This is a genomic window from Bradyrhizobium sp. LA6.8, from assembly GCF_040547935.1.
Taxonomy (GTDB): Bacteria; Pseudomonadota; Alphaproteobacteria; order Rhizobiales; family Xanthobacteraceae; genus Bradyrhizobium; species Bradyrhizobium barranii.
Window position 1 is genome coordinate 1 of sequence record NZ_JBEPQQ010000018.1, and the last position, 56,451, is coordinate 56,451.

52 protein-coding genes and 8 pseudogenes (1 of these 60 only partly in view) are annotated in these 56,451 nt (G+C 61.0%); 12 read left to right on the plus strand and 48 right to left on the minus strand.

What is annotated here, in order from left to right; genetic code table 11:
• Positions 1-102: 102 nt before the first annotated feature.
• The 5 genes from ABIA90_RS44430 to ABIA90_RS44450 all read right to left on the minus strand — a co-directional run bounded on the left by ABIA90_RS44430 (position 103) and on the right by ABIA90_RS44450 (position 3,444).
• A protein-coding gene (locus ABIA90_RS44430) for an IS630 family transposase (protein ID WP_247457909.1) occupies positions 103-1,051 on the minus strand; the annotation gives its coding sequence in 2 pieces (ribosomal slippage) (positions 103-714 and positions 716-1,051; 948 coding nt in all).
• A gap of 312 nt (positions 1,052-1,363) precedes the next feature.
• On the minus strand, positions 1,364-1,585 hold the full coding sequence (gene nifT / locus ABIA90_RS44435; RefSeq protein ID WP_018457694.1) for a putative nitrogen fixation protein NifT: 222 nt from the start codon (positions 1,583-1,585) through the stop codon (positions 1,364-1,366).
• Positions 1,582-2,775, minus strand: coding sequence for a cysteine desulfurase NifS (gene nifS, locus ABIA90_RS44440; RefSeq protein ID WP_247457910.1), 1,194 nt, complete (start codon positions 2,773-2,775; stop codon positions 1,582-1,584). Before nifS ends, nifT begins: the two co-directional genes overlap by 4 nt.
• A gap of 18 nt (positions 2,776-2,793) precedes the next feature.
• On the minus strand, positions 2,794-3,087 hold the full coding sequence (locus tag ABIA90_RS44445) for a NifU family protein (RefSeq protein WP_247457911.1): 294 nt from the start codon (positions 3,085-3,087) through the stop codon (positions 2,794-2,796).
• A 36-nt stretch (positions 3,088-3,123) separates the two neighbouring features.
• Positions 3,124-3,444, minus strand: a complete 321-nt coding sequence (locus ABIA90_RS44450; protein ID WP_247457912.1) for an iron-sulfur cluster assembly accessory protein — start codon at positions 3,442-3,444, stop codon at positions 3,124-3,126.
• A 326-nt stretch (positions 3,445-3,770) separates the two neighbouring features.
• Between ABIA90_RS44450 and ABIA90_RS44455 the strand changes: the two genes are divergently transcribed.
• Positions 3,771-4,361 carry a hypothetical protein gene (locus ABIA90_RS44455; RefSeq protein WP_247457913.1) on the plus strand — a complete coding sequence of 197 codons (591 nt, stop codon included), beginning with the start codon at positions 3,771-3,773 and terminating at the stop codon, positions 4,359-4,361.
• 572 nt (positions 4,362-4,933) lie between these two features.
• Here the strand turns inward: ABIA90_RS44455 and ABIA90_RS44460 are convergent.
• From ABIA90_RS44460 to ABIA90_RS44535, 16 genes and pseudogenes are all read right to left on the minus strand, one after another.
• Complete coding sequence (locus ABIA90_RS44460) at positions 4,934-5,338, minus strand: hypothetical protein (protein ID WP_247457914.1); 405 nt, start codon at positions 5,336-5,338, stop codon at positions 4,934-4,936.
• 510 nt (positions 5,339-5,848) lie between these two features.
• A pseudogene (locus ABIA90_RS44465) lies at positions 5,849-6,275 on the minus strand (cytochrome P450); the annotation flags it as partial.
• Between the two features lie 154 nt (positions 6,276-6,429).
• Positions 6,430-7,010: pseudogene (locus ABIA90_RS44470) on the minus strand (SDR family NAD(P)-dependent oxidoreductase); the annotation flags it as partial.
• Between the two features lie 61 nt (positions 7,011-7,071).
• A complete protein-coding gene (locus tag ABIA90_RS44475; protein ID WP_247457915.1) occupies positions 7,072-7,398 on the minus strand; it encodes a ferredoxin in 327 nt (108 codons plus the stop codon).
• A 1-nt stretch (position 7,399) separates the two neighbouring features.
• Positions 7,400-8,689: pseudogene (locus ABIA90_RS44480) on the minus strand (cytochrome P450).
• A 1,180-nt stretch (positions 8,690-9,869) separates the two neighbouring features.
• The gene (fdxB, locus tag ABIA90_RS44485) at positions 9,870-10,154 is read right to left on the minus strand and encodes a ferredoxin III, nif-specific (protein WP_247457916.1); all 285 of its coding nucleotides are present in this window, start codon (positions 10,152-10,154) and stop codon (positions 9,870-9,872) included.
• A 13-nt stretch (positions 10,155-10,167) separates the two neighbouring features.
• Positions 10,168-10,368: a CCE_0567 family metalloprotein gene (locus ABIA90_RS44490; RefSeq protein WP_018457678.1), complete on the minus strand. Its 201-nt coding sequence runs from the start codon at positions 10,366-10,368 to the stop codon at positions 10,168-10,170.
• A 7-nt stretch (positions 10,369-10,375) separates the two neighbouring features.
• Positions 10,376-10,844: pseudogene (locus tag ABIA90_RS44495) on the minus strand (NifX-associated nitrogen fixation protein).
• A 10-nt stretch (positions 10,845-10,854) separates the two neighbouring features.
• Positions 10,855-11,250, minus strand: a complete 396-nt coding sequence (gene nifX / locus ABIA90_RS44500) for a nitrogen fixation protein NifX (RefSeq protein ID WP_247457917.1) — start codon at positions 11,248-11,250, stop codon at positions 10,855-10,857.
• 22 nt (positions 11,251-11,272) lie between these two features.
• Positions 11,273-12,655, minus strand: a complete 1,383-nt coding sequence (gene nifN / locus ABIA90_RS44505) for a nitrogenase iron-molybdenum cofactor biosynthesis protein NifN (RefSeq protein ID WP_247457918.1) — start codon at positions 12,653-12,655, stop codon at positions 11,273-11,275.
• A 9-nt stretch (positions 12,656-12,664) separates the two neighbouring features.
• A complete protein-coding gene (nifE, locus tag ABIA90_RS44510) occupies positions 12,665-14,308 on the minus strand; it encodes a nitrogenase iron-molybdenum cofactor biosynthesis protein NifE (RefSeq protein WP_247457919.1) in 1,644 nt (547 codons plus the stop codon).
• Positions 14,309-14,428: 120 nt separating this feature from the next.
• Positions 14,429-15,988, minus strand: coding sequence for a nitrogenase molybdenum-iron protein subunit beta (gene nifK / locus ABIA90_RS44515; RefSeq protein WP_354122226.1), 1,560 nt, complete (start codon positions 15,986-15,988; stop codon positions 14,429-14,431).
• Between the two features lie 80 nt (positions 15,989-16,068).
• The gene (gene nifD, locus ABIA90_RS44520; RefSeq protein WP_247457920.1) at positions 16,069-17,571 is read right to left on the minus strand and encodes a nitrogenase molybdenum-iron protein alpha chain; all 1,503 of its coding nucleotides are present in this window, start codon (positions 17,569-17,571) and stop codon (positions 16,069-16,071) included.
• Between the two features lie 744 nt (positions 17,572-18,315).
• Positions 18,316-19,359, minus strand: a pseudogene (locus tag ABIA90_RS44525) (ISNCY-like element ISBva1 family transposase); the annotation flags it as partial.
• A gap of 126 nt (positions 19,360-19,485) precedes the next feature.
• The gene (locus ABIA90_RS44530) at positions 19,486-19,689 is read right to left on the minus strand and encodes a 4Fe-4S binding protein (RefSeq protein WP_247457921.1); all 204 of its coding nucleotides are present in this window, start codon (positions 19,687-19,689) and stop codon (positions 19,486-19,488) included.
• A 340-nt stretch (positions 19,690-20,029) separates the two neighbouring features.
• Positions 20,030-20,338, minus strand: a pseudogene (locus tag ABIA90_RS44535) (ABC transporter permease subunit); the annotation flags it as partial.
• Between the two features lie 58 nt (positions 20,339-20,396).
• On the opposite strand from ABIA90_RS44535, the gene ABIA90_RS44540 reads away from it, so the two are divergent.
• Together ABIA90_RS44540 and ABIA90_RS44545 are read left to right on the plus strand one after the other, a co-directional pair.
• Positions 20,397-21,449, plus strand: a complete 1,053-nt coding sequence (locus ABIA90_RS44540) for a helix-turn-helix domain-containing protein (protein ID WP_354122217.1) — start codon at positions 20,397-20,399, stop codon at positions 21,447-21,449.
• Between the two features lie 561 nt (positions 21,450-22,010).
• The gene (locus tag ABIA90_RS44545; RefSeq protein ID WP_247457923.1) at positions 22,011-22,835 is read left to right on the plus strand and encodes an IS630 family transposase; all 825 of its coding nucleotides are present in this window, start codon (positions 22,011-22,013) and stop codon (positions 22,833-22,835) included.
• A gap of 285 nt (positions 22,836-23,120) precedes the next feature.
• On the opposite strand, the gene ABIA90_RS44550 is transcribed toward ABIA90_RS44545, so the two are convergent.
• Positions 23,121-24,656: a Fic family protein gene (locus ABIA90_RS44550; protein ID WP_247457924.1), complete on the minus strand. Its 1,536-nt coding sequence runs from the start codon at positions 24,654-24,656 to the stop codon at positions 23,121-23,123.
• A gap of 726 nt (positions 24,657-25,382) precedes the next feature.
• On the opposite strand from ABIA90_RS44550, the gene ABIA90_RS44555 reads away from it, so the two are divergent.
• The 5 genes and pseudogenes from ABIA90_RS44555 to ABIA90_RS44575 all read left to right on the plus strand — a co-directional run.
• A complete protein-coding gene (locus tag ABIA90_RS44555; protein WP_247457948.1) occupies positions 25,383-25,910 on the plus strand; it encodes an MbcA/ParS/Xre antitoxin family protein in 528 nt (175 codons plus the stop codon).
• Positions 25,907-26,578 (plus strand): RES family NAD+ phosphorylase, encoded by a 672-nt coding sequence (locus ABIA90_RS44560; RefSeq protein WP_247457949.1) that lies wholly within the window; start codon positions 25,907-25,909, stop codon positions 26,576-26,578. Before ABIA90_RS44555 ends, ABIA90_RS44560 begins: the two co-directional genes overlap by 4 nt.
• A 218-nt stretch (positions 26,579-26,796) precedes the next feature.
• Positions 26,797-27,033, plus strand: coding sequence for a hypothetical protein (locus tag ABIA90_RS44565; RefSeq protein ID WP_247457950.1), 237 nt, complete (start codon positions 26,797-26,799; stop codon positions 27,031-27,033).
• Positions 27,034-27,052: 19 nt separating this feature from the next.
• Entirely contained in the window at positions 27,053-27,649 is a 597-nt protein-coding gene (locus tag ABIA90_RS44570) for a recombinase family protein (protein ID WP_247457951.1), read from the plus strand.
• Positions 27,634-28,089: pseudogene (locus tag ABIA90_RS44575) on the plus strand (recombinase family protein); the annotation flags it as partial. The gene ABIA90_RS44570 and the pseudogene ABIA90_RS44575, both read left to right, overlap by 16 nt.
• 66 nt (positions 28,090-28,155) lie before the next feature.
• Here ABIA90_RS44575 and ABIA90_RS44580 read toward each other — a convergent pair.
• The 6 genes and pseudogenes from ABIA90_RS44580 to ABIA90_RS44605 form a co-directional block, all read right to left on the minus strand.
• Complete coding sequence (locus ABIA90_RS44580) at positions 28,156-28,464, minus strand: hypothetical protein (protein ID WP_247457952.1); 309 nt, start codon at positions 28,462-28,464, stop codon at positions 28,156-28,158.
• 255 nt (positions 28,465-28,719) lie between these two features.
• Positions 28,720-28,924 (minus strand): annotated as a pseudogene (locus ABIA90_RS44585) (DUF2274 domain-containing protein).
• A 50-nt stretch (positions 28,925-28,974) separates the two neighbouring features.
• On the minus strand, positions 28,975-30,219 hold the full coding sequence (locus ABIA90_RS44590; RefSeq protein ID WP_247457953.1) for an ABC transporter substrate-binding protein: 1,245 nt from the start codon (positions 30,217-30,219) through the stop codon (positions 28,975-28,977).
• Entirely contained in the window at positions 30,219-31,952 is a 1,734-nt protein-coding gene (locus tag ABIA90_RS44595; RefSeq protein ID WP_247457954.1) for an acetolactate synthase catalytic subunit, read from the minus strand. The genes ABIA90_RS44590 and ABIA90_RS44595 overlap by 1 nt, the downstream gene beginning before the upstream one ends.
• The gene (locus ABIA90_RS44600) at positions 31,949-33,304 is read right to left on the minus strand and encodes an aspartate aminotransferase family protein (RefSeq protein WP_247457955.1); all 1,356 of its coding nucleotides are present in this window, start codon (positions 33,302-33,304) and stop codon (positions 31,949-31,951) included. Before ABIA90_RS44600 ends, ABIA90_RS44595 begins: the two co-directional genes overlap by 4 nt.
• 117 nt (positions 33,305-33,421) lie before the next feature.
• Entirely contained in the window at positions 33,422-34,108 is a 687-nt protein-coding gene (locus tag ABIA90_RS44605; protein ID WP_247457956.1) for a GntR family transcriptional regulator, read from the minus strand.
• A gap of 160 nt (positions 34,109-34,268) precedes the next feature.
• On the opposite strand from ABIA90_RS44605, the gene ABIA90_RS44610 reads away from it, so the two are divergent.
• From ABIA90_RS44610 to ABIA90_RS44625, 4 genes are all read left to right on the plus strand, one after another.
• Positions 34,269-35,411: an ABC transporter ATP-binding protein gene (locus ABIA90_RS44610; RefSeq protein WP_354126797.1), complete on the plus strand. Its 1,143-nt coding sequence runs from the start codon at positions 34,269-34,271 to the stop codon at positions 35,409-35,411.
• A 3-nt stretch (positions 35,412-35,414) separates the two neighbouring features.
• Positions 35,415-36,281: an ABC transporter permease gene (locus ABIA90_RS44615; protein ID WP_247457957.1), complete on the plus strand. Its 867-nt coding sequence runs from the start codon at positions 35,415-35,417 to the stop codon at positions 36,279-36,281.
• Entirely contained in the window at positions 36,281-37,141 is an 861-nt protein-coding gene (locus ABIA90_RS44620) for an ABC transporter permease (RefSeq protein ID WP_502916699.1), read from the plus strand. Before ABIA90_RS44615 ends, ABIA90_RS44620 begins: the two co-directional genes overlap by 1 nt.
• A 193-nt stretch (positions 37,142-37,334) precedes the next feature.
• Positions 37,335-38,294 (plus strand): LysR family transcriptional regulator, encoded by a 960-nt coding sequence (locus tag ABIA90_RS44625; RefSeq protein ID WP_354122216.1) that lies wholly within the window; start codon positions 37,335-37,337, stop codon positions 38,292-38,294.
• On the opposite strand, the gene ABIA90_RS44630 is transcribed toward ABIA90_RS44625, so the two are convergent.
• From ABIA90_RS44630 to ABIA90_RS44725, 20 genes are all read right to left on the minus strand, one after another.
• Complete coding sequence (locus tag ABIA90_RS44630) at positions 38,267-38,509, minus strand: DUF2274 domain-containing protein (RefSeq protein ID WP_247457959.1); 243 nt, start codon at positions 38,507-38,509, stop codon at positions 38,267-38,269. The two genes, ABIA90_RS44625 and ABIA90_RS44630, sit on opposite strands and share 28 nt — an antisense overlap.
• Positions 38,510-38,518: 9 nt before the next feature.
• A complete protein-coding gene (locus ABIA90_RS44635) occupies positions 38,519-39,733 on the minus strand; it encodes a TraB/TrbI/VirB10 family type IV secretion system protein (RefSeq protein ID WP_247457960.1) in 1,215 nt (404 codons plus the stop codon).
• Positions 39,730-40,743, minus strand: coding sequence for a P-type conjugative transfer protein TrbG (trbG, locus tag ABIA90_RS44640; protein WP_354122225.1), 1,014 nt, complete (start codon positions 40,741-40,743; stop codon positions 39,730-39,732). The genes ABIA90_RS44635 and trbG overlap by 4 nt, the downstream gene beginning before the upstream one ends.
• 17 nt (positions 40,744-40,760) lie before the next feature.
• The gene (trbF, locus tag ABIA90_RS44645) at positions 40,761-41,444 is read right to left on the minus strand and encodes a conjugal transfer protein TrbF (protein ID WP_354122215.1); all 684 of its coding nucleotides are present in this window, start codon (positions 41,442-41,444) and stop codon (positions 40,761-40,763) included.
• Positions 41,444-42,703 carry a P-type conjugative transfer protein TrbL gene (gene trbL, locus ABIA90_RS44650; protein WP_354122214.1) on the minus strand — a complete coding sequence of 420 codons (1,260 nt, stop codon included), beginning with the start codon at positions 42,701-42,703 and terminating at the stop codon, positions 41,444-41,446. Before trbL ends, trbF begins: the two co-directional genes overlap by 1 nt.
• Positions 42,704-42,706: 3 nt before the next feature.
• A complete protein-coding gene (trbK-alt, locus tag ABIA90_RS44655; RefSeq protein ID WP_354122213.1) occupies positions 42,707-43,087 on the minus strand; it encodes a putative entry exclusion protein TrbK-alt in 381 nt (126 codons plus the stop codon).
• Positions 43,087-43,818, minus strand: coding sequence for a P-type conjugative transfer protein TrbJ (trbJ, locus tag ABIA90_RS44660; protein WP_354122212.1), 732 nt, complete (start codon positions 43,816-43,818; stop codon positions 43,087-43,089). Before trbJ ends, trbK-alt begins: the two co-directional genes overlap by 1 nt.
• A complete protein-coding gene (gene trbE, locus ABIA90_RS44665; protein ID WP_354122211.1) occupies positions 43,815-46,256 on the minus strand; it encodes a conjugal transfer protein TrbE in 2,442 nt (813 codons plus the stop codon). The genes trbJ and trbE overlap by 4 nt, the downstream gene beginning before the upstream one ends.
• A 10-nt stretch (positions 46,257-46,266) precedes the next feature.
• Positions 46,267-46,530, minus strand: a complete 264-nt coding sequence (locus ABIA90_RS44670; RefSeq protein WP_354122210.1) for a VirB3 family type IV secretion system protein — start codon at positions 46,528-46,530, stop codon at positions 46,267-46,269.
• A complete protein-coding gene (locus ABIA90_RS44675; RefSeq protein ID WP_502916698.1) occupies positions 46,530-46,856 on the minus strand; it encodes a TrbC/VirB2 family type IV secretion system protein in 327 nt (108 codons plus the stop codon). Before ABIA90_RS44675 ends, ABIA90_RS44670 begins: the two co-directional genes overlap by 1 nt.
• A complete protein-coding gene (gene trbB, locus ABIA90_RS44680; protein WP_354122223.1) occupies positions 46,853-47,773 on the minus strand; it encodes a P-type conjugative transfer ATPase TrbB in 921 nt (306 codons plus the stop codon). The genes ABIA90_RS44675 and trbB overlap by 4 nt, the downstream gene beginning before the upstream one ends.
• Positions 47,774-48,022: 249 nt before the next feature.
• The gene (locus ABIA90_RS44685) at positions 48,023-48,448 is read right to left on the minus strand and encodes a CopG family transcriptional regulator (protein WP_354122209.1); all 426 of its coding nucleotides are present in this window, start codon (positions 48,446-48,448) and stop codon (positions 48,023-48,025) included.
• A gap of 4 nt (positions 48,449-48,452) precedes the next feature.
• A complete protein-coding gene (locus tag ABIA90_RS44690) occupies positions 48,453-50,444 on the minus strand; it encodes a conjugal transfer protein TraG (protein ID WP_247457966.1) in 1,992 nt (663 codons plus the stop codon).
• Positions 50,445-50,489: 45 nt separating this feature from the next.
• Positions 50,490-52,253 carry a DUF3363 domain-containing protein gene (locus ABIA90_RS44695; protein WP_247457967.1) on the minus strand — a complete coding sequence of 588 codons (1,764 nt, stop codon included), beginning with the start codon at positions 52,251-52,253 and terminating at the stop codon, positions 50,490-50,492.
• Positions 52,254-52,638: 385 nt separating this feature from the next.
• The gene (locus tag ABIA90_RS44700) at positions 52,639-53,475 is read right to left on the minus strand and encodes a lytic transglycosylase domain-containing protein (protein WP_502916697.1); all 837 of its coding nucleotides are present in this window, start codon (positions 53,473-53,475) and stop codon (positions 52,639-52,641) included.
• Positions 53,472-53,984 carry a S26 family signal peptidase gene (locus ABIA90_RS44705; RefSeq protein ID WP_354122208.1) on the minus strand — a complete coding sequence of 171 codons (513 nt, stop codon included), beginning with the start codon at positions 53,982-53,984 and terminating at the stop codon, positions 53,472-53,474. Before ABIA90_RS44705 ends, ABIA90_RS44700 begins: the two co-directional genes overlap by 4 nt.
• Positions 53,981-54,445: a DUF2840 domain-containing protein gene (locus ABIA90_RS44710; protein ID WP_354122207.1), complete on the minus strand. Its 465-nt coding sequence runs from the start codon at positions 54,443-54,445 to the stop codon at positions 53,981-53,983. Before ABIA90_RS44710 ends, ABIA90_RS44705 begins: the two co-directional genes overlap by 4 nt.
• Positions 54,446-54,731: 286 nt before the next feature.
• On the minus strand, positions 54,732-55,613 hold the full coding sequence (locus ABIA90_RS44715; RefSeq protein ID WP_354122206.1) for a replication initiator protein A: 882 nt from the start codon (positions 55,611-55,613) through the stop codon (positions 54,732-54,734).
• A gap of 22 nt (positions 55,614-55,635) precedes the next feature.
• Complete coding sequence (locus tag ABIA90_RS44720; protein WP_354122205.1) at positions 55,636-55,917, minus strand: helix-turn-helix transcriptional regulator; 282 nt, start codon at positions 55,915-55,917, stop codon at positions 55,636-55,638.
• A gap of 133 nt (positions 55,918-56,050) precedes the next feature.
• Positions 56,051-56,451: the 3' portion of a DUF2285 domain-containing protein gene (locus ABIA90_RS44725; protein WP_354122204.1), read on the minus strand. The gene runs 40 nt beyond the window's last position; 401 of the gene's 441 nt are visible here — the last part of the coding sequence; the start codon falls outside the window, past its right edge — the gene reads right to left on this strand; the stop codon is at positions 56,051-56,053.

The window sequence follows — 56,451 nt, forward strand, 5'->3', positions numbered from 1 at the left end:
CCCGCACGCATCATCGCATGGTCTTTCTGGCGCAGAGCTCATCAGGCTGCCGCTCAACGCGCTCATGTCAAATCAAAAAGACAACTGTAATGCTAGAGCGCTTCACATTTTGACGGAAGCGTAACCGGCGCTTGCGAAGTAGTTAGCGCATTCGCGAGGCTGGATGTCCTGGACGAGGTGACCGATGTGGCGCCAAGTGTCCTCGATGGTGCGCTTCTGAGCTTGCCGCATCCAGTGTTTGATCTTGGAGAAGGTCTGTTCGATTGGGTTGAGGTCGGGCGAGTATGGCGGCAGGTACCAGAGCCTGGCGCCAGCAGCCTGGATCATCTGCCTGACAGCTTTCGACTTGTGGCTTCCGAGATTGTCGAGAATGACGATGTCGCCTTCGCGCAGGGTTGGCAGGAGAAGGTGCTTCACATAAGCGCGGAAGCATTCGCCGTTGATCGGGCCGTCGAAGACGCAGGGTGCCGTGAGTTGGTCATGGCGGAGCGCGCCGAGGAATGTGAGGGTACGCCAGTGACCGTGCGGGGCGAAGCCGCGCAGGCGTGCCCCTTTGGGGCCCCAGCCTCGCAAAGGGGCCATGTTGGTCTTGATCCAGGTCTCGTCGATGAAGACGAGCCGGCCCGGATCGAGCCCGGCCTGCCAGGATCGCCAACGCTGGCGCCTACAAGAGACGTCGGCGCGAGCCTGTTCGAGAGCGAACAGTGTTTTTTTTGAACCGCAGCCCTTCCCGGCGCAGGAACAGCCAGACCGTGTTGTGTGAGACCTTGACCCCACGGGCTGCCAGTTCCGCCTTGAGACCATGCAGCGTCAGGTGTGGCGTCTGAGTGATCCGCTCGACGATGAAGGCGCGGTGCGGATCAAGCACAGGCTTGCGGTGACCGCCCATCTTGCCAGGCACAACCGAGCCGGTCGCCCGCCGCCGCTGTGCCCACTTCACAACCGACGAGACCGCAACGCCAAACCGTTCTGCCACAGACCGGCAGCTCTCGCCCGCCAAAACCGACGCCACCACTCGCTCGCGAAGATCCAGGGAAAGAGGTCGGGTCATGCGATGCTGGCCTCCAATCCAGTCAGCATCTTGAATCACAATCCGCCAAAAACCGGAATCCCCTCCGATTCAATTAAGCAATGAAACGCTCTAGGCCGAGTATTGCGTTTGGCACCATGCGTCGGCGCCATCTTGGTTCCCAAGAACGCTTCGACCGCTTCCGGAGTCATCGGCACGTTGGGCTGAACCTTCGATCACGCCAAGCCAAAGCCAGGGAATGATGTGGCCTTCCTCGCAAAGGCCGGACCGCTGCGCCAAGAACAGCTTCCGCATCCGCTGGTTTGGCGAGGTTCTGTGGAGTCGCAGCATTCATCATTCGGTTGCTTCGCCGCCGCGCTTCCTGGCATTGATAGTAATTGGAAGGATGGTGTCACTCGCCATCGCGGGTAGGTCGAGCACCCACCCGTTCGCGATTCTGATCCAACCACCCCACAGCGTCTCGTGCTCACATTCGACAATCGACTCCTCAAGATCCTTCTTGGGCACATAAATCGAAAGCCCCGTCTCGGGCGAACGGCGAATCATGACCTTCATAGGAGCTCCGCAAGTTGTGAGCTCTCACCCGCGCGCTCCTGACACGCACGCCACAAGGCTCTCTGTTTGGCATTGATGTCCGCCAGGACTTGCAGGACACGATCGATCTCATCCGGCGCCGTCTCGTGCGACAGCGAGAAGCGAACCGCACCGCGCAAAAAGGCCGGTGGTACTCTCATCGCGCGCAGGACATGGGACGGCTCCATCGAGCCGGACGCGCAGGCTGAACCGAGCGAGACGGCAATTCCGTTGTGGTTCAGGTGGTCGACGATGGCCTCTGCTTCGAGATGCTCGAATGCGATGTTGGACGTATTTGGCAAGCGGTTCTTGATATCACCAAGCACGATGCAACAGCCGAGAGCGAGAATGCCTTGCTCCAGCCGGTCGCGAAGCACGCCAATCTGCATCTGCTCTTCTATGAGGCCTGCCGCAGCGAGTTCCGCCGCCTTGCCGAGCCCAATAATGCCCGGAACGTTTTGGGTGCCAGCGCGGCGATGCCGCTCCTGTGCGCCGCCGAAGATCAGCGGTCGGAATTTGATGTCCTTGCGCACATACAGCGCGCCGATTCCCTTCGGACCATAAACCTTATGGCCGGAGAGCGACAGCATGTCGATGTCCGTAGTCTTCAGGTCAATCGGAATCCGCCCGACCGCCTGGACCGCATCGGTGTGAAAGAGCGCGCCGACTGAGCGCGCCATCTTGGCGAGGGATTTCACCGGAAAGATCGTCCCGGTCTCATTATTGGCCCACATGACCGAGGCGATTGACGTGCGCCTCGACAATGCGTTGCGATAAGCCTCGATGTTCAATCGGCCGCTTGCATCGACCGGAATGACATGGGTATTGATTCCTCGTCGGCCCAGCTCCTCGGCAAGGGACAGCACGGCTGGATGCTCAACGGCCGTAGTGACGATCTCGTCGCGTCCTTCCTGCACGGCGAGCGCGGACAGGATCGCGGTGTTGTCGGATTCAGTTGCCCCCGAGGTGAAGACGATCTCGTGATCGAATGCCGCGCCAACGAGGGCCTGCAGCTTCCGGCGCGCTTGTTTCAATGCGGGCGCAACCTCAATGCCGAATGCATGCCCGGACGACGGATTGCCGAATTGCCCAGCGAAGAACGGCAGCATTGCCGCGACCACCAAAGGATGTGCACGGGTCGTCGCGTTGTTATCCAGGTAGATCGGCCGCACGGATTGTCCGCTCTGCACTTAAGGCCCCACTTTGGCAGCTCCGGGGAGCGGGATCAGGCGGACGAACTCGCCGAGCCGCTCGACCTGGCGCGCCTGAATGGCCGCGAGCGTCGCTCCCGCAAGCTTGCATAACATGCAGGCGCCGGTGAGCCTGAACATGAGCTTGTTGCCTTCGATTTCGACGAGCTCACAATCGCCACGATCACGCCTGAGGCTTGGCCGAACGTCATCGAGCACGGCGCGGATAATCCGCTCGCGATCGGAAGCCTCTGCATTCGAAGACTGCTTCGTTCGTTCAGCCTTCAGGCCCATGTTCGATGCTCCTTTTGCGAATGGTCCGAAGGCCGCTCAGCTGAACGATTTGCCGCAGGAGCAGCTCGATTTGGCATTTGGGTTATCGAAGCGGAACCCTGATCCTTCGAGCGACACCACGAAATCGATCGTGGTGCCATTGAGATGCGCCCGGCTCGCGTTGTCGACGAAGACTTTGATCCCGTCTTGCTCGAACACGGGTTCATCGGAGACCGGCTCATGAGCAAGACCCATTCTGTATGTGAACCCTTGGCAACCGCCGCCTTCGACCATGACCCGCAAACCGCCTGCCGGCTGGGTTGTCGAGGAGATTGCGGCCTTCAGTGCGTTGATGGCGCTATCCGTTAGGTTGATCATTTCTGGCTCGCTCTCAGTTTCTGTCGCGAGGCACAATTCGCAAATCCCATGCCAGTCCGGATGCAGCTGAAATCGATTGGTTTTGCAGGCGGCGACCATACGATTTGCGACCTGTCGGCTTTGAGACAGGCGGTTTTCCGGCGTCCCGACCTCATCCGGCCGAGACCTCGTGATGGTGCCAGCACGTATTCATGCACATTGCGCCGAGCCGCCGCTTACGCTGTGCGTCGCTACAGACATAGGCGCATGGCAAACAACTTGCACAAGGTTGGCGGACATGCCGCATTGGGCCTGCATGTACACTACAGATTGATGAGGAGCCTTCCATGACGTCGATCGACAAAACCGCTCTTGGCCATTTGGACAAGGAGGGGCGATTGCTGAATGCGGTGCTTAAGACCGAGACAACGAAGTCGGGGCGATTTGGATTTCGGGGCGACATCGCGCTGAAGTTCCAAGCCCAGCTCGCCGACGAAAAACGACCGCCGGACTATTCCATCGAACAAGTTCTTGCAATCGCGCAGGAAGGCGAACCGACCATCCCAGTCCTTGCCGGATATCTGCACTCCTTCGCCTATCTACCTCAGGCCGCAAAGGTTCTGGATGGCAGGCTGAGCCCCAAAGGCAGCTATTTCATGTTCTGCAACAACATTGATCTGCTCGCGAAATACCGCACCAAGATAGGCGACATCACCTTCCGCATTCTGCCTTGCGACGAATCAACTGTGTGGAAGGAGATGATGGACCTCGCCGGCGTCGACAAGAATGACATCAAGAAGCTCGGTGCGGCCGGTAGGCTCGACTACCTGCTCGACGCGGCCAAGGACATCGGTGGATCATACACGGAAGTTTCATACGAGGACGGCCTGGCCAAAATGGAGCCGGTGAAGAACAGAAGCGAAAACCGCCCCGTCTGAGGCATTACCTCAGACCTCTCTCTCGCCAGCTCGACGAGTATGCCGTGAGAGGGTCACTGCGCCCGCTTCGCCGGGACTGGCTCTGACAAATCCTGGTCATAGACTTATCGGCCTACCTTTCGGGAGATCACACGGCCACTCTGCTAGTCGTGTGTTGGCCAAGAGCACTGTCGTTGCACTGAGGGGTGGCTGGCCGCGACCGTCCGCCTGACTGCATCCATGAGGGATCCGGAGAATCCAATGCTCATCGGTTGATGATCGCGGTCACATTTCGGAGGGCGGATCGCCGATGTATGGTTCGGCTTTGGCGCTATGCTCCAGGCCTTTGCCAGCCTGCGTGGCGCAGAGATGTCGCGGCGTTCGATGCTCGCCAGCCGAAGTTATCGACGAGCTGCGCCCATGAATGATGGAAACCGACCCGGCCAAGCGGTAGCTGAGCAGAGTTGGCCGCACGTCTTCAATGTTGAGAGAACGAACCGAAGCTACGCAGAATGCCGCAACTGAATCTGTCCTAGGAAGTTGCTCCAGGTCGCGGATCGCGCTGCCGACCCGCCCATGCCACAGACGCCACTTCACAGCTCTGATGTCCCTGCCGATGGTTGGAAGCGCTCAAAGGGGCCTGATCGGGATCGTACGATGCGATCGGCGATCTGCTGTATGCGCTGGATCTCCATGGCAATATGAAACCAGTCGATGATGTGGGTCGTTGGTTTCGGCATGGCGCCGGGCAGCCGCTTTAGGATTTCGGCCCCGTCCGAGATTACCGTCACATCCCCAAAGCCGCGATATCCGACTTCCTGGAGAGGGCGAAGAGCACGATCACGGATTGCCTGATGATCGGTGCTGCCGGTTAAGAAATAGCGACTGCCCCTTTCTCCCCGTCCTCCGCGGGCGCATCTGGCCACGACGAGCTCGCAATTTCGCGCCGAATGTTGATCATCGCTACGAAGGTGCGCCGTATCGATGCTGATGACCAACTCTTTGCGCCGAGCTCCGGGAAGCTGCATCTCAAGCCGGCATCGGTCATCCGTTTGCGACCTCGCACGCCAGTTTCCTGCATGACCTGGTCGTTGAGCCGCTTGCCGATCCTGATGGTACGTTGTCCGTCGCATGCGTCTCAGTCGGTTCAGTGGGCAGGAAATCGGGCATCACCTTCGGCGCCTGCCGGTAGGGCAGCATGCTTCCTAGCCGCGCCGGCAGTTCCATAAGCTCCGGTGTCGCTCGATCGCCCCTGGATGGCATTCCGGCACAGCATCCATCGCGGATTGCGAACCTCAACGGTGCAGAAGACGGTTCGGATCCGGCGTGTCGTGTAGTGCTTGACCGGTCGGAACGTTTGGCAATCCGGGCAAACCCGGCGAAGAAGGGCATACGTCTCCGCCTCATGATTCACAACCGCGTTCTGCAGCTGATCTTCTTGCCATCGCCGATCGACAAGCCGATGTCGCCGTCGAACAGGCTCTCCCAGCTCTTGTCTATGCGGACCTCCTTCCGGCATGCACCCGCGCCCGGATGACGGGCACGAACAGATCGCCGATGCCGGCCTGGGTCAGCCCCTTGGGCAGGAACGCCGCCTTGATCGCATCGCGCGCCCGCCGGTGCGCGCCGCCGTCCTGGGTAACCAACGTTCCGCCAAGCAATTCGGGCGCGATCTCTTCGATCAGCGCCGAGGACACGTCCTTGTGCCGGAGCAGTGCAAACGCATCCGGATCCACGCAGGTCATCAGGTGTCCGGCAGGGCCGAACTCCAGCCAGAAGTGGCTGCCCAGCGTCCGTTCCGCGCGCCGCAGCAGGCGCGGCAGGTCGCAGACGATGGCGGGAAGATGCCCGACCAGGGGGAAAGCGCCGCGCACGGAGCGGGATGTCGTGCCGCAGCCGGTGCCGACGGTCCAGCGGGTTGAGCAGCATGTCCATCAGCAGCGCGGCGCCGCGGCCGCTTCGGCCGTGTGCCTGCAGGCCGCGCGGCGCGGCTGTTGCGACCGTCGGCGTACGTCGGCACATGCGCCAGCATGCCGCCGTCGATGCACACGACCTGGCCGGTGATGAACGCAGCATCGTCGTAGAGCAGGAATGCCACCAGCGCGGCCACGTCCCTCGGGGCAGCCGACGCGCGGCAGGAGCTGGTGCCGGCGCAGATGCCGTTGCATGCACTCGTCCAGATGGCGAGGAGACGCTCGGTCATGACGAGACCCGGCGCAATCGCCTTGCAGCGGATCTGCGCATGACCGTACTGGGTGGCGAGCGAGGCCGACAGCATTTTCATCCCCGCCTTCGACGCGGCGTAGGACGTCTGCGCGGTGTCACCGCTGAGCGCCTGGCACGACCACTTGTTGACGATCGCGCCACCGCCGCGAGCGATATGGCCTGCCGGCAGCAGAGCAGCGTGCCGCGCAGATTGGTCGCCATGGTCTGATCCGAGACCGCCAGGTCCAGGTCGAGGATCGCGCGGTGGCGCGGGGTCAGATGCATGTCGCTCGCGTTGTTCACCAGGTCAACCCCACCGACGTGCCGCTCGGCGTCTCGAGCAGCGCTGCCACCGACTGCGCGTCGGCGATGTCCATGGCCAGGGCCAGCCGCGTGGCCCGCTTCGGCCGCGATCTGCGCGGTGCAGGCGATGGCCGCCGAGCCTTCAATGTGGGCCACCACCACTCTGCCGCCCTCGCGCGCGATGGCGAGGGCGCGGCCTTGGCGATGCCGGCGCCAGCGCCGGTCACCACGGCCACCTTGCCTTCAAACCGCCATCGTGTCCTCCTGGATTGCGCTGGTCTTTCGCGGCATGCCGCTCGGCCTCCGCCGGAGAAGGCGCAGGGTCGGCGCTGGCGCGCTCGTCATCGCCAACGTCGCTTTCGATGACCCGAATGGCGGCGACTGGGCATTGGTTGGCCGCGAGCCGCACGGCCGCGTGCGGCGCCTGCGGGACCGTCGCCACGCACACTTCGGCCACGCCGTCCGGTTCGCGCTGGCGAAAGTTGCCCGGCAGCGTCAGCACGCACTGCCCGCTGGTTGCGCACAGATCCTGGTCGATCACGACGCGCATCTCAGCCCCCCTGCGCATGCAGCAGCACCGGCAGCGCGCGGAACGTCCTAAGGAACTCGGAGGGCTCCCGGGTCGGCGGCTTAGCCAATGCCAGCGTGGGGAAGCGCGCCTGGATCCGCGGCAGGCTCTCGGCCAACTGCACCCTGGCCAGTTGCGCACCGACGCAGCAGCGGATGCCGTGCCGAAGCTCAGCATGATCTTCCCGTCCGTCGACATGCCAGGACTGGTGCCGTAGAACCGCGCGGGATCGAAGCGGTCGGGATCGGCGAAGGCGTCCGGGTCGCGATTGCCGGCCGCGATCAGCACGGGCACGTCCGTGTTCTTCGGGATCACCACGCCGCCCAATTCGATGTCGCGCCGGGCGATACGCATAGTGGTGCTGAACATGACGGGCGAATCGCGGCGCAGGACTTCTTCGACCAATGCCTTCACCCCCACGGCGTCTCCCTGAAGCCAGTGCCGCTGTTCGGGATACCCCAGCATCGCCAAGACCGCATGGTCGATGGTCGCAGCAGTGGTTGAGAAGCCGCCCAGCAGCATGCCCCAAAGCATGCTGATCAACTCCGCATCCGACAGCGTGTCGGCATCGTGGTCGTGTGCGCCGACCAGCATCGACACGATGTCGTGGCGGGGATCGGTGCGCTTACGCTGTATAGAGGTCGCCGAAGTAGGCCTGCACCCTGGCGCTGGCCGCGTCCGCCGCGGCCAGCTGGGGGTCGCTGGCGTGCGGGCCCAGGCCTCTCAGAATGGGGCCGATGACGGCGGCGAGCCCGAACATGTCGTCCTGGGGCATGCCGAACAGGTTCGGCCAAGACCAGCATGGGCAAGGCCAGCGCGAATTCCCGATGCAGGTCCACCGGCTTCCCACGCTCCAGCGCGGGCGCCATGCCGTCCGGGCGCGCTGCGACGATGCGCGCGATGCTCGGCCGCAGGTTCTCGATCTGGCGCATGGTGAAATCGCGCGAGATCAGCCGGCGCAGACGCATATGCGCCGGTGGGTCCTTCATCGCTAGTGTAGACGCCAGCAGATTGAGTGACAGGCTGGTCGCCGCACGCGGAAAATAGCGCACCAGTTCGCCCGGCGCCGGCGCCCGAAACGCATCGCCCGTGGCCTTGAGCGCCCAGTAGATGTCGGCGTGGCGGCTCAACAGAAAGAGGCCCGACGCCGCGCGATGCACCGGATCGTGCTCGCGCAACCACCGCATAAACGGACACGGGTCGTGGATGCGCGCTGGCGACGCCAGTTCGGCGAAGGCGTCCGGCATGCTGCCGTGGTTTCTTGCACGTCCATCTTGCTTACCTGTTGGCTGGCTGATCTGTCCGGCGCGCGCCAGGCGCCCGGGCAAATTGCGGAGTACATCGGGGCGATTTCGCCGAGGCCCCCTTCCCATAGAATGCTGTCTGATGCGGATTTGACATTTTGATTTTCTTTCTTCGTTCCATCGATCGCGGTGTCATCCACGAAATGAACGTCGGTCGGCGGCTCCCGGCTCGCAACGAAGGAGTGTCAAAACTCGTGCCAATTTGGCCGACCCAACAGAAGAAAAAGATTGTGATTGCTTTTCAGCGGATTAACTGAGGCCAGACAAGAGCTCGGCGGACTAGGCCGGTGTCGCGGACCAACAAAGGGGACAGAACAGTGTCGGATAGTCGTCAGACGCCAGACTGGCGACACCTTCTTTATCAGTTCTCCTGAATGCCGATTCCAGTTGCTTAAATATATCCGGCCTCTGGCAAGTGGACTGCTGTTGCAGCCAGGCCATGATGAGATCCGCGCACACGCGTTCCCAATAAAGGGTTGGGGCACGAAGCCCGCCTTTTTTGCACAGGGCTTATGGTATGCTGATCCACCGTTCGTCATCACTATTCGCGAGCCTTGCAATCGAGCCAGAAGCGTCAGGTAAACGCGGGATCTCTGCGTTCGTCGCCAGAACAGCATCTGCTCGAAGCGCTAACAACGACAGTGCTCCAGATCGACTTCACGTCGGTTGTCATGAACGGGATACTAGCATTCTTGCTCTTCGGTGGAGCGCTCCACGTCGATCTCGCAATTGGTAAGCCGCGCCGTACCCGTAATCGAGCTTGCCACCTTCACCACGCTCACGTCGACGTTTATCGTTGGCTTTCTATTCTGGCAGGCCGCTGGTCTCCTTGCTTAGTCGCTGCCGCTGTCCTGGGCGCTGGTGTTTGGCGCTCTCATCAGCCTGACCGATCCGGTGGCGGTCATAGGTGCGCTCAAAATGTAAAGGCAGCTGAAAGTCTCGAGGTCGACAAGCAGGGCGACTCACTCTTCAACGACGGTGTCGGCATTGTCGTTTTCACGATCCTGCTGGCCTTCGCCGCCGGGGCCCATGCGAGGTCGCGGCCGATTCGGCAACTGCCGGCTTCGCGTTAGAACAAGTCGGATCTGGGCGTTCCCTACCAGCTTGTATCTGACAACTCACTCGTCGATCTCGTCGGAGAAAGCTAAATCAACCAGGTAGTGTGTGGGTCTGACAGTTTGTTGGGCACACCCGGGCGCAGGCGCTGCAGCCGATGCAAGCGCCTTCGTCCTTCAGCACCATGACCTTCTTTTCGAGCTCATCGTCGTCCGCGTCGAGGTCGATGATCTCGCCACCCTCGCTTAGCCCCTTCAGCGTCATGACCTCACGGCCGCAGATCTTGTAGCAGCGGCCGCAGCCGATGCACTTGTTGAGATCGATAGAAACCAGGTAGTCCGGCCTCCAATTGCGACCGTCGCGGGTCCTGAATGACATGGCTAACCGTCCGCTATGTTTTGTCCAGCGCCTCGAGATATTGGCGCTTGCTTTCGAGCTCGCTGAAGGCAGCGTGGGCCTTCTGAGCCACGCTCAGGATCGACGACCAGTTGACCGGCAGCTCCTCGGAGAGATCGTGGAGGTCCATCTTGGCCTGGGTCGCCTTGGCCGACAGCTTCTTTATTTCCGCTTTCAGAGTTTCGATATCGCTCACACTAGCCTCAACAACTCGCCACTTCCGGGAACTTACGGATCATCTCAACGCCACTGTTGACGAATTTGTCGCCTGATTGGCGAGATCAGAGAGATGGTCGAAACCAAAGCGATGCACGTCGCGCAGCTGCTTGCTCACGACAACGAGCCGGCCGACGATCAGCACGATCCGACCGAACCCTTCGCGATGCATCTTCAGCATTGGCGAGATCATCACATCGGTTGCCGTCTCGACCGAGAGCACAACGGCGTCGAGGAACAGCTCCAGTCGCGATGTCGTGTCCGGGTCGGGATTGCCGACGATCGGCAGCGCACCGCGCTTGCGGTTGTCGAGAACGTAGGGTTCGAACAGCTCGAGATCCTTTTTGCCCCCCAGGCGCCGTGGGTGTCCTGGGCGCGCCAGATCTTGACGAGCTCTTTCAGAAGTGGCCCTTCCGCCGCGGCGGCGGCTGGAGTGACTTCAGACGGATCAGCCATCTTTGTTCCTTCAGGCTTCGAAATCCACCGTACGTTCCCGGCTTTTGGTGAGCAGCTTCCGCAGCCAGGGCGGCGGCGAGCCCTTCAGCACGGTTTCGAGTTTGACGCAAAGGTCGTGGATGGGCTCTGGCTGCAGCACCTTCATCGGATGGATGTTCCTGGCGACGACTCGCGCAGCACCCGAGCCGCCAATCGCCGCAACATAGAGGATTGCGCACTCCCTGATCGCCTCGATCTTCGGCGCGAGCTTATCCTCATTGCCGTCTTCGGTGAGGTCACCGTCGAACTGGATCGCCTCAATAAACCGATGCCCGTTGGGGCCGACCTCGTAGATCGCAATGTTCTTGGCCCAGCCGAAGTGGGCATCGACCTGCTTCAAGTCCTGAGTGGCGAATGCAACTTTCATCCGGGTTGTTTTCTCTCCCTGCTCAATGCAACTGGGGCGGATGGACCTGCGGGCCGCCGCAGGTTGATCGCCAGGTGTCGGGCGTCGGCCCATGGTTGGCTTCGCGGTCGGTGATGATCAGATTGGCGATGTCAAAGATCAGATTGCGCGTGCCGCGATAGCCGACGATCGTGAGGTGCGCAGCGCCAAGGCGATCGAACATCGGAAAGCCTACCCGGAAGAACGGGACATTGAGTCGCGAAGCGGCCTGGCGACCATGTGAATGCGACATCAAGAGGTCGCAGTCACGCGACCTGGCAAGCTCTTCAAGGTCCTCCAGATCGCCGATCAGGACGTCCTCGGTCCTGACCCGCTGGAGCACCGGTGAGTTGGTCGTCGTCACCGCAGCACTTACCTGTGCGCCCATCTCGTGGAGCAAGCTGGAGAGATCGAATAACAAGTCCGGCTCGGCGCCGATCGCGAGCTTGCGGCCGCCGATATGGAAATGTGCATCCAGCATGGCGTCTGCCAGTTGTCCACGCTGCCGGCGATATTTCCAGGGCACCGACCGGCCGCTGATCTGGCTCAGGAAGGCGATGAATTCGTCATTTGGGATAAGGCCACAGAGCCGCTCGAACAGACGGAACGGCGTGCCTGTCCGCACCTGCATGGCCTCGGCCGCGCGGCGCATTTGCGCGCCGATCGCGATCGTCCAGGCCACCTGCCCCATGGTCGCAATCTCGTCCACTCCAATGCCCCCGATCGTGGTGGGCGTGAATTCGTCGGGGATGTGACCGTCCAGCGAACCGGCGACGTCCGGCAGGAACGAGGGCTTGAGCCCAAAATCCTCAAAAATCGTGCGAAGCTCGTCGAGATCGCCGGGCGTGAGGTGGCATCCAGGTAGCACGTTGACGCGGGAGATATCGCGCGATCTCGCTGTGTCGACGGGAGCCACAAGAATCTCGATCATCCGCGCCACCGTCTTGCCCCAGCCATCCTGAAAGGCATCCTTGAAATCCGGCGTCGAGACGTAGACAAGGGGGAGCTTTTCGAGCTTTGGATGCTTCTGTCGGATCAACCGGATGAATGCTTCGACGTCATCGCCGTTGGTCTCGGTGACGCCAGTCGAATTGATACCAATGATCTCGGGCTCGACGCGATTGTAAATGTTGAGGATCGCCTGTTCGAGATTCTCGTGGCCACCGAGCACGGTGGCAACCTCGCTCATGGCGGTCGTCTGCATCGGCACGGCTTCATTGAAATGGCGCACGAACAGCGTTAGCCCGAAGGAGGTGCAACCTTGCGGGCCGTGCAAAAGCGGCATCGCGCCGCGCAGACCCAGGAAGGCAAATGAGCCGCCGATCGGCTGGCTCATTTTGAGCGGATTGACCGAACAGGCTTTCTTCGAGGTAGTGACGATCGCCATGCCGTTCCCCTACTCCGCCGCCTGCAGCGTCGGGGGCTGCAGATCGGAACGAATGTCCTTACAAGCAACGCACCGTGCGGCGGAATTGGTGCACGGCTTGGCGGCCTTTGCGAGGTTCAGGCCATGCGCCGCAATCGCGCTCTCGCCACCGCTGGCCTCATTTTCATTGGAGAGACTTATCGTATTGACGCCGTTCTTGCTCGCGTCTCGAACTGGATCAGCGGCTTGCGCATACATCTGCGCAGCCGTCTTTGCCTGACGCTTTCGGTCGAACTCATCCCATGGTGCGGCTTGGCGGAGCTGATCCCATATCGGATTGTAGAGCGCTTTCTCGATCTCCTCCATGAGCTTGAGAATCCCGATATAGCCCATATAGGCGTGGCAGCGCTCCTGGTTGATATCGAGCCACGGCATCGCCGCCTTTAGTGCGACGAATTGCGACTTGCCGCCGGAGAGCATGATGTCGGCTTTTGCGTCCTTTAGCATCTTGTAGATCTCGCGAGGCGACATGTCCTCGATCATGTGGGCGTGCTGGCCCATTAACTCCTTGATACGTTCCTTGTCCTTCTTGGTCGATTTCTTCACCGACGTGCCGACGATCTCGAGCCCGGCCTCTTGCAAAGCGGCCACCATCGACCAGGATTTCACGCCACCGGTGATGAGAACAACCCTCTTGCCGGCAAAGCGTGGCTTGAAACGTTCAATCGCAGCCCAGGCTTTGGTCTCTTCGCGTGCGATCAGGGCTTGCGTGCGTTCCATCAGCTCAGCCGGCGCGCCGCGTTCGATCAGCATGCGCGCGATCTGGCGTAGTGAATCGCTGGAATCCTCAATACCGTAGAACGAGCCTTCAAAAAACGGGATGCCGTAGCGCTGCCTCATCTTGCGTGCGACGTTGATCATTGCCTTTGAGCAGACCATCATCGCGGCTTTGGCTCGGTGCGAGTAAGCCACCTCGCGATACTTGCCGTCCCCCGAGATGCAGGACAGGATCCGGATTCCGAGCTCATCGAGCAGCGGCTTGACCTGCCAGAGCTCGCCGGACAGGTTGTATTCGCCGATGATGTTTATGTCATACGCAGTGGTGTAATCGGGCTCTCCGGTACCGATGACGTGCTCCAGCAGTGCTTCGCCTGCGAGCTTGTTGCCAAGGTTCTTCGACCCCACAAATCCCGGTGCATTGATGGGAATGACCGGTTTGCCAAATTTGGCGGACGCCGCCTTGCAGACCGCATCGATGTCGTCACCGATCATTGCGGGCACGCATGTCTGGTAGACGAAGATGGCCTGCGGGTCGTATTTCTCTGTGATCTCCTTGATTGCCCTGTACAGCCGCTTCTCGCCGCCGAACACGATGTCGGTCTCGCTCATGTCCGTGGTGAAGCTTCTGCGCCACAGATCGGAGCCGGAGGAGCCGGAACCGCGATTGTCCCAAGAATTGCCCTCACAGGCGATTGGACCATGCACGAGATGGGCGACGTCGGTGAAGGGCTGCAGTGCGACTTTGGCGCCATCGAAGGCACACCCACCGGCGACGCCGCCCGGCTTCAGCTGCTTGGTGCATCCATTCCTGCGCTCGAAGTTCGACTTGCTCGCGTTCCTGGCGCAGCCCGGTTCGTTAAAGACGTCCTGTATGGTCGTGGGAAGCGAAGTCATGGTGTGTCTTTCGGGGGATGTCAAGACATCCGCACAGACCAAGAGGATGGGCCGGCGGATAACCTGTGATCCCCGCCGCAGCGCCGCTGTTCCTGCGGACGATGAGGCGGGGCGCTCGCCTTAGCGTATGATGTCGAAGCTGTAGTCTGTCTTGCCAACCGAGCTGGTTTTTCTATCGATCTCATCAAAGATCTTGTCGAGAATCTTGACCAGCACATTCATGCTACCCTGATAGCCCCACACTGGATAACGATGGTGATGATGGCGATCGAAAATGGGAAACCCGATGCGGATTAGCGGCGTTCCAGTGTCACGCTCGAGATACTTGCCGTAGGTGTTACCCATCAGGAAATCGACTGGTTCTGTGAACAGGAGCGAACGCATGTGCCAGAGATCCTTGCCCGGGAAGGCGCGGCAGTTTTTACCGAACGGCGAGCTCGCGAACAGCGCCTGCATCTTCTGCTCCCAGGCCTTACTCCCGTTGGTCGAGAGCACGTGGGTCGGCTCAGCGCCAAGCTCCAGCAAGAATGCGGCCAGGCCATAGCAGAGGTCGGGATCGCCGTAGATCGCGAACTTCTTGCCGTGAACATGCGCGCTAGAGTCAGCCATTGCGTCTACCAGACGCCCGCGCTCCCGCTCCAGCGCATTTGGAATTGCCTTGTTGGTGATACGCGACAGCGTCATCAGGAAATCGTCCGTGGCGCTGACACCCAGCGGGTGATTGAAGGCGACGACCTCCTGGTCGTGCCCCTTGATAAAGGGCAACGTCTTCTCCGTACAATATTGCTGCATGGAAATGGTTGCCTTCGCATGGACTGCGTTCGCGGCATCCTTTAGTGTGGTGCCGCCATCATACATGCGGAACTCGCCGTCGGTGGGGGTATCGAACACATCGCTGTTATCCGCGAGGATCGTGTAGCCGATCCCCATCAGCTCGAAGATCCGCTTTATCTCACGGATGTTTCCGACAGTGTAGCCGTCGAAGCCACCGATGAAGTTGATCCAGTTGTTCGCTTTGCGCTGGAGTTTAGGCGCTGTGCCGGCTTTACCATCCCAGAAATGCTCGAGGATGCCCTTCAGCGTGTTGTCGTAGCCCGTGATGTGGCTACCGACGAATGCAGGAGTGTGAGCGAATGGCACGTCATAGTCCGCGGGGACTGAACCTTTTTCCTTTGATGTTTTGATGAAGGCGTTGAGGTCGTCGCCAATGACTTCCGCCATGCAAGTCGTGGCGACCGCGATCATCTTCGGCTTGTACATGTTGTAGCTGTTGGCAAGCCCGTCGGTCAGGTTGTTGAGCCCCCCGAACACAGCCGCGTCTTCAGTCATGGACGAGGAGACGCACGAAGTCGGCTCCTTGAAGTGCCGCGACAAGTGGCTGCGATAATACGCGACGCAACCCTGGGAGCCGTGGACGAACGGCAGTGTGCGCTCGAACCCGAGCGCGGCGAACACCGCACCTAGCGGTTGGCAAGCCTTCGCCGGATTAACGGTTAGCGCCTCGCGGGCGAAGTTCTTCTCGCGGTATTCGGGCGTCTTGGACCATTCTCTGATACGGTCGACTTCGGCGGGATCGTGCGGATTCTCAAATAGCGCCCTCTTATTGGCCAGCATCTGCTGGTATTCGTCTCCCCGGAAAAGCTCAGAGTGGTCGAGGATGTGTTCGGCGTTCTGTGTCATCATGGCACTCTTCAGGTTCTTGTGTTCGTTCTCCTGCCCTTCCCCTCCTCTGTTGAAGAAAGGGCCGGGCGTCGGCTTTCCTATTCCGCCGCCATGAGGCTCGGCCGCGGAGCGTCCTTCCAAGGTGCGGTGGTCTTCCCCCAGATCGGGGAGTTGATTGCCATGTCCATGTCTCGGGCGAAGATCGCGAAGCCGTCATAACCGTGGTAAGGACCCGAGTAGTCCCAGGAATGCATTTGGCGGAACGGCACGCCCATTTTTTGGAAGACGTATTTTTCCTTGATACCGGAGCCAACGAGGTCGGGCCGGATCTTTTCTACGAAGCGCTCAAATTCGTAGCCGGTGACATCGTCATAGATCAGCGTGCCGTCCTTGACGTAGTGCTGGGCGGTGCGCTGATAGTCGTCGTTGTGACCGAACTCATAGCCTGTGCCGACAACATCCATGCCGAGGTCCTCATAGGCGCCGATGACGTGGCGAGGACGTAGGCCGCCGACGAACAGCATTACGGTCTTGCCATCGAGCCGCGGCCGATATTTCGCGGTCACCGCATCGACAAGCGGCTGATATTTCGTAATGACGCGCTCGGCGCCTTCCATGATCTTATTATCGAAGAAGCTTGCAATTTTGCGCAGGGACTCAGCGATTTTGGAAGGCCCAAAGAAATTGTACTCGCACCAGGGAATCCCGAATTTTTCCTCCATGTGCCGTGAGATGTAGTTCATCGAGCGATAGCAATGTAGTATGTTGAGCTTCGCCTTCGGCGTTGCCTCCAATTCAGCGAGAGATCCATCACCGGACCACTGGGCGATGACGCGCAGGCCCATTTCTTCCAGCAGGATCCGTGACGACCAGGCGTCGCCACCGATGTTGTAATCGCCGATGATGGCGACATCATACGGCGTCGGCTCAAATTTAGAGCTGACCTCTGGGGCACTCTTGTCGAAGATCCAATCTCGGACGGCGTCGTTCGCGATGTGATGGCCGAGCGATTGTGATACCCCGCGAAAACCCTCGCACCGCACCGGCACGATGGTTTTGCCGCCATATTCCTTTGATTTTTCTCTGGAGACCGCCTCGATATCGTCGCCGATCAAACCGATCGGACATTCGGACTGAATGGTGATGCCCCTGTTGAGAGGAAATAGCTCCTGGAGCTCGTCAATGAGTTTGGTGACCTTTTTATCGCCGCCGAACACGATATCCTTTTCCTGGAAATCGGAAGTGAACTGCAGTGTCACGAACGTGTCGATGCCGGTCGTGCCGACGTAGTAGTTGCGTCGCGAGCCCCATGAGTACTGACCACAGCCGACCGGACCGTGGCTAATGTGGATCATGTCCTTTATCGGCCCCCAGACCACGCCCTTGGAGCCCGCGTAGGCGCAGCCACGGATGGTCATCACGCCCGGAATGGACTTGATATTCGACTTGACGCCGCAATCCGACTTGCCCGCCTCGTGAACACTCAGATGCTTGGCACGCCTTTTAGACGTCTTCTCTGGGTAGACCTTCAACACGTCATCGATTAGTTGCTTGTTGCGCGCCTTGATCTCTGCGACGCTTTCGGTAGTTGCTCGGCTCATACACAATTCCTTTCCATTGTCGTGTCAAATCAAGACGCGGCGCTTTTCCGGTGGACCGACGGATTTCCGATCCGGCGTTCAGGTTTAAAGCGTGCAATCTTCCTGCAGGTCTTACCGGTCGCAACTTCGCCAGCTTCTGATCGTGCCGCAGCGGTCGATCAGATGTTGTATTTCATCTCGGCTGAGCGCATGCGAGCACCGTGTGTGACGCTGTTGATTTGCCCCGGGATCGCTGACCAAGATGCGTCTGGGTGATGTCATGCCCGCCCTCCACCGATTGGTCATATCCGCTTCTTTACTCGCTCACGTGCCATCCGGCGGCCTGTCCCTCTGCATGTCGATGCAGGGCTAACAGCCGTCTATTGCGCAGGGATCTGCAACGAGTGTGCCAGCGGTGGTTGAATACAAAAACTCAAGTCTCTAGAGCTGGATAGCCGGCAGGATGAGGATTGTTATAAACCTCACCCTGTCTGGCACCGACAGGCGTACCCGCTAACGCCATGTCTGAAACCAAACAATTACCTGCGCTTTCGCCCAGCGAAATGGCTGGAACGCATGTTTCACTAACGCGCGATCTTTCGCTTCGCTTGTCATTCCAGTCGATCTCGGGACACGCGCTCAAATGTAACGACACCCGATCACGCGGAGAGCACGTGGGGCTGATCGATCCTTAACCCGCGAGAGCCTACAAGGGCGCAAGCCTCGGCAGTCGTTGCAGCTCGCTTCAGTATCTCGATTAGAGACGATGTTGACGTGGTTGTTAGAAATCACGCTGAAGGCGACCCAGCGCTGCATTCGCGGGGTCACCCTTGTATCGGGACCGATTGAGACCATTTCGCCGGTTAGCCACGCTGATGTTTCCTTCACATCCCGTGCTCCATTTCTGGCCGTCGCGGAACCGGCGCTTCTTCTGTTCGCGATGCGCTCAGGGCCTTTTTTCTCGATCGATTGGGAATGCAACCCGCTTGACCCCCGTACTCTCGCAGCGGCCTCATTCCAGGCAGAGTAGAACCCGAAGTCAGTCGCCACCCCGCGGCGCGCGCCCCAGCTTGACCTGGTGGGTTGCGACGGCCTGGATCAACAGATCGCAATCACGGGGCACCGAGCATAGACTTCGTAGTCGACAATGATCTGGTTTTCGGCCTCTACCAGCTTGATCATTTTGCCGACGTCATTCGGGCTTGCCGGCATTGCTCGGTCGACGGATCGAACACGCTGAGAACCTTATCTTCCACAAGAGTGTCGCCGTGGAAGATGCGGGCCGGGTTTGACGCATCACGTCCAGCACCAGCGGCAACATCCTATCGGGGTCCTCGCGGAGGCCCTCCAGTCCGGTCTGCACCCGCACGCCGTTCCGCAATGTGCTGTCGGTCGAATGGTGAATGTTGGTTTCCACCTCGGACGTGTTCACGCGCATCCGCTCGCCTGCAATGACGCCGTTGTCCTGCGCTTTCGTCACGAGCAGATCGCGGAGCACCTCAGAGCCGGCCGCCAGACCCCACCGGCCCATGGTCTTGGCATCCGGCATCTTGCCACGGCCCACCCGCGAGAAATCGCGGCAGACGAGCTCGGCGCGCTCCTCTCGTCCAGAGCACCATAGCTCAGGTTCCGGATGTGCATAAGAACGAACAGGCGCAACACCACCTCTGCCAGCATGCCGAGCCGACCACAACTGCGGCTCTTCGGGCACCGCTTCGCCAGGGCTCGCTGCACCGCGGCTACGATCTGCTCGCCCGCCAGCACCTTATCGGCGCCCTGCATCCACTCGCGAAGATCACTTACTGGCAGAGCCCTTCGGGGGCTGCTCGGAGTCGATCAGCGCCTCAAGCGATAACGATGTTGATCGACCGCTGCGCCCCATGCGGTCGGCGGCCTCCTAAGCTCGAGATCTACTACTTCGTTGACGCGGGCTGCTTATGCTGTCTTAGACGCGACACAGGTGTCAGGCACCGGACAGACGACCGCGCATTGCGGCGTTTCGCAATGGCCCTCGCACTCCGTACATTTTTTGGCATCGATAACGTAAATGTCGCGCTTGAGGCTGATCGCCGCGTTGGGACACTCGAACTCACATGCCCCACAAACGGTGCATTGCGAAGCGACGATCTTGTAAGCCATGCGTTCCAACTCCTTAGGCAAGCGATGCCATTGGCGATTCCCTTCAAATCCCATGCCAAACACAGACGCGCTCAATAACAAGCACTTTTCCCAATTGTGCTGTCTCGGGTCTGAGACCATGTTGCATCTGCGACAGCAGCGAGCCCACTCAATGTCAACATGCGAACCCTCGGGCCTACTCCGAAGGTTAGTCGCGACTCGACGGCTGCGAGCTCCGTTGATTTGTCTGGCACGGCAGCGCGGAGCAAGCGACGCTCGACGATTCTGAAACCGACACCGCGACTAGAAGCCGCGAGCCGACCCACGTTTACGCCGGATCTCGGCAAACCTCCGGTCACAGGCTGTTGATGACCGCGTAAAGGCCGATAAAGACAACGACGTGGCTCAAGACTGGGGCGTCGCCGAGTGGCCCAATGATAATGCGCTCGACGGCTATTCCGCCAACGAAGGAGAGCGCCACAGTTAGCGGGATCACGAACCAGTAGGGAAGGCCCCATTGAAGTAGTTGCCAGGCGACAAAGGTTGAGAACATCGCCATCTCGCCCTGCGCAAAGTTCAGGTGGTGGATCGCCTGGTATATCATCACGATGGCGAGTGCCATGCAGGCATAGATGCCGCCCGTCGCGATGCCGGTTACCAGTTGGCTCAATAGAGATAAGCGGAATTGATCCCGTTCCGCCTGCACTCGATCGATTCAAGGAGCGAATATGAGTTCGATGATCAGGACGCCGCCCAAAATGCTGCGCCCTTCCAATCTGGAGGGACTGGCAGAGCAGGCTGAGCAACCCGTCAACCTGGAAGAATTGCTCAATGTCGGCCACCGTATCGGAGGAGAAATCAAGAACTTACGCAAGGCGCGTGGCATCACGCTCGACGCACTTAGCGACGCCGCGGGCTTGTCAAAGGGATATCTCAGTCAGATCGAGCGTGGGGTCTCGAGCCCTTCGGTGAAAGCTCTTCATAGTATCAGCCGAGCGTTGGGGGTCACAATCAGCTGGTTTTTTCCGCCGAAGGCCGATGATGACAGCGATTTGCGTGACTATGTTGTGAGAGCAAGCTCACGACGGAAACTGACCTTCGTAGGTGGCATTACTGATGAGCTTCTGTCCCCCAATCTTGGCCGGCAGCTCGAGCTTCTGAGATGCACATTCCCTCCTGGCTCCGAAAGCGGCAAAGAACCCTACACGCATCAGGGTGAGGAAGCGGGATATGTGATTTCGGGTGGCCGCCGAAAGGACGAGAAGATCATCCACAGCATCTTCTTTCCGATGCGGAAAGACAGCACTGAGATTGCTGACCACGACATTTGGCTGCTGAGCGAGGAATACCACTACTACGATTACATTGCGTCAGACGTTCCACTAGCAAGCATCCGCTGGAATGACAGCGAAAGTGTTTTCGAAAATGACATCGATCGGGAATTTCAAAAGCTGCTTGCCAAGCGCGCAGATGACAATGGCGGCAAGCGGCCAGACATTGCTCTGTTCAGTAAAGAGGGCTCCGCCATTATCGTCGAATTCAAGGCGCCGGGAGTATCGATGGACGAACATGTCGGCGACCTTTCAGAGTACGCTCATTTGCTTGCGGCCAAGTCAGGGGGCCGGCTAAGGAAATTTTACGGATATCTTATCGGCGACACTGTCAATCCGCTGCGACTAAGCGGAACCTGGACTCCGTTTTCAGTCGGCCAGGGATGGTTCCAGTCGAGCCCCCTTTTGGACCCTCGTACTCGGCAGCCATTGGGGCGAGACCTACTTTGAGCTGCTGCACTTCGGCGACGTCATTGAGCGAGCAAAGAAGCGGATTGGCGTATACCAAGACAAGCTCAAGCTGGATCTACATCGGGACGGTCATTGAAGCCGCGTTGAGCGTGGGGCAACGAGCTCATGGCTCGGCTGGAGGCAGGCGAGCGCGGGCCATGTGGTCCCCCGAGGCGTAGTGCGCGGCCAGGATCGCCGCCGTCGCCCGGATCCGCTTTCAGCCTCGCGACAGACCTGATGCTAAGGTAGGCAGTACCAGGGTTTGTCGCCGAGCTAAATCCTGAACGCCGACCAGCTTGGAGCGGCCGGCTCGATGGCGTTCGGATTTCTTGTGCAATTTCCCTTTCAGGTCCGACATGAAGGCCGCCCGCAGCCTTCGATACATCGTGTACCTGGGGCCGAGAGGCGCAAGTATTTTTACTACGCTCCCTTACGCCATCTTGCGACTATCAACGAAGGTCGACGCGCTAGAGAGTTAGCCCATCTGACTGAATCGTTGCGGATTCGCAAATCAGCGTTTTGGTGATTCAAGCTACCCGCCGGGACAGGAGGCCGGCGGGCATGGCAAAACCGCTGTCGATGGACCTTCGTGAACGAGTGCTTGCGGCCATTGCGGGCGGGGTATCCGGCCGGCAAGCTGCCGAACGGTTTGGTGTAAGCGCGGCGAGCGTCAGCCGGTGGCGGATGCGCGAGCGAGAGCAAGGGGATGCCCAGCCAAAAGCTCAGGGCGGAGATCGCAAATCCCACCGGATCGATGTCCATCAGGCGACGATCCTGGCCTTGCTCAAGGCAACCCCCGATATCACCATCGAGGAATTGCGTGATGGCCTGAGCAAAGAAGGTCTGCTCGATCGGGACCGGCTCGTCTTCATTGATGAGACCTGGGCATCGACCAACATGGCGCGAACACATGGCCGCTGCCAGCGCGGCGAACGTCTGCGAGCCGCCGTTCCGCACGGCCACTGGAAAACAACAACCTGCGTGGCCGCTCTAACCACGAGCGGCATCATCGCGCCCTGGGTGCTCGACGGCCCTATCAACCGCGATGCCTTCGAGACCTATGTGGAAAAGGTGCTCGTGCCCGAGCTTCCAAAAGACGCGGTTGTCATTATGGACAACCTCTCCAGCCACAAAGGGCCGCGCATACGCGAGATGATCGAAGCCGCCGGCGCAACGCTCCTCTATCTTCCGCCCTACAGCCCCGACTTCAATCCCATCGAGAACGCCTTCGCCAAACTCAAAGCAAATCTCCGAAAGGCTGCCGAACGCTCCGTCAATGGTCTCTGGGATGCCGTTGGCCGCATCGTCGACACTTACTCGCCCGCAGAATCCACAAACTACTTCGCCGCCGCAGGATATTTGCAACCTGATCGGCTAACGCTCTAACTCGTCCGCGTTTGACGCGAGCTATGCAGTGTCATCGAGAATATCGTTTTCTTCCGTCATTCTGGGTGCCAACATCTCAGCCATCTCGACCGTGACCTCTGGTGCGGCGGAGTGATGGAGATGACGAATGACGGAGGCCAAATTCCTTACCCCCGAGGAAGTGTCTGCGCGATACCGTGACGAGGTCACTGTGGGTAGCCGCGTCGATCAGCGATAAATACGCCATCGGCTAATTCCCGCCCCACGGATGCTCGTTACGAGTTAGATCGACTTGTCGAAATTCGATCATGCGCTCTCCTGGAACGAGGCTCGGTACAACTCCTCGATCTTCGCCACTTCCTCTGCGGTCAATTGCGTGAACTCATTCTCCCTTGCCCACTTGGAAAGCGCGCCGTTGTTCTGCCGCAGGAAACTGAACAGGTTGTTGAGCGTCCGCTCGGGCATATCGATCATGTTATCGATGCCAGCACGGAACGTGTCGAAGTTACGAAGGAAGTTAGTTTCGTTGGGCAGGTCCTGCTCAATCGTCTGGCGCACGCATTCGTACAAAAACTCAGCATGCGGCGTCGCATCGAAGAAACGGTAGAAGTCGGCCGTATCGTTGAGAACCTTTACATTGCCCTTCTGGGTAGCTTCCCATTGGACGCAGGGAAGCAACCTGCTAGAATAGCTCTCCAACACAGTCTTGTACTCCGTAATCCTATCGAGGATCGCCGACGACACCGGGAAATGCAGTCCAGCAGGATTAAACCCTCGGCGCGCGAGAACGTGATGCATCAGGTAGCGGTGGATACGCCCGTTGCCGTCTTCGAACGGATGGATATAGACGAACCCAAATGCCAGTACTGCTGCAGCGATGATGGGATCGAGATCGTTCTCGACATTATGGTCGAAAGCAATCAAGCCCGCCATCAGCGACGCAATATCTTCATGCCGCGCGTCAATGTGATCGGGAATGGGCCGCTGCGTATCCCGGTCGTGCTCACCGACGAAGCCGCCTTCCTGGCGGAAGCCCAGCTTCACAAAGCGCTCGTCGCCGATGACGATGCTCTGTAAGCGCATAAATTCCTGCTCATCGAGCGGCGCGCGACCCGCCTCCCCGATAGCGCGGCCCCACCGCTGAATACGATCCTGTGGCGGCCTTTCTCCCTCGATCACGTAGCTGGACTTCGAATCCTTCAGCAAAAGAAACGCAGCCGTCCGCGCGAGCAGGTCCTTAGGAACTGCGCTGACGACCGCGCGCGCGCGCTCCCTCCAGTCCTGCGCGATAAAGTCGCTCAGCGCAGCAGACTTGAACACGAGCGGGCAGAAGTCCGGCGTACCGGGAAGGTTGTTGCGGACACGATGCCGGGTCGAATTCTCGCCGGCCCCTGCGAACTGGAGTTCGGTATCGACCGCATCCACATATGAGACCTTGTCTGCGGGCGGCAGCTTTAGCTCACAGCCAAGCAGCCACTCGTACAGAAACCAGATACGACGGGCGTAGAGGCCGGTAGGCTTCTGCCGTACAAGCTCCGCGATCTCGCCTTCCTTAACCGCGAGGAAAAGCCGCTTCAGAACGGCAAGGTCCACGCCCTCGTTCTTGAGAGCAAAAGTCAAGTGTCCCTCAAGAGAGGCCTCCGGCGCGTGGCGCGGCGTATAGATGCGCCAGCCGCCCTGCTCGATAATGCGGTGCTTGCTGCCAATCGCCGAAAGGGTCCGGGGGACAGGAACGGGCAACTTATAAGCGTCGATCAGGGCAGCGTAACCCACCGGGACGGCAGCTTCCGGCAGCCTTCGGTCATGAAAAACGCTCACCGATCCTGAAAATTGCGCGCTCACTCAAAGTCCTCTGAAAAACACTCTCTGGCCGGGTCCCTGAAATTTCTTCTCCAAAGACGCCCATTGTCGAATTTCACTTCTACATCGTGAAAAACCTTCTCTCAATTAGCAGCAACCTGAAAAATATTGCAAAGTCGCGACATTTCCGTCATCGACCAGGTCGAAGTGGATGATGCGGAAATTCGCATAATCGGCCGAAAGTCAGTCCTGGAACGGCTTGTGATGGGCGGCGGCGCAGCCCCGCCGGAGTGCCCACTTTTATTCGCAGGTGGCGCGCCCGAAGAGATTCGAACTCCTGCGTGGTCGGATGCTCAGCGACTCCTCGATCCCACTCTTCACGCCAAGAGCGGCGTTCTTCGCCGCCCCGCTCGGCAGGGCCTCGAGCCCGCAATCATCACAACTTACGCTTCTATAAAATCACCGTGGTAGCTATTCGGTAGCTATTGATCGCTAACTCCGACGCCATTTGATTCTAAGATGTTGATTTCGCTGGTACAGTTGGGTGGGCTCGAACCACCGACCTCCTGTTCCACAGGACGACCGTCCCCGAGGCCGAAGAGTAGCCAGAAACGTAGTCCAGCATGGACGCGATGCCCGTAGCCGGGAACGCGATGGTCCCCCAAGCCCGGACGAGACCGGATGCCAGCGCTTTCCACTACTAGGAGTTTTGAGGTTGCCATTTGTCCAGATTTGGACTATATCCATATTTGAAAAAAGGAGCGGCCTATGTTAAATAAGCGCAAGCCGACCCCAGCTGAGGCGTCAAAAGGCCCTCAGCGACTTGATAGGTCACGATTTGCTCCGGCCAACCGAAGGCGGCTGAGCGCCCCAGCTTTACGGACTTTCCTCGCTATCGCGGATCTGTGGGGATTGACGGAAGAGCAGCGCCTGCTGGTCTTGGGGTATCCATCCCGGTCCACCTACCATAACTGGTGCAAGCAGGCGCGTGAGCACGGCGCCTTCACCCTTGATGTGGACGTTCTAACGCGCATTTCAGCGGTATTCGGTATCCACCAAGCGCTGGGGATTCTGTTTCCTCAGGAACGCCTCGGCGTTGACTGGCTGCGTAGTCCACATAACGAGATCGTCTTCGGCGGACATCGGCCGCTCGACCTCATCACCAACGGCTCTCAAGATGGGTTGCTCTCGGTGCGTCGTTTCCTCGACGGGGCGCGTGGCGGCCTCTACATGCAGCCAAACACGATAGACGAAGCCTTCACACCTTACGATGACACGGAGATCGTCTTCCGGTGACGGACGCTTTCACACCCTCGCCACGGCCTGCCCATCGCCTGATCCCCTCACAATTTCCTCCTATCGGGGTGTTCGATACGGTCGCGACGGCGGCCGATCTGTCAGCGGTGATGGAGCTCGTCGGTTGGACGAACGACCGTCTGGTGGCCGAACGTATCGATCGGCTACCGCAGAGCGAATGGGTATATGGCGCACCCAACTCCAGCATCGTCATGGCAGCCTTTCTCCACGTCGCTCCCGGCGGAATGAGATTCAACGGACCGCAGCTTGGCGCCTGGTATGCGGCCGATGATATTCGCACGGCGGCTGCCGAGGTCGGTCATCACCTGCGGCGCGAAGCTGCCGCTCGCAACACGGCCACGATGAGCCGGACCTACAGGGCATACACCGCTGCGCTGCTAGGGGATTATCTCGACATCACAGGGCAGCAACTAGCACGCCCCGACGTGTATGCGAGCGAACGTCATGATGCTTCGCAAAAGCTTGGCGAGGATATTCGTGCGTCAGGTGGTGCGGGGCTTCTTTACGACAGCCTACGGCGTCGTACCGGCATCAACGTCGTCGCGCATAGACCGCGCAACATCGTAGATATCGTGCAGACGGACCACTTCGAAATCACGGTCCACGCAACAGCACGCACGATCGACGTGCGACAACTGTCCAAATGAGAAATATATCCGACCAAGTTGACCGTACTGCCTGTATCGCAAATTTGCGCATGATCTGATGACACAGTTAGTTTCTATTCAAGCCGAAGCGCGCAAGTTTTCGCACGACGCGAAAATGCGATCCGCTGCGCGAGGACCAGAAGTCGTCCGATCGAACACGCCAGCAGTATCCAGGGCCTGGCATCGAGTTTCTATTATTGTTGCCTATCGTAAGGCTGATGGTGCTCGGGATTGTTCCGGTGCGACCGACGGTCAGTGGCATTGCGATGAAAGACATTGGCGTTCAAAAGCGCAAAGACATCGCCGGTTGCAACGAACCGGAGTTGACGCTTGCAATGCAGAGCGACAACGCGCCCGACCCTCGTCTCGTCGAGTTCGTGCGTCTGCTGGCTCGCCATGCAGCGCGGCGCTGGTACGAACAAGCCGACAAGGAGCATGGGTCGGAGCGCTCCTGACTCTACCGGAGACCATTTCATGAAGGTCGCGCTTTACGCCCGTTACTCCAGTGACAACCAGCGCGACGCGTCGATCGCGGACCAATTTCGCGTCTGCCGTGCCTATGCTGAGAAGCAGGGTTGGCGAGTCGTTGAGGAATATTCCGACCATGCGATCTCCGGAGCGTCGCTTCTGCGTGCCGGCATCCAAGCGCTTATTACCGACGCCATGCGCGGGCGGTTTCAAGTGGTGCTGGCGGAGGCGATGGATCGCCTCTCACGTGATCAGGAAGACATCGCCGGCGTGTTCAAGCGCATGGCCTATGCCAACGTAAAGATCGTCACTTTATCCGAAGGCGAGGTTACCCACCTGCATGTCGGCCTCAAAGGCACGATGAATGCCCTCTTCCTAAAGGATCTCGCCGACAAAACGCGCCGAGGCCAGCGCGGACGCGTCGCGCTTGGCAAATCTGGCGGTGGCAACTCTTACGGCTATGATGTTGTGAAGCAATTCAATGAAAGCGGTGAGCCGATACGTGGCGATCGCAGGATTAATTTTAAGGAAGCAGAGGTGGTACGCGCATCTTTCGCGACTATGTCGTTGGCAAGTCGGCGAAGCGGATCGCTGTTGAGCTAAATAGGGATGGCATCTCGGCGCCCGGCGGCGGCGATTGGGGCTTCAGTACAATCAATGGCAACACCAAGCGTGGCAACGGCATCTTGAACAACGAGATGTATATCGGCCGTATCGTTTGGAATCGACAGCGGTTCATCAAAGACCCCGAAACTGGCAAACGTCAGGCGCGTCCAAACCCAGCCGCCGAATGGATCATTCAAGAAGTAACAGAGTTGCGCATCGTGGATGACGGGCTCTGGAAGGCCGCAAAAGCGCGACAAGCTGCCATAAAGACAAAGCGCGAGGATGATGGCACCGAGGTGCAAAATAGCTTCCGCGACCGCCGCCGTCCAAAATACCTATTCTCGGGATTGATAAAATGCTCATGCTGCGGTGGCGGTTACGCCATGATCTCGGCCGACCTCATGGGCTGTTCGACGGCAAGAAATAAGGGAACCTGCGATAATCGGAGGAGTGTCCAGCGGGAGCAACTCGAGGCACGCGTCCTGAACGCGCTACGATGCCACCTAATGGACCCGGCTCTCTTCAAGGAATTCTGCGAGGAATTCACACGCGAGATGAACCGTCTTCGGATGGAAGGCTCGGCGTCGATCGAGGCGGCTCGCTCCGAGATCAAGCGGATAGAGCGCGAACTCGATACTCTGCTGAACCTGATCCTCAAAGGTGGCGCTGCAGATAAGATCAACACAAAGATGGTTCAGCTTGAGAGCCGCAGGGCCGAACTCGAGCAAGCATTGGTTGACGCGGAAGAACCACCACCCCTGCTGCACCCCGAGATGGCAAGTTTCTACCGAGAACAGGTCGGCGCTCTGCATGAGGCGCTGAAGGCTGATACTGAGGCAACCCGGCTGAAAGCTGGAGAGGTTCTGCGTTCTCTCGTGAAGGAGATCATCCTCACTCCCGGCGACGGGGAACTGAAGATCGATGTCCGAGGTGACCTAGCCGGAATCCTGGCGGTCGCTCTCAAAACGAAAACCCCAGCCACCGGGGCTGGGGTCTCGCAATTTGAGATGGTTGCGGGGACACGAAACACCAATACCGACATCCGTTGCAGGTCGGCTTGTAAACGCTCAGTTTTCCTTAGGCATGAGTGCCGCCCCACTCCGTCTTGCCTTGGCGAATCCTCGATCGGGGGCGATGAAACGCTCCAGCATGGGCACGATCAGCCGAACCGGATCGGCCGAACGCTGGTCGGCCTCACGGCCGAGGACTTCAGCGCACCGAAACCTCGACGGGTTTGTCGTCGGCTGCCGGGCCGAGTTTCTGCTTCGCCATTTGCGACGTGGCCGGAGAAGTGACAAAAGTCGGATTCGTCATTGTCGGTGTTATTGCTGGATCCAAGCGTTCCAGGCGTCAAGCATTCTGGCTTGGTTGGCTGCGATCCAGGCGGAATCGTGTTTGACGATGGCCTGGAAGGCTTCTTGCGAACTCGGGATGTTGGCGCGTGCGGCCTCGCTCATCATTGCCACGGCGTCGAGGCTCGGCGGTGTGACGTTAAGACGCTCTGCGAGTTTCGCCTGCACCGTCGGATTATCGAGGTAGAACTTCAGCAGAGCCTCCGCTCCGGCGGGGCTCGGGCCGTTGCGGAGGATCTGCATCGTGTCGGCGAGCATGAAGGCGCCATCGTAGGAAATCTGAACAGGTTGGCCTTCCGCCTTCAAGGCCGAGACGCGCGTACCCCAGATCATGCCGATGACGTATTCGCCGTTGCGAAAGCCTTGTTGACTCTGGTCGCCGGTGCGCCACCAGAGCTGGATTTGCGGTTTGATCTGGTCGAGCTTCTTGAGGGCTCGATCGATGTCGAGGGGGAAGAGGTTGTCAGCGGGCACGCCGTCAGCCAGCAGCGCGGCCGCGAACACGCGCCAGGGATCGTTGAAGCTCGGCAACGCACGCGGGCCAGGGAAACGGGCGATATCCCAGAAATCAGCCCAGCTCCGGGGCTTGGCGCCCGTGAAACGCGCCGCGTCGAAGGCGAGAAGTGTGGCGTTAAACGTGATCCGCACCCCAGCAGGATTGCAGGTCTTATCGATCAAATCTTTGCGCTCCCTGAACTGCTCGCATAAGACCGAGAGGTCGCGGGTGAAAGATCGATTCTGCGGTGACTCGGCGATGATGTCGACGTTGTTGATGATGTCCCACGTGACCTGACCTGCGTTCGCCATGGCCTGGGCGCGTGTCCGCTGCTCGGAATCGGTGGCGGTAACGGTGCTGACCTTGATCCCGGTCGCCTTGGTGAAGGGCTCGAACCAAACTTCCTTCAGTGTCCTGTCGTAAACGCCGCCCGTGGTTGCAACGACTACCTCGCCTGACTGTGCTACCGCCGCAGTTGAGAGCAGAAGGCTGAGCCAGATCTGCCGGATGAGCGTCGCTGCGATGTGTGCGCCGATGCGTCGACGAGAGCCGCGTGTGCTTGGTTTGGTCATGTAGGAAATCCCCTTGATGTCCGTTAACGGAAGCAACTGCGGATGGTGGTCAGCCGCCGCGAGCTGCTGGTGCCCTTGCGAATATCTTGGCAGGGAAATGCCGGAGCTGCCGTCAGAGACGACAGCGACGCTGCGCGGGCGTTCCATCAGACGACCACCGGTTCGGGGGCGACCGCTGGGTCGAGCGTGCCATCATAGAGAGAAATCGCCGGATGCGCGTCCGGATCGGTGGTGATCTCGATCAGTGTCGGCCGCTCTCCCTGCAACGCGTCGCGCAGCGCCGGCAGGATTTCCGCCGGCGTCTCGACGCGCACGGCGACGCAGCCGCAGGCGCGGGCGATCGCGGTGTGATCGACCGGGGCAAAGTGGCAGGCCGTGGTGTAGGCTCCGAACTTTACGGTCTCGGCATCCTTCTGATAGCCGAGAACGCCGTTGTTCAGCACGATGACCGTGAGCGTGATGCCCATCCGAACCATGGTCTCGAGCTCTGCCCAGGAATGGGCGAATCCGCCGTCGCCGACGAGCGCGACCACCCGGGCAGCCGGCTTCGCAACCTTCGCGCCAATAGCGAGCGGCACCCCCCAGCCGAGACCGGCGAGGCCGCGCGGCGTCAAAAAGCGCATGCCCGGCGCCAGTCCGCGCAACTGGCCGACGATCCACATTGAGGAGTAGCTCGCATCGGCGACGACGATCGTGTCGGGTGTCAGCAGCGTCTGCAATTCGGCCATCACGCGTTCGGGCCGGATTGGGCTCGCATTGTGTCGCGTGAGCGGCGCGCGGGCGGCTTCGAACCGGTGCCATGCCTCGGCGATGCGGGACTCCAGAGCGGGCCGTGCCAGGGCGCGCGAGGACAAGTCCATCGCGCGCAGCGCTTCCGTTAACGCGCCGATCGTCTCCGCGGCATCGCCGACGAGGCGAACTGCTTCGTAGTTGCGGCCGATTTCTTGCGGGTCGATGTCGATCTGGACGAGGCGCGCGGTCGGAGGCACGAGCCGCCAGCTATCGGTGCCGTTCTGGTTGTTGCGCGTGCCGATCTGCAGGATCAGATCTGCTTCGGCGAGCAGCGCGCGACTGTGTCGCCCGAGCGAGGCGGGCCCTACCAAGGCGCCGAGCACGCCGCAGGACAAGGGATGGCTCTCGTCGACCGCCCCCTTTCCCATATTCGTGGTGAAGACGGGCAACGCTGCGAGGTCTTGGAGTCGTGCCAGCGCGGCCGGGGCATCCTGCGAGAAGGCGCCGCCGCCAGCCATGACGACGGGATGCCGGGCCTCAGCGATCAGGCGGGCGACGGCCTCGATGTTGACCTGGGCCGGGCGGCTGCGGTCGAGGGGGAATTTGCCATAGCTCGCTTTGCGGCTGGCCGCGAACGGTGTAGCGGTCTCGCGCAGGAGATCCGCCGGCAAGAGCAGCACCGCCGGGCCGGGTCGGCCGCTTGCGGCAGCAATGAATGCGGCGTCGACATAGTCGTCGACGCGATCGGCGCCCGAGAGCCGCCGCGTCCACTTCGCGCAGGATGCGAACAGCGCGACGTGGTCCAGCTCTTGGAAGGCGTTCTTGTCGACCTGATGCCGTTCGACATCTTGGACGAGCGCGACGATCGGAATGCTCGCCTTCAGCGCTTCCGCCAGGGGCGGCACGAGGAGAGTGGCGGCGGGGCCGTTCTGCGCGGCGACGACGGAGACACGCCCCGACACGCGAGCGTAGCCGTCAGCCATGGCGCCGCCCATGTTCTCCTGCCGGTAAGCAATCTGCCGGATGCCTATGGCCTCGGCAGCGAGGATGACGGCCGAGGGCAGGCTCTGTCCGAAGATCACCTCGACGCCGTGGCGCTTCAGGGCATAGGCGATAATTCGTGCGACGGTGGGAGCGGTCTTGGTCATACTGCGAGGCTTTCGATCAGGTCGCTGCGCGTAGCGAGAAAGTCGTCGAAGACTGAGGCGACGCGATCGGTGTCCTCGGTCGTCATCGGGGTGGAGAGGCAAGCTGCCGCGCCACTGGGAAGAACGATGCCGCTCTCTGCGAATGTGCGGCCGAGCTCTTTCATGACATGCGCTTGCGCGGCGGTCGGCGTCGCCTCCCGGAAATCGCGCGGCAGGATCACTTTCGGATGGATCCGGAAGAGCGAGGCGGCGCCGGAAACCGAGAGAGGCACGTGGTGCCGCGCGATAGCGGCCGTGAGCTGTTGGCGCAGTCGGTCGCCCAACCTTTCGAGATGATCGAAGGCGGCACGATCCAGAGCGGTCATCGACGCGAAGCCAGCGACCATCGACAGCGGATTGGCGGAGAAGGTGCCGCCCTGGGGAAGCGCCGGGTTGCCTGCGGAGGCATCGAAGACACTCATGACCTCGCGGGTACCGGCGATCGCGCCGATCGGGAGGCCGCCACCGATGATCTTGCCGAAGGCAAAGAGGTCTGGCGTCAGGCCGTAACGTGCCGAGGCGCCCTCATAACCTTGCCGAAAGCTCAATACCTCGTCGGCAATGACGAGGACGCCGTGCTGTTTCGCAGTTCGCTGGATCGCAGATACGAATTCCGCTGTCGGAGCGATCAGGCCGGCCCGGCTCGGCATCGGGTCGAGCACGATCGCTGCCAGATGGGACGCGCGGGTCGCTATCTGCCGTTCCGCGAGTTCGACGTCGTTGAAACGGAGCGGCACTACCTCGCTCAGAACCGACGCTGGCATGCCACGGTAGTACGGAACAGCCGCCGGCGCAGCCGCCTGCCCCCAATTGTTTGGCGTGCTCGCCTGACTCACTTCAACCCAATCATAGGAACCGTGATAGGCGCCCTCGATTTTGGCGATCGCGGAGCGCCCGGTGAGGGCGCGTGCGGCCTTGATCGCGAACATCACAGCTTCGGAGCCGGTGTTGACGAAACGGATTGTCTCGACGCCGGGAACACGCTCGCAGATCAACTCCGCGAGGCCGATCTCGGCCAACGTCGGGTTCGCGAAGCAGGTGCCGGACTGCAGCTGGCGCGTCACCGCCTCGATCACGGGCGCGAAACGATGGCCATGGATGAGGGTAGTGAAATTGCCGTTCAGGTCTAGGAAGCGGCGTCCATCGAGATCGACGAGATAAGCGCCGTCGCCCCGCTCCATGTACCGCGGAATCGGATTCCGCTCGATCGTCACCCGTGTGGTTCCGTCGATAAAGACGTGCCGTGCGCGCTCGAACGCTTCCTTCGAGGCCCGTCCTACGAAGTTGTGACCTTCGGTCTTCGCTGCTGTCATTGTTCCATCCAGGAGCCGCGCGAAGGGCGGCGGTGGTCGGAACCAATAGACCAAGTATGATATTTGATGCAACAAAAATGTTCGATGCCAAGAAACCCGGCTTCTCTGCCGCCCAGCTTAGCGACGGGCCTCGATCATAAGCTTGAGCTGCACGTAACCATCACGGATGTCTTGTTCCATGGCGGACTTGACCGTGGCACCATCCTTGGCACGCAGGCCCTGCATAGCGGCCATATGATTGGCAACGCCTCGCCGATTCATGGCGAAGCCGGGGTAAAGCTCGTTTAGCGAAGGACCGACACGCAGCCAAAGGGATTCGATCATCGCGACCAGTCGCGGCCAGCCTGACAACCGGTAGATCAGGAAATGGAACTCGCGGTTGACCTTAAGGACCTGGCGATAGTCGGCAGAATCCAACCCGGCATTGATCGCCACCTGCATCCGTTCGAGCCCCTCAATGTCGGCAGGAGCCACTGCCAAAACAGAGCGGTCGGCGGCCAAACCTTCCAGGGCGAGCCGCGTGGCGGTGATCTCGTCGAGCGCTTCTAGTGTCAGAGATGGCAGGACGACCGTCTTGGGGCCTTCATTGATGAGAGCTCCCTCCGATAAGAGCCGGTTGATGGCGTCCCGTGCTGGAGTGGTGCTGACCCCCAGCGCGGCCGCGACTGACCGCACCGTCAGCTTCTCGTCAGGCGGGAAGGCGCCGGAGACGATGATCGCCTTCAGGCGATCATAGGTGAGCTCTCCGAGATTGGATTGCCGGGCGATAGGAGTGACGACACCGGCGAGCAGATACTCCGACATGGAAAGCCTCTTGTTGCGTGATGCATCAAATAGCCTTGGCTCCCCTCGACCGCCAGTGCCTTGACAAAGCCGCAAGAATGATACACCAAATATCAAAATCTGGATATCGGGCGACCGTTCCCGGCCGGCGAAGTGCCTCTCAGGGATTCAAAGAGTGATTATGATCGCCATGTCCAACAGCGATGCCTCAAACAGGCACCAGAGCCTGAATTCACTCAAAGGCGAGGCTATCGCCATCCAAGGCGTTTCGAAACGGTTCGGACCGATCGTCGGTGTCGATTGTGTCGATCTCCACGTTGAGGCCGGGGAATTCCTTTCTCTGCTCGGCCCCTCCGGCTCGGGCAAAACGACTCTGTTGATGATGCTTGCGGGATTCGAGATGCCGAGTTCGGGGTCGATCACCTTGGGCGGCCGGGATCTGACCCATGTTTCACCCAATAAGCGCGGAATCGGAATGGTCTTCCAGCGCTACGCCCTGTTTCCGCATATGAGCGTGGCACAGAACGTCGCGTTTCCGCTCAAAATGCGGGGCGTGAGGAAGGACGAAATCGCTCGCTTGGTCGAGCAGGCGCTCTCGCGTGTCCGGCTTCAGAATTACTGTGGCCGCATGCCCGCCCAGCTTTCGGGTGGCCAGCAGCAGCGTGTGGCGGTGGCGCGCGCCTTGGTCTTCCAGCCGCCGGTCCTTCTCATGGATGAACCGCTCGGTGCTCTCGACAAGAAACTACGCGAAGAACTTCAGATCGAAATCAAGACGCTGCACGCCAGCCTGGGCGTCACGATCATCTACGTGACACATGATCAGGAAGAGGCGCTGACAATGTCCGACCGGATTGCGGTCATGGACAAGGGGCGCATCCAGCAACTCGGCAGCCCTGTCTCGCTCTATCACGAGCCCAGCAGCAGCTTCGTCGCCGACTTCATTGGCAAGATGAATTTCCTCAACGGGGTCGTAACTGGGCTCGACGATTGCCGCATCGAGATCGCGATCTCGGGACAGACATTCGATGTCGCACGGTCTCAAATCGGTGGGCGCGAGGAAGTCGCCGTTGGACGCTCCGTGCGGATCGCGGCCAGGCCAGAAAGTCTGAGCCCAACGGACGAAGGCGAACGAGCCATAGCGGGCGAGATCGAAACCTCGATCTTCCTCGGTCCGCATCGAACGCTGATTGTTCGGACGGAAGACGGAACGCAGCTCCAGATCCAGGTTCCATCCTCCCATCGGGACAGCGGCGTCACGCCACGCGGGCGGACTTTCGTACGGCTGGACCCGGCCGCCGTTCGTGTCTTCGCGCGCGAGGCCTAAGCCATGGCGAACACGACAATCGCCGACGCAGAACGCTTGGTGGCCGGCCAGCTCTCCCGCCCCGCCTCGCTCGTTCTCGCGCTGCCGCTCGTCCTGCTGCTGGGGTTCGCTTTTCTCCTGCCGGTCGCGAAACTGCTGCTGGGCAGCATCTTCACGCCGACGCCGACGGCGGAGCAGTATCTGCGCATCGCCCAGGAGCCGATCTTCCTGCGAATATTCCTGCGCACCGTCCAGACGGCCGCGATCGTTACGCTTCTGGCCTTTCTGCTGGGCTATCCCGTGGCACTGGTGATGTCGCGGCTCGGCACGCGCGCCGCGATGCTGGTCGCGGCCTGCGTCCTGATTCCGCTTTGGACCAGCGTGCTCGTCCGCTCCTACGCTTGGATCGTGCTGCTGCAGAGGACGGGGATCGTCAACAACGCGCTGCTGAGTTGGGGGCTGATCAATCAGCCACTGAAGCTGATCTACACCGAGGGGGCGGTCATCGTCGCGATGACGCATGTGCTCATGCCCTACATGATCCTACCGATCTTCTCCTCTCTGCGCTCGACTCCACCTGAGCTCGATCGCGCGGCGAGGAATCTCGGCGCCGGACCCTGGACCAGTTTCTTGGCCGTCACGCTGCCGCTTAGCCTGCCCGGCGTCTATGCAGGGGCGACCATGGTCTTCATCCTGTCGCTTGGCTTCTACGTCACGCCGGCCTTGGTGGGCGGCCCGCAGAACCTGACCATCGCAACCTTGATCGGTCAGCAGACCACGGAATTGCTCAACTGGCCTTTCGCCGGGGCTTTGGCCGGTGTTCTACTCGTGGTGACGCTCGGCCTCGTCGGCGCATTCAAGCGGTTCCTCCGCTTTGGAAAAGGTGCCTGATGTCGACCTTGTTTGAAACGACCCCCGCAGGGGCGCTGGCACCCGTCCTATCATCTAATCCAGCATTGTCGCCCGCGATCGGTCGATCGCTCCTGAACGGGTTCGCCGGCCTCGTATTGATCTTCCTGCTCTTGCCGACCCTCATCGTCATTCCGATGTCGCTGGGCGAAGCCTCCTATATCCAATTTCCACCACAAGGCCTTACGCTAAAATGGTACCGGGCCTATTTCGCCAATGCGGAGTGGATGAGCGCAACTTGGTTCAGCCTGCGGATCGCGCTGGCGACGACCGCGTCGGCGACGGTGATCGGCACGCTGGCCTCCTTCGCAGTCGTGCGTGGCAATCTTCCGGGTGCCCGTGCCCTGCAGGCGCTTACCTTGGCGCCGTTGATCGTTCCCCACATTGTGCTGGCCGTCGCGCTCTACCTCGTCTTCGCGCCGCTCGGTCTAACGGGCAACTTTGTCGGCTTCGCAATCGCGCACACAATGCTCTCGGTCCCCTATGTCATGATGACGGTGTCCGCCGCGCTGCAGCGGATCGATCCTGCCCTCGAACTCGCCGCATTGAATTGCGGTGCGTCCCGCGCCCAGGCATTCTGGCATGTGGTGCTGCCCAACATCGCTCCTGGGGTCGCGGCCGGCGCGGTTTTCGCCTTTCTGGCTTCCTTCGATGAGGCGACGGTCGCCTTGTTCATTTCCGGCGTCGAGGGCAAGACGATTACGCGAAAGCTCTTCGAAGATATCGACTACAATCTGACGCCTATCGTTGCCGCAGCCGCGACGGTGATGGTCGTTCTGTCCCTCGTCCTGATGGGAGGGGTCGAGTGGATTCGGTCGCGTAGCGCGAATAGCGAGAGCTAGACCATCAGACGCATGTACGCGAGCGTGCCAGGAGCGCCCCTCCCGCGGCATCGAGGAATTCGCCGAGTTCAAGTACATGCTCATGGGTAGGATCGGGGGTGCAATCCTCTTCTAAACGAAGTCGATTTTTCTTGGAGAGCTAAGAGCGCAACACGCACCGACCCAAGCAGAATGCGTCGGGATTATTCAGAGAATGTCGGAGATGGGCAAAACGGACAGCCTACGAAATGCGTCAAGGACCTCGGCGATCGAATTGCAACATCTTCGGTTTGCCGTGGCCGCCAATAACTGTGGAAGTCTTCGGCGTGCCGCGGACATGCTCTCGGTTCGACATTCAGTCTTGAGCCGCTCGATCAGTCAGCTTGAGCATCTAATTGGAGCCACATTGTTCGAGCGTTCTGCCGGAGGAGTAAGGCCCACGTTTGCTGGCCGAGGCGTTCTGAAGATCGCAAACTTGGTCCTGGAGGAGATTGACGCGCTCGTAGAGACAGCAAGATCTAACAGGCAGGGGAAAGCCGGGCGTGTGTCGATAGGCTTCTGCACCTCGATCTCCGTAGGAAACCTGCGCGCCACTCTGATCGAATTCAAGGAGCGCTTTCCCAAGATCGAGCTAGCGACAGTTGAACGCTCGCGAATTCGCTTGATGAATGCGCTTCGAGACGGAACAGTTGATATCGTCATCTGCCCGGGACGCCAGCCCTGCTCAAACGATAATATCCTGTCACTCTGGAGTGAACAGATTCTGATTTCATTGCCTGAGGATCATGCCTTATCCACACGCGAGTTTGTCCTATGGACAGATCTGCGACACGAAACCATTCTCCTCAGTCAGCAGGACCCGGGACGCGAGCTCGAGGATTTCCTGATTTCGAAGCTCGTAGCTCCGGCAGACAGACCCAAGATCGAACGACACGATGTCGGCCGCGGCATCATCAAGAGTCTGACCAGCATGGGACTCGGTGTCAGTCTCGTCACGGAATCAGACACCGGCGCGCGTTTCGCCGGATTGACCTATCGCGAATTGCGCGACGGATCCGGCGCGAGCCGCCTGGACTTTTTCGCAGAATGGCGCGCCGACAACGGAAACCCCGCCCTGAAGCAGCTTCTCAAGCTGCTGGGCGAGCGCTATTCCTCCCCTTCCGTCGGAGAGTGACCGGTGCGCCGTAGCTTTGCAAATCCCCGGTCTGTTGCCATGAACCGCGCCAGCATCGGCGCGACCAGCTTACTCGGGTCGGCGACGGATTGGCCGGATTCGCCTGCAAGGGCTTTCGCATAGGCGACGAGATCTCGATGCACGGCAGCCGGCAATTCAACGGTGACCTTGACAGGCTTGTCATTTGGAAGCGCCCCAATCTTGAGTTTGGCCATCTTCATTCCTCACCCTCTGTAAGGCTCTAATACGAGGTCGCGATTGACGATCACGCGAACCGGGAAACCCGGCCTGATGGTTAGCGTTGGCTGGATGTTGAGATTGCGTTGAACAATCTTTTGGCCAGTCTGATTTAGGCTATCGCTCGATCCGCGGCGAAGGGCTTGGATGATGTCACCGTTGTTGCCGGTGTCGGAGCCGGCTCCCACTTCGCTGCCGACTGCCAGTAACGTAGACAGGAGTGCCGCCTTGAAGAGAGCGTCCCAATGATTGTCGACTTCGTCTTCCAGGCCAGCATAGCCGCCTGAATCCGCGCCTGGTTGGCGTTCGAGCACGATCGAACGGCCGTTCGGCATGATCAAGCGTGTCCAGACCAGCAGTACGCGTGACTGACCGAATGCGATCTGGCTGTCATAGGTTCCGATCAAACGGGCTCCCTGCGGGATCAGCAGCAAGCGACCGGAGGGTGTGTCAAAAACATTCTCGGTCACTTGCGCCGTGATCTGCCCGGGCAGATCTGAGCGAATGCCGGTAATGAGAGCTCCCGGAATAACCGTCCCTGCCTGAACCACATACGGCGAAGCTGGTTTCGTGACGCGATCCGGGCTTGTGGTACGGCGATCGACCGACGCATTGACGAAGGCAAGTTTGCGATCCTGGCCGTTCTGCGCAAAGCCGTCGTCAGTTCCCGGCTTGGACGATGGAGCGGCTCGGTCCACGCTCGAAGCCTGGGCCGCAGCGGGCATCGTCTCGCGAATATTGGTGGAGGCGAACAAACGGCTCACGCGCGCAGCTTCGATCTCCTGGTCGCGGCGCTGCTGCTCCTGATCGAAGCCAGTCGTGGTTGTGGTTGGCGGCTGTCCCTGAGCGGCAAGGATTGGCCGGCCGAGATCACCAGGAAGCGGTGGGCCCAGCGAGGGCACCTGACGCGGAACGGCAGCATAGTCCCGCGGCAATCCGGCGAGGCCATCAGCGACGTTATGATGATCGGTGCTGTAGAGTTCGTCCGGCGCGGTCCCGCGGGAGCGGTTGTTTTGGAGAGCCCAAAGCACGGCACCGCCAACAAGAACCAATGCAACGGCGGTTCCTCCCGCAAGGACCTTACGGGACAGCCGCGTGACGCGGGGGTGATCTGCCCTCAACCGGAACCCGTGCGCCAATTCTTCCGACCTGTTCGGCTCGCCGGGCTGCTCGTTAGTGTCATCGCTCTGAAGGGTGCTCATGACGACGACCTCCCATTGGTCCGGACAATCCGGACTTTCTGCTGGTGCTCGCCACCGAGCCGCAACTCCGCGGCCGCAAAGAGCCGATCGACGATCAGGACGTTGCCGTAGGCGCGGTAATTCACGATCTCGGTCTTGCCGTCATGGCCAATGACGAAGAGAGGCGGCATCTCGCCTTGAACGATGCCCTGCGGAAACTCGATATAGACCTTGCGGCCGTCGTCATAGGCGGTCAGCGGCCGCCAGGGCGGACCGTCGCCCTCAATGGCATAGCGGAAACGACGCTGCGTCGGATCGGGCAACACTGGCGTCAAAGCCACGGGCCGCACCCTGCCCGGCCGGTCCTCCGGATAATACCAGGCGACTGAAGGCATATAAGGTTTCTCGCGGGAGCGTAGCTCGATCAGGTAGGTGCGCCGATCGGTGTTGACGACAAGATTGGTTTCGATCGAAGCGCGGGTCGGCTTCACCAGAATATGGACGCGGCGGGTATCTCCGTTGCCGCTCTCAGTATCGCCGACGACCCAACGAACGGTGTCGCCTGCCGCGACCGGACCCGATCCCGTGAGTTGTTCGCCTTCCTCGAGCGCGATATCGGTGATTTGTCCGGGCGCGGCGTAAACTTGGTACAGCGCACCCGGACTGTAGGCGTAGACCTGTGCGGCGTTAAAATATCCCTTTTTGCGCGGTTCGACCCGAGCCGCGCTGTTCGCCGTCTCGACCCGACTTACCGGCTCGATCTCCTCCTTGGTACCGGACTTACCGCCAAGGGCCGGTTTCCACAGTGGCGGGACATGAAGCGGCCGCGGCTTGTCGTCGGCAGGCACGGGCGGCTGAGGCAATGGCGGAACATCACTGTCGTAGCTAATCTCGGGCGGCGTAAACGTGGAGCAACCACCTAAAGCCGAAACGCACACCAGCAGTGCTGGAAGTATCGCCTTTCGGAACGCCGAACCATCCGATCTGAATGAGACGGGGCGACAGCATGAAGCAAGGCGGGGAGAAGCCATCTTGCGAAATAGCGTATTCACTGCCCAAGCTCCTTCGACCAGTTGATGGCGTGGACGTAGACGCCAAGGGGATTCTTACGCAGCCGATCGGCATCGCGCGGCGTCTCGATCACGACGCTGAGAATGGCAGTCCAGCGCTCGGTTGAACTGAGAGATCCGTTGTCGTAGGCGCGCTGAACCCAGGCCACACGAAAACTCTCCGTCGACGCGCGAATAACACTGGATACCTCGACCGAGACCTGCACTTTGCCGAGCCTGGCAAAGGGATCGTTGGTGCGGGCGTAGTCATTGAGAGCGGCAGCACCGCGATCGGTCGTGAAGTCGTAGGCGCGCAACCAGTTCTGACGCAGCACGATGGCGTCAGTCGGCAGACCCCTGACATCCTCGATGAATCGCGCCAGGTGATAGGCGATCTGCGGATCTGTCGGCTGGTAGTCTGTATTGGCCGGTGCCACGCGCTGAGCTTGGCCAAGACGATCGACCTCGACCACCCAGGGCGTGATCGTGCCTTGGGTCGATTGCCAGACAAGGCAGCCGGCGAGACCCGTCGACAGCGCGAGGCATCCAAATGCCATCAATCGCCAGTTCTTTGCCTGCACGCGGGCTGACCCGATACGGTCGTCCCAGACTTGCGCTGCTTTTTGATAGGGCGTAACCGGCTCGGGTGTGCGGCCGTAGTGAACGGATGGACGTTTGAACATCAGTGGTTTCCTTCAGAGAGATCGATCGATGCGCCGCCTCCGCCATGGTCGCCCGAGCGAACGGCATGGCTGACGGCTGATGCGCCATGGCTGACGGTCTGGGCACGCTTCATGCGCCGCGCCCACTCGGGCGGACCATCCGGCGCGGTGTTCCCGGTCTCGGCACCGGCGCCCGCTGTGGTTGGCGCCTGCCCAGCCGATTGAGCGCTGTTACTGAGAGTTGCCGCGGCCCGGCGCAGCGGGCTTGCCACTGCCGAGAGCCCGGCATCGGCGACACCGCTGAGGCCGCCACTGCGATAAGCCGCGGACGCACCGCTTGTGAGCATGGCGCCACCTCGCGCAGCTCCCGCTATCGCTCCCCCGGCCAGCCCGGCTCCGCCGGCAGCGAGACCAGCGCCGGCAGCAACGATGCCGCCCGCTGCAAGTCCGGTGCCGACCGCGGCACCCGCGCCGAGCTGAGGTCCGCCGGACACCAAGCCGTTGGCGATCCCAGGGCCAAAAATGCCGAGACCGAGCAGCGTCAATGCCGCGAGCACCAGCGCCATAGCGTCTTCGATGGTCGGCTGGCCGCCGTTGAACCCGGACGTGAACTGGGAGAACAGAGTCGAGCCGATGCCGACAATGACGGCAAGAACCAGGACTTTTATGCCTGACGAGACGACGTTACCGAGCACACGCTCAGCCGCAAATGCAGTCTTTCCGAACAAGCCGAAGGGAATCAGCACGAAGCCGGCGAGTGTCGTCAGCTTGAACTCGATGAGGGTCACGAACAGCTGGATCGCCAGGATGAAGAAGGCAAGCAGCACCACAACCCAGGCGAACAGCAGAACGACGATCTGGACGAAGTTTTCAAAGAAGCTGATGTACCCCATCAGACCGGAGATCGAGTCGAGGATCGGCCGGCCGGCATCGAGGCCAACCTGGGCAATTCGACCCGGCCGCAGGAAATCCGCGGATGATAGGCCAGTGCCGGACGCCTTCAGCCCGAGACCGGCAAAGCTCTCGAACACGATACGGGCAAGATTATTCCAGTTGCCGATCAGGTAGGCGAAAACGCCGACGAACAGCGTCTTTTTGACGAGCCGTGCGATCAGATCATCATCGGTCCCCCAGCTCCAAAACAACGCCGCGAGGGTAATGTCGATGGCAGCCAACGTCGTTGCAAGAAAGCCAACTTCGCTGCCCAGAAGGCCGAAGCCAGAATCGATATAGCGGGTATAGGTATCGAGGAACTGATCGATCACGCCGGTGCCGGTCATGGCTTACTCGCTCTCCGGGAGGGCCACCGATGGGTAACCGTGCGGCATGCGGCTCTGATCTTTTGGCGGCAACTCAGACGGTGGGCTGGAGAGCGCGTCACTGCCAGCGGGAGCCGTCGCACCTCCCTTCTGACCGAAAAACCGGCGTCGGTTCTCGGCCCAGATCTGACGACAGTGGTCGTAGGTTGCCGTCTGTTCCGGCGTGACCGTCCGGCAGCGCGCCAGGCTGGAAGCGAGGGCGCCCGCGGTCCGTGGGCTCGCCGAATTCGACGCCGTTTCGGCGCCATCGCCGCGGAGTTGGATGGCGCACGCCGCCATCACCAACATCATGGATGCGGCTGCCGCGACGACTGGCAGTCGCTTGAACCTGCTGAACGCGCTCATCAATGAAACATCTGCACGTTTGAGGATTGATAGCCTTGGCCCGGCGTCAGAAACCGCCGCAGCTGCTCGCGGCCCTGATCCTGCGCCGCCGCGCGTTGAGCCGCCTCAAGGCTCTGCGCCCTGCCCTGCGCTGCAACGGTCGCCGTGAGATCGGCGAGTTGCTGAGCCTGAAGTGCCAGGATCTGGTTGCCGGCCTGTGTCGCCTGCAGCGCGCCGCTTGCGCCCTGGCTCGATGTTACGAGCGCCGACGTCTGGGTGCGGTTGGTGTCGAGGTTGCCGACCACGCCGGCCTGCACACGCAAGGCGTCCTGCAGCGCGGCGACCGAGTTCTGCCAACGCGATTGCGCGTTGGTGATGAGCGCCTGATTGGATTGGCCGCTTGTCGCCGGCGCATAATTGGTCGAGAATGCGCGGTCGATCTGCTGTACGTCATAGGCAATGCGCTGGGTCTGAGCGAGCAGTTGCTGGGTACGTTGGATCGACGATTGAAGTTGCTGCAGCGACGAGTATGGCAGGCTCGCCAGATTCTTCGCCTGATTGATCAGTGACTGCGCCTGGTTTTGCAGTGACGTGATCTGGTTATTGATCTGCTGCAGCTCGCGCGCCGCTGTCAGGACATTCTGGGCATAGTTGTTCGGATCGAAGACGATCCACTGCGCAGATACCGGCGACATCGCAGCAAGTGACAACGCGATAGCGCTGACCGCCGCAGATAAGCAAAGACGTCTCATGACGATGTCTCTAGATTGCCCAGATTGGGGATGAGATCAGTGGCCCACGAAGCGTCGCGGTGTCGGAGCCAGGCGGGCACGAAGCCGTCGCGACCGTGTTCTGCGAGCAGTCGTTCGATTGAGGCCTGATCGATCTTGGAAGAGGCCGCAGTAAAAGCGAGTGCGACTTCGCCCAGCCCCAACTCGAACATCCGGTTGCCGCGGCGAGACTGGCAGTAGTAGTCGCGCTTCGGTGTTGCCCGGCTCAACAGCTCGATCTGCCGGTCGTTGAGACCAAAACGACGATAGATCGCCGTGATCTGCGGCTCGATGGCGCGTTCGTTCGGCAGCAATATGCGGGTCGGACAGCTCTCGATAATGGCAGGCGCAATCGCTGAGCCATCGATGTCCGAGAGCGACTGCGTGGCGAAAATGACGGAAGCGTTCTTTTTCCGCAACGTCTTCAGCCATTCTCGCAACTGCCCAGCAAAGTCCTCGTCATCGAGCGCAAGCCAGCCTTCGTCGACGATGAGCAGGGTTGGGCGGCCGTCGAGGCGATCTCCAATGCGATGGAAGAGATAGGCCAGGACTGCGGGGGCCGCGCCCGTGCCGATCAATCCTTCGGTTTCGAAAGCCTGAACCGATGCTTCGCCGAGGCGCTCGAGTTCGGCATCCAGCAGCCGGCCATAGGGCCCGCCGAGGCAATAAGGTTGCAGTGCCCGCTTTAGCACACTCGACTGCAGCAGCACCGACAAGCCTGTCAGGGTGCGCTCCTGGATTGGCGCCGAGGCCAGCGACGTCAACGCGGACCACAGATGATCCTTGGCCTCCGGCGTGATCTCTATTTTTTCCCGCGCCAAGATCGCGGCGATCCATTCGGTCGTCCAGCCCCGCTCAGAGGCGTCATCGATCCAGGCCAGCGGCTGCAGCGCAACAGGTTCTGACGCATCGTCCGACAGCGCCCCACCCAGGTCGTGCCAGTCGCCACCCATGGCGAGTGCAGCCGCCCGGATCGATCCGCCGAAATCGAAGGCAAAGATCTGCGACCCCGGATAGCGGCGGAACTGCAACGCCATCAGCGCCAGTAGCACCGACTTCCCGGCGCCGGTCGGGCCAACCACCAGCGTATGACCGACATCGCCGACATGGAGGGAAAACCGGAACGGGGTCGAACCCTCGGCTTTTCCGAACAGCAGTGGCGGGCCTGCGAAGTGATGATCCCTCACCTCGCCGGCCCAGACCGCCGATAGCGGAATCATATGGGCCAAATTGAGGGTCGAGACGGGTGGTTGCCGGACATTGGCATAGGCATGTCCGGGTAAACTGCCGAGCCAGGCTTCGACAGCGTTCACCGTCTCAGTCATCGAGGTGAAGTCGCGCCCCTGGATCGTCTTCTCGACCAGACGCAGCTTCTCATCAGCCGCGCGCGGGTCGTCATCCCATACGGTGACAGTCGCCGTGACGTAGGCTTCACCGATCTGGTCGGAGCCAAGTTCCTGGAGCGCTGCATCGGCGTCCATCGCTTTGTTATGAGCGTCGGTATCGAGAAGCGTCGATGCCTCGTTCGTCATCACCTCTTTGAGGATGGCGGCGATCGACTTCCTCTTGGCGAACCATTGCCGACGAATCTTTGTCAGTAATTTCGTGGCATCGGTCTTGTCGAACATGATCGCACGCGTCGACCAGCGATACGGAAAAGCCAAACGATTCAGTTCGTCGAGTATTCCGGGCGTCGTCGCGGTCGGAAACCCGACGACAGTGAGAACACGCAGATGCGACGCACCTACGATCGGCTCGAGGCCGCCGGTCAGCGGCTGATCTGCCAACAGCGCATCGAGATACATCGGGATCTCGGGTACCCGAACGCGGTGGCGCTTCGTCGACACACAGGAGTGCAGATACGTCAGCGTCTCCGGGTCATCCAGCCAAGCGCATTCGGGCATAAAGCCCTCGACTAGTTGGAGCACCCGATCGGTGCGGTCGACGAATCCGCGCAACACTTCGCGGGCGTCGGCGTTCTCGGTCCGATCGCGGCCCTCATACAGAAACCGTTCCGCCCGCGCTGCGTCCTCGGGCGGCGGTAGATAGAGCAATGTGAGGAAATAGCTCGACTCATAGTGAGCTCCCGCCTCCTCGAACTGGGCTTTTCGCTCGGCGTCGACCAGGGCGGACGCCACATCCGGAAACGTGCTTGCCGGATACCGGAATGCGGCATGGCGTTGAGCTTCAACAAAAACGGCCCAGCCCGAACCGAGACGGCGCAAGGCGCTGTTGAGGCGGCCAGCGACGGCGACGAGTTCGGCGGGCACTGCGCTGTCGAGATCCGGTCCGCGGAACCTTGCAGTGCGCTGGAACGAACCGTCCTTGTTGAGGACGACGCCCTCCCCAACCAATGCGGCCCAGGGCAGGAAATCCGCAAGGCGGGTGTTTGAGCGGCGGTATTCGGCAAGATTCATCATGACTGAAAACTCAAATGCAGAGATGACCGGGAATGCGCAGATGACGGCGCACCACATCGACGAAGGCGGGATCACGCTTGGCAGCCCAGACCGCCGCCGCATGCCCGATAGCCCAGAGTAGGAGACCAGCGATCCAGAGCCGCAGACCGAGACCAAGGGCCGCGGCGAGCGTGCCGTTGACGATGGCGACCGCCCGGGGCGCGCCACCCATCAGGATCGGCTCGGTCAGCGCGCGATGCACGGGCGCGACGAAGCCAGCGACGGGCTCGTCCATCAGATCAAGACCCCGCCGCCAAACGAAAAGAATGACAAAAAGAAGCTCGATGCGGCGAAGGCGATCGACAGGCCGAACACGATCTGGATCAGCCGGCGAAAACCACCGGAGGAGTCGCCGAATGCAAGGGTGAGACCGGTGACGATGATGATGATCACCGCGATGATCTTGGCGACCGGCCCCTCCACCGATTGCAGGATCTGATTGAGCGGCTGCTCCCACGGCATATTGGAGCCGGCAGCCCGAGCTGGAGCGGCCGCGAATAGAACCATGCCTGATACGGTGAGCGACAGGGCGCGCCGAGAAAGAGATGATCGAGGTCTCATGTTTGGTCTCCTGCTGGTGAAAGGCTGTAGTCGCCGGCTGGTCCGAGCCCGGTGACGCGGGCGAGTTCGGTGAGACGACGATCCGCGCCGCGGCCGGCTAGCACGGCGACGATGTTGATGGTTTCAGCGATCAGGGCGCGCGGAACGGTGATGACCGCCTCTTGAATGAGCTGCTCGAGCCGGCGCAGTGCGCCGAGCGCCGTCCCGGCATGAATGGTGCCGATGCCGCCGGGATGGCCGGTGCCCCAGGCCTTGAGGAGATCGAGCGCTTCGGCACCGCGAACCTCGCCGACGGGGATGCGGTCCGGTCGCAGACGAAGGGATGACCGCACGAGATCTGACAGTGAGACCACGCCGTCCTTGGTACGTAACGCCACGAGGTTCGGCGCTCTGCACTGCAGTTCGCGCGTATCCTCGATCAGCACCACCCGGTCGGCGGTCTTGGCGACTTCCGCAAGAAGTGCGTTGGTCAACGTGGTCTTGCCCGTGGAGGTGCCGCCAGCGACCAGAATGTTGCTGCGTACGGCGACGGCGCTGCGCAAGGCCTCAGCCTGCTCCGAGGTCATGATGCCGGCAGCGACGTAGTCGTCGAGCGTGAACACGGCGACCGCTGGCTTGCGGATAGCAAAGGCCGGGGCCGCGACCACCGGCGGCAGCAGACCTTCGAAGCGTTCTCCGGTCTCGGGCAGTTCAGCGGAAACGCGCGGCGCACCAGCATGCACTTCCGCGCCGACGTGGTGCGCCACTAGCCGAACGATGCGTTCTCCGTCAGCCGCCGAGAGGGTCTCTCCCGTGTCGGTCAAGCCGTTCGATAGCCGGTCGATCCACAACCGGCCATCGGGGTTGAGCATGACCTCGACGATCGAGGCATCCTCCAGGTATCGCGCAATCGCGGGGCCAAGCGCACTACGGAGCATGCGCGCACCGCGCGAGATCGCCTCTGCCTGAGCCGAATGAATTGCCACCGCAGCCCCCACCAATGAAGCCGCGTGAAAAGCGCCCTCAGATGAGGATGATTAGAAAAGGCAGGAAGTGGCCCGGCGCAACAATGCTCCCGGGACGATCGTAGCTTGGCGTAGAAAGAGAAAGACTCGGCGAGATGAGTAATACCGAAGACGCTGCTAACGACGTCTTGGCCACGAAGATTCTGGCTTCTGGGAATTCCATCAGGTCCGGTCGTCCGGTTTTTCGTTCGCGATGTCGTTCGGGATCTCGCGTAGGAAATTCTGGCCCTTCTGTAAGCGGCGGCCAAGCGTCTCGATAAAACCTTCAAAACGCTCGCGGCCCTTGATCTGGGCGGAGGCCTGCGCGTCGTTCGGCAAGGGTGGCGTGATCGTCAGCCAGAAGCGGACGAACAGGGCCAGCGTTTCCGCAGTAACCCCAAGGTCACGTTCGAGACGTTGGACCTGGCGCGACAGCCGGTCGAGACGGCGCGCGAACGCCGCCTCGCGCCGATCCTCCCCGTCCGGAGACAGAAACGAGGTGACGGCTGCTTCCACGATCGCCGATCGAGAAAGCTTCTTGCGGTCGGCAAGATCGGCGATCTGCTTCAGAAGCTCCGGTGGGAAATACACATTCATCCGGTCCCGCATGGTCTCACAACTCCATACCGTCATTCGGGTCGAGCGAGACCTGGCGGGCGATGCCACGCATCTGCTGGCGCAGAATGCGGGCCTGACTGGCGGCATCGTCCGACTCGTCGTCGAGTACGATGGCAAACTCTTCCGCCGGCCTCGGGTCGGTCGTCTCCTTGGCGATGGCGACGTGATCGGGAAGCTCGGGTTCGCGGCGCAAGCCGCTATTGGCGGCATCCTGTTCCGCCTTCTGGATCGCACCAAGCAGCACGGCGTCCGGTATCTGCGGTGTTAGAGCTGACCACCCATCCGTCCGTGACGACCGGCCGGACTTCGCCGGATCGGGTGGCGTCAGCACCCGCTCGGTGAAACGGTCATCCTCGTAATAGCGAGCTTTCTTCGCCCGGATGGGGGGCGTACCAGCAACCATGACGATCTCGTCAGTGGGCGGGAGCTGCATCACCTCGCCCGGCGTGAGCAGCGGTCTTGCCGTTTCCTGCCGCGAGACCATGAGGTGGCCAAGCCATGGATTCAGCCTGTGACCAGCATAGTTCTTCATGGCGCGCATCTCGGTCGCTGTACCCAGCGCATCGGAGACACGCTTCGCCGTGCGCTCGTCGTTGGTGGCAAAGCTGACGCGGACATGGCAGTTGTCGAGGATCGAGTTGTTGGCGCCATAGGCTTTCTCGATCTGGTTCAGGGATTGCGCGATCAGGAAGCTCTTGATGCCGTAGCCCGCCATAAAGGCCAGCGCGGATTCGAAGAAGTCGAGCCGGCCAAGCGCCGGGAACTCGTCGAGCATCATCAGGATGCGGTGACGGCGATCCTTCGCATGCAGATCCTCGGTAAGCCTGCGGCCGATCTGGTTCAGCACCAGGCGGATCAGCGGCTTGGTCCGCGAGATATCGGACGGCGGCACCACGAGGTAGAGGGTCGCCGGTCGCGGATCGGCGATCAGGTCGGCAATCCGCCAGTCGCAGCGGGACGTGACCGCGGCGACAACGGGATCGCGGTAGAGCCCGAGGAACGACATGGCAGTGGAAAGCACGCCCGATCGTTCATTGTCAGACTTGTTCAGCAGCTCGCGTGCGGTCGAGGCAACGACGGGATGCGGCCGCTGTTCGCCGAGGTGCGACGTCGTCATCATCGCCTGCAGCGTCGTCTCGATCGGCCGCTTCGGATCAGAGAGGAACGCGGCGACGCCGGCCAGTGTCTTGTCCACCTCGGCATAGAGGACATGCAGGATCGCGCCGACGAGCAGCGAATGGCTGGTCTTCTCCCAATGGTTCCGCTTATCGAGCGATCCCTCCGGGTCCACCAGCACATCGGCGACGTTCTGGACGTCACGCACCTCCCATTCGCCGCGGCGGACCTCCAGCAGCGGATTGTATGCCGACGACTTGGCGTTGGTCGGATCGAACAGCAGCACCCGGCCGTGCTTGGCGCGGTAGCCGGCGGTGAGCTGCCAGTTCTCGCCCTTGATGTCGTGGACGATCGCCGAGCCTGGCCAGGTCAAGAGAGACGGCACGACCAGGCCGACGCCTTTGCCGGAGCGGGTCGGAGCAAAGCACAGCACATGCTCCGGGCCGTCGTGACGGAGATAGTCATGGCCGAGCTGGCCCAGCACGACGCCATCAGCGCCAAGAAGCCCGACTGCCTTCACCTCGCCTGGTTCGGCCCAGCGCGCTGATCCATAAGTCGCGACGTTCTTTGCCTCTCGCGCCCGCCACACCGACATGCCGATCGCCGCCGCAATCGAGATGAAGCTGCCGGACGCAGCTATGAAGGCGCCCTCGACGAAGACCTGTGGCGCATAGGCGTCGTAGATGTACCACCACCAGAAGAAGACCGGCGGATAGTAGACCGGCATCCCGGCGAGTTCGAACCAGGGCCGTCCGAGCTCGGGCTGGAAGCCGAGCCGCCACGCCGTCCATTCGGTGGCGCCCCAGATCGTGAGCAACACGATCAGGAAGACGACGGTGATCTGGCCCCAGAGGATTTTGGTCGCGGACATGGCGAACGTCCTTGTCTGTGATTGAGGGTTGTGGAAACGATGGAGCTACAAGCCAAGGTCTCGTTTGCGACCAAAGGTCCACTCGATGCCGCCACCGCCCTTGGTGACGCCGGCGACGTGCTGGCCAAGCTTCTTGTCGATCTCGCGCGACCAGGGCACGAGTTGGAAGCCGAGGCCGTTGTCGATCATGGCGAAGCGGCCGGAGGCGAGCGTGAGGCGCTGGCGAAAGGTGCCCGCCACATGCTCGCCGGTCGCGGGCTTCATGTGTGGCAATCCCGTCTTGGCTGAGAGTTTTGCACCCACCGCGTCCAGTTCGCGTCGACGCAAGGTGTCGAGGAGATCGCGCTGCATGATGACGCGCTGACCCTGCCGCCGAGCGAGCCCTTCGCCTGCGAGATGTTCGGCACGAGCCTGTATGGCGTCGCGCGCTTCGCGACCAAACCCACCCATGGCGAGCGGCATCGGATTGCTCTCAACGAGGCGATGGTCGATCCAGGTCGCGCCAGGTGCGGTGATCTGTTGGTTGAGGTCGAAATCGCTGCGGTTGGCGAGCACCAATGTCGGGCGCTGGTCGTCCGGTCCGCCAAAGCGGCGGACCTCGACGATTCCGCCGATCGGCGGGGCGTGCTCGAATGCCTCGATGCCTCGGAACCGAACGTGGTGGGCGCGTCCGTCCGCGCCATCGATCACGGCATAGGCCTCGCCCGTCAATTCGTCATGGAGTCCCCTGTCGACGAGCCGGCCGATGATCGGCGATCCCGGCTTCTCGCCATCGATCGCATAGTCAGCAACGCCGCGGGCCTCCCCGCGCTCCGTGAAGGCGCGGTGCATGGTCTTGATGATGTCGCCGCGCATGCCGAGGTCGCGGAGACTGCGCTCGGCCTCCAGCCCGACCATCCATTCGCCGGGGCCGGCTGGCGCGGCAAGGCCCCTCTTCTCCAGGTGCTGGAGCCGTCCGATCATGAGGCGACGGATTTCGGGGTCGGCTGCGCCGGGATTCTCGGGGCGTAGGTCGATGGCGCCGGTTTCATCGGCGGCCAGGCGGATCTCGACGTCGAGCCGCGTCCACCGTTCGGCCATGATCTCCTTTTCCAGGGCGTTGCGGATCTCGTGCTCGGGCTTCGGACCAAGTTCGATAGACGCCAACTCCTCTGCGCGCGAGCGCAGGCCCCGGCTGATATAATCTCGCGAGATCACGAGGTCGGCGCCGATCTGATCGACGCCGCGCACGAGCAGATGGACATGCGGATTGTCCGTGTTCCAGTGATCGGCGGCGACCCAATCGAGCCGAGCGCCGAGATCGGCTTCCATTTGCCTGGCGAGATCGCGCGTGAAAGCTTTGAGATCGGTCATCTCAGCGGCATCCTCGGGCGAGATGATGAAACGGAAATGATGCCGGTCGTCCCTACAGCGATCCGCGAAGGCTGCGTCGTCGGTGCGGTCACTGCCGGCGCCAAACATCACCGCCTTCTCACTGTTACGGGTGACGCCGTCACGCTTCAGATATGAGAGATGGGCGGTCAGCGGCGCGGAACGGAAGGATCGTCCCTGGTGACGAACGACGCGCGCCTTCACCACTACGCGGCGGGCCGGGCTGAACAGGCGATTGCGGCTAAAGCTGATCCGGCCGCGCCCGAAGGTCGAGCGCCCGTAGCTCGATGAGCGCTTAGCTGCAGCCGCGTGCGAAGGGGTGTGACCGGCCTTCTTCGCCGCACGCAGCACCTGGTTGATGAAGCTCTTGGGCTTTGGCGCTCGCGTACCGCGGATGCGGCCAGACCGGATGCGTAAATCGCTGTCGCCCGCGCTCACGGCAACGGCTCCAGGGACATGAAATCGCGGATAGTGCCGAAAACACTGTTGAATTCGTTGGCGAAAGCATCCGGCGCGGCACGCGCCCCGACCGACCGGCACGGCCGAACCCAAGCCATTCCAATGGCTTGTGGTTCGACCGGCGAGCCGCTTTTATCTCGCCGTCCTGCCGTCGTGGTCTCCCGGTCGCCGGTTCCCGAATGAGCCGCCGCGACTTGGCAGCCAACTCGCGAAGCCCCCACTGCTTCCGAGCGCTTGCGATAGCGATCGTTACCCGAAGGGCCGAGACACCCGAAGGGTGGCTCGGTAAGGAGCAAAGCGACGAGTAGAGCGCGGGCCGAAGGCATCGCCCATACGCCATCGGCTTGCGAACCCGCACACTTGGTCATTGCGATGCTCTCGAATTCGATCGAGGGACGAACATGCCAATTGGCCTGGGAACCATGGGCGAAACATCGGGCGCCGAGATTGCGGTCGTGGCGCCGCTCAATGGCATGAGCACCGACAACCGATCGCGCGTTCTCGTGAGATCGGATCGCGTGACGAATAGCGTCGCGGCTGCTGATGACCGCCCGCGCGACGTCCACCTCGGCGGCAGCTCGATCGCAAGCAGATTGGCAAGCTTTTCGACGTAGGCTCGCGTCTCCTCTGGCAGAGAGCCGCCTGCGAGATGCTCTTCATAGCGAGACGGTCCCGCGTTGTACGCGGCAAACACGCCCGGCGAGCCATACCGATCGAGCAGTTCGCGCAGGTAGGCCGTGCCGGCCAGGATGTTATCGTGCGGGTCGTAGGGGTCGTTCCCGAGATTGTAGCGCTCGCGAAGTTCCGCCCAAGTCGCCGGCATGATTTGCATCAAGCCCATTGCGCCTTTTGGCGATCTGGCGTGCACGTCACCAGCGCTCTCGATGCTTTGGACTGATCGGATCCAGTTCGGCGCAATCGCAAAGCGTTGTGAGGCTTCCTTGATGAAACCGGCAAACATGTGAGTGGTGTGACTGATCGCCGGCTGGGCGGCTGATCCGCTCTGGGCCAAGGCAGCCGTGTCAAACGCGGTCAGAAGAAGCATCAGGGGCACGACAGCACAAACGCGCGTGCCCAGCCGACCCAAGCGCGCGGTCGGGCTCGCGCCAGCCTTGCAGACATCGATCGAGACGGAGGAATGATCCCGCAATCGATCGAACAAGGGAATCGCGTGGAGAACACGTCGAATACGCACGATCATTCCTCCCAAGTCCACACCGGGATCGTACGGCCGATCACGCTAGATGCCGGAAGAAATCCAAAATACCGGCCATCAAGAGAGTCGTCCGACTGCCAGTTCATCAGAAACAGGTCGCCGTCGCCGACGACGCGGCAGCCCTGCCATTTCGGCAGCGGCCTGCCTCGTCTATCGTGATCCTTCGCCTCGCCCACCGCGACGTCGTCGACCGAAATCGTGAGGCCGGTTCTGCAAACACTCTGCCCCGGAAGGGCGAGCACGCGCTTCAGCATCGGGACGCCAATTGGGAGATAGCCGTTAAGGTCGAGGAAGGTCGCGAGCGGCTCCGGCGGCTGCACGGCGACCAATTCAGTGACTTGGAATTGGTCCGCCGGTCGGAGGCGGTAGAGACCGATCGGCACGCTCGCGGATGCGTTCCAGATGTAAAGCGGAAGCGGCTCCAGGACGATCGTCGTGATGAGTGCAGCAGCGGTCCCAAACGTCACGAATAGTATCTTCAGGCGCCCTGTCATCGCGTCACCCTTTGACGATGCAGCCAAGCCTGGTGGCGTGCCTTGGTGTAGGAACGCGGGTTTTCGTTGACGGACAGGCGGTTATGAACGTGATGCCAATGATCAGGCGCCACATCAGCTGGATCGATGCCGAGTGCCTCAACCGCATCGGTCATTTGCAGCACTCGCTCGACCTTCGGCCAGCCAGACAGACGCAGCAAAATCTCTCCGCCGGGTGTCACATAAGGGACGGTCGAGCAGCGCCGTCCCGGAGCGACTGCGCGCAAGATGTCGATCCGCGAAATGATCGTCCCAAAGTCGTTGGAGGTCCATCGGACAAAGGCAAAGATGCTGCCTGGCGCGAATGACAGGACACGCCGATGGCGATCAAGCTTCCGTTCCTTGACGATACGACCGAACCGAATCCGGTTTTCGATGCGCTTCTCGAGCCAGAGCACTTCCACGTCGGTCAGGTCGCTCATGCCGCCGCTCCCCGAAGCCGGAACTGGGAGCCGCGAACTTGGCGTTCGGCGAGGAGCGTTTGCGGCTTGCAAAGCCAAACAGGACTGGCGACCTGCGGCCGGTCGCCTCCAACGCAGCTTTCGGCTTGGTCCGTTAGAAGAAATCCGAAGGATTTCTGGTTAGTAAAGTTAGAGCGACCGGAAAGCGCGGAGAAACAAGCTCTTAAGCTCGCTTTCGGTCCCCGATAGCACGAGGATCGGGTCCCCGATAGCACGAGGGCTGCGGTCCTCGATAGCACGAGCTGATTCACAGGTTGTCCTCCGAATTTGGAACGAGACCGCGCCGGCGCAGGCGTGCCGTTAAGGGATCAACAGGCGTTGGCGTGAAGTTCAGCCGCTCGGTGCCGTTCGGATCGCGCGTCAGCGCGAGCTGATAGCCGGGCAATGTCTGGCGCTGGACAATCCGGCGTACGTCGTACGCAAAATGCTTAAGCGGCGAGAGGATGCCGGACTTCGCATGAAGGTGTACAAGATCAAAACTCCAGCCACCGTCCTGCCGACCGCCATGCTTGCGCACGAGCCGATAGAGCCACCGCTCAAGTCCGCCCGTCAGATCGAAATAGGCGCGATCGATCGTCAGCACGAGCGCGTCATCGATCACTCCCGCGTAGAACCAATCCGGGAGGATCAATTCGAGCCCGAATGGACGTCCGTTTGCATCGGCGGTTTCCTTCCACTCGTTGATCCAGGAGAAGCGATGCCGTCGCCGCTCAGCCGGCTGGCGGATCGACGTCAGCACGGTCGTTGACTGAAGTCTGTCAAGACCAGCCTTCAGGCGGTCATAGTCACGTGCGCTGGTGCCACGGCCGACGAATGTCAGAATCTCGTAAGGCGTTGCAGCCATCAGGCGCGATGTATTCAAGCCGGCGTCACGCGCTTCGACAATCTGGGACGCAGCCCAGATCAGAACGTCGGCATCCCAGATGGTCGCCATGCCGTGTTCCGGCACGGCTTCGACACGAACTGAGATTGCGCCGGCACGGAAGTCGATCGGCACAACGCGCTTCGTTTTTGCGAGCGAGAAGAACGGATAAGCCATCAGATCCTGCGCATCGCGGGGCGCGAGATCACCGGGCAGCGCCCGAAAGAGCTCAAGCTGGTCGCGCTCGGAATGGTGTTTGCGCCGCATAGTCACTGCTCTCACGCGGCTATCAGCGACGTTCCTGACCTGCGTAGGGACGCAGGGCCGGATGCTTCTTAGCGGGCAGCACGGTGCCCTTCCCGGGATCTGACGTTGACGTTTTGGAGCCGAGATCGGCCCACGCTTTCAGGTCATCGACGGCGTAGACAACACGTCCGCCGATCTTCCGATACGTCGGTCCAGTACCGTACGTGCGGTGCTTCTCGAGCGTGCGACCGGAGAGGCCAAGATAGCGCGCGGCCTCAGGTGTACGCAGGAAGCGCGGGGGAAGACCGGCCATCGGATCGGGCATTTGAGAACTCCAAGAGGACAGCGCACTACGCTTGGCGGTGCCAGCGTGTGTGCGGTCATCATGGAGAAGCAGGTTCTCGGAGGGGGATGCCGAAGTTTCAGGAGGCGATTTTCGGCACCCCTCGGGGACTGCGCTACTCGTCCCTGCGCCCGGGCCGGAGGAGTTTGCGGTAACCACCGCGCATCAACGCGAGACCGCCTTGCACCAAGCGGACCGTTCGATTGCGCAGATCATGAGTCTTCCAGGCACGATCGGGGATTCGCTTTCTGCCGAAGAGCGCTTCGGCGATAACGCGATAGCTTCCGCCGGCGCTGTGAGCGTCGAGCGCACGGATTGCGGCGCTCAGGCGTTCGCGCCGGTGTTTAGATAATTGGTGAAAGGCAGGGCCTGGCGCGCGTCCATTCATCGCGCGCCACAGCCGGCGGGCTGCATACGCACGTGCGTTGAAATCGTCGTCAAACGGCAGATCGGCCGCATATGAAGCGCCGACCACCGGCGGCTCTTTGGACCAGACACGGTGATCTACCGCGCTGA

Coding starts and splice junctions, on each gene's coding strand:
- nifT (WP_018457694.1), bottom strand. CDS start 1,585: ATGAAGGTCATGATTCGCCGTTCGCCCGAGACGGGGCTTTCGATTTAT.
- ABIA90_RS44445 (WP_247457911.1), bottom strand. CDS start 3,087: ATGGGCCTGAAGGCTGAACGAACGAAGCAGTCTTCGAATGCAGAGGCT.
- ABIA90_RS44450 (WP_247457912.1), bottom strand. CDS start 3,444: ATGATCAACCTAACGGATAGCGCCATCAACGCACTGAAGGCCGCAATC.
- ABIA90_RS44455 (WP_247457913.1), top strand. CDS start 3,771: ATGACGTCGATCGACAAAACCGCTCTTGGCCATTTGGACAAGGAGGGG.
- ABIA90_RS44475 (WP_247457915.1), bottom strand. CDS start 7,398: ATGCGCGTCGTGATCGACCAGGATCTGTGCGCAACCAGCGGGCAGTGC.
- fdxB (WP_247457916.1), bottom strand. CDS start 10,154: ATGTCATTCAGGACCCGCGACGGTCGCAATTGGAGGCCGGACTACCTG.
- nifX (WP_247457917.1), bottom strand. CDS start 11,250: ATGAAAGTTGCATTCGCCACTCAGGACTTGAAGCAGGTCGATGCCCAC.
- nifN (WP_247457918.1), bottom strand. CDS start 12,655: ATGGCGATCGTCACTACCTCGAAGAAAGCCTGTTCGGTCAATCCGCTC.
- nifE (WP_247457919.1), bottom strand. CDS start 14,308: ATGACTTCGCTTCCCACGACCATACAGGACGTCTTTAACGAACCGGGC.
- nifK (WP_354122226.1), bottom strand. CDS start 15,988: ATGACACAGAACGCCGAACACATCCTCGACCACTCTGAGCTTTTCCGG.
- nifD (WP_247457920.1), bottom strand. CDS start 17,571: ATGAGCCGAGCAACTACCGAAAGCGTCGCAGAGATCAAGGCGCGCAAC.
- ABIA90_RS44530 (WP_247457921.1), bottom strand. CDS start 19,689: ATGGCTTACAAGATCGTCGCTTCGCAATGCACCGTTTGTGGGGCATGT.
- ABIA90_RS44540 (WP_354122217.1), top strand. CDS start 20,397: ATGAGTTCGATGATCAGGACGCCGCCCAAAATGCTGCGCCCTTCCAAT.
- ABIA90_RS44545 (WP_247457923.1), top strand. CDS start 22,011: ATGGCAAAACCGCTGTCGATGGACCTTCGTGAACGAGTGCTTGCGGCC.
- ABIA90_RS44555 (WP_247457948.1), top strand. CDS start 25,383: ATGTTAAATAAGCGCAAGCCGACCCCAGCTGAGGCGTCAAAAGGCCCT.
- ABIA90_RS44565 (WP_247457950.1), top strand. CDS start 26,797: ATGGTGCTCGGGATTGTTCCGGTGCGACCGACGGTCAGTGGCATTGCG.
- ABIA90_RS44570 (WP_247457951.1), top strand. CDS start 27,053: ATGAAGGTCGCGCTTTACGCCCGTTACTCCAGTGACAACCAGCGCGAC.
- ABIA90_RS44580 (WP_247457952.1), bottom strand. CDS start 28,464: ATGCAGAGCGCCGACCTGTTCTCGGTAGAAACTTGCCATCTCGGGGTG.
- ABIA90_RS44590 (WP_247457953.1), bottom strand. CDS start 30,219: ATGGAACGCCCGCGCAGCGTCGCTGTCGTCTCTGACGGCAGCTCCGGC.
- ABIA90_RS44595 (WP_247457954.1), bottom strand. CDS start 31,952: ATGACCAAGACCGCTCCCACCGTCGCACGAATTATCGCCTATGCCCTG.
- ABIA90_RS44600 (WP_247457955.1), bottom strand. CDS start 33,304: ATGACAGCAGCGAAGACCGAAGGTCACAACTTCGTAGGACGGGCCTCG.
- ABIA90_RS44605 (WP_247457956.1), bottom strand. CDS start 34,108: ATGTCGGAGTATCTGCTCGCCGGTGTCGTCACTCCTATCGCCCGGCAA.
- ABIA90_RS44610 (WP_354126797.1), top strand. CDS start 34,269: ATGATCGCCATGTCCAACAGCGATGCCTCAAACAGGCACCAGAGCCTG.
- ABIA90_RS44615 (WP_247457957.1), top strand. CDS start 35,415: ATGGCGAACACGACAATCGCCGACGCAGAACGCTTGGTGGCCGGCCAG.
- ABIA90_RS44620 (WP_502916699.1), top strand. CDS start 36,281: ATGTCGACCTTGTTTGAAACGACCCCCGCAGGGGCGCTGGCACCCGTC.
- ABIA90_RS44625 (WP_354122216.1), top strand. CDS start 37,335: ATGTCGGAGATGGGCAAAACGGACAGCCTACGAAATGCGTCAAGGACC.
- ABIA90_RS44630 (WP_247457959.1), bottom strand. CDS start 38,509: ATGGCCAAACTCAAGATTGGGGCGCTTCCAAATGACAAGCCTGTCAAG.
- ABIA90_RS44635 (WP_247457960.1), bottom strand. CDS start 39,733: ATGAGCACCCTTCAGAGCGATGACACTAACGAGCAGCCCGGCGAGCCG.
- trbG (WP_354122225.1), bottom strand. CDS start 40,743: ATGGCTTCTCCCCGCCTTGCTTCATGCTGTCGCCCCGTCTCATTCAGA.
- trbF (WP_354122215.1), bottom strand. CDS start 41,444: ATGTTCAAACGTCCATCCGTTCACTACGGCCGCACACCCGAGCCGGTT.
- trbL (WP_354122214.1), bottom strand. CDS start 42,703: ATGACCGGCACCGGCGTGATCGATCAGTTCCTCGATACCTATACCCGC.
- trbK-alt (WP_354122213.1), bottom strand. CDS start 43,087: ATGAGCGCGTTCAGCAGGTTCAAGCGACTGCCAGTCGTCGCGGCAGCC.
- trbJ (WP_354122212.1), bottom strand. CDS start 43,818: ATGAGACGTCTTTGCTTATCTGCGGCGGTCAGCGCTATCGCGTTGTCA.
- trbE (WP_354122211.1), bottom strand. CDS start 46,256: ATGATGAATCTTGCCGAATACCGCCGCTCAAACACCCGCCTTGCGGAT.
- ABIA90_RS44670 (WP_354122210.1), bottom strand. CDS start 46,530: ATGGACGAGCCCGTCGCTGGCTTCGTCGCGCCCGTGCATCGCGCGCTG.
- ABIA90_RS44675 (WP_502916698.1), bottom strand. CDS start 46,856: ATGAGACCTCGATCATCTCTTTCTCGGCGCGCCCTGTCGCTCACCGTA.
- trbB (WP_354122223.1), bottom strand. CDS start 47,773: ATGCTCCGTAGTGCGCTTGGCCCCGCGATTGCGCGATACCTGGAGGAT.
- ABIA90_RS44685 (WP_354122209.1), bottom strand. CDS start 48,448: ATGCGGGACCGGATGAATGTGTATTTCCCACCGGAGCTTCTGAAGCAG.
- ABIA90_RS44690 (WP_247457966.1), bottom strand. CDS start 50,444: ATGTCCGCGACCAAAATCCTCTGGGGCCAGATCACCGTCGTCTTCCTG.
- ABIA90_RS44700 (WP_502916697.1), bottom strand. CDS start 53,475: ATGATCGTGCGTATTCGACGTGTTCTCCACGCGATTCCCTTGTTCGAT.
- ABIA90_RS44705 (WP_354122208.1), bottom strand. CDS start 53,984: ATGACAGGGCGCCTGAAGATACTATTCGTGACGTTTGGGACCGCTGCT.
- ABIA90_RS44710 (WP_354122207.1), bottom strand. CDS start 54,445: ATGAGCGACCTGACCGACGTGGAAGTGCTCTGGCTCGAGAAGCGCATC.
- ABIA90_RS44715 (WP_354122206.1), bottom strand. CDS start 55,613: ATGCGGCGCAAACACCATTCCGAGCGCGACCAGCTTGAGCTCTTTCGG.
- ABIA90_RS44720 (WP_354122205.1), bottom strand. CDS start 55,917: ATGCCCGATCCGATGGCCGGTCTTCCCCCGCGCTTCCTGCGTACACCT.